The sequence below is a fragment of the uncultured Veillonella sp. genome (assembly GCF_900545205.1).
GTDB lineage: Bacteria > Bacillota > Negativicutes > Veillonellales > Veillonellaceae > Veillonella.
Genome location: NZ_UQYC01000005.1, coordinates 1 through 40,956, shown reverse-complemented (window position 1 = coordinate 40,956; position 40,956 = coordinate 1). Strand labels below are relative to the sequence as shown.

General features: G+C 36.8%; 37 protein-coding genes. 35 read left to right on the top strand and 2 right to left on the bottom strand.

What is annotated here, in order from left to right:
• The coding region (locus QZR70_RS01095) for a fumarylacetoacetate hydrolase family protein (RefSeq protein ID WP_295792485.1) at positions 1-332 on the bottom strand (332 nt) is incomplete at its 3' end.
• 158 nt (positions 333-490) lie between these two features.
• Here QZR70_RS01095 and QZR70_RS01090 point away from each other — a divergent pair.
• The gene (locus QZR70_RS01090) at positions 491-1,711 is read left to right on the top strand and encodes a hypothetical protein (RefSeq protein WP_295792484.1); all 1,221 of its coding nucleotides are present in this window, start codon (positions 491-493) and stop codon (positions 1,709-1,711) included.
• Positions 1,712-1,860: 149 nt separating this feature from the next.
• Positions 1,861-2,883, top strand: a complete 1,023-nt coding sequence (locus tag QZR70_RS01085; RefSeq protein WP_213466935.1) for a branched-chain amino acid aminotransferase — start codon at positions 1,861-1,863, stop codon at positions 2,881-2,883.
• A 158-nt stretch (positions 2,884-3,041) separates the two neighbouring features.
• Here the strand turns inward: QZR70_RS01085 and QZR70_RS01080 are convergent, their stop codons facing one another.
• Positions 3,042-3,434 (bottom strand): thioesterase family protein, encoded by a 393-nt coding sequence (locus QZR70_RS01080; RefSeq protein ID WP_295792482.1) that lies wholly within the window; start codon positions 3,432-3,434, stop codon positions 3,042-3,044.
• A 397-nt stretch (positions 3,435-3,831) separates the two neighbouring features.
• Here QZR70_RS01080 and QZR70_RS01075 point away from each other — a divergent pair, with 397 nt between their 5' ends.
• From QZR70_RS01075 to rimP, 33 genes are all read left to right on the top strand, one after another.
• Entirely contained in the window at positions 3,832-4,569 is a 738-nt protein-coding gene (locus QZR70_RS01075) for a TVP38/TMEM64 family protein (RefSeq protein ID WP_119206697.1), read from the top strand.
• A gap of 52 nt (positions 4,570-4,621) precedes the next feature.
• Positions 4,622-5,815 carry a PLP-dependent aminotransferase family protein gene (locus QZR70_RS01070; protein ID WP_295792478.1) on the top strand — a complete coding sequence of 398 codons (1,194 nt, stop codon included), beginning with the start codon at positions 4,622-4,624 and terminating at the stop codon, positions 5,813-5,815.
• A 123-nt stretch (positions 5,816-5,938) separates the two neighbouring features.
• Positions 5,939-6,772: an Mrp/NBP35 family ATP-binding protein gene (locus QZR70_RS01065; protein WP_274205088.1), complete on the top strand. Its 834-nt coding sequence runs from the start codon at positions 5,939-5,941 to the stop codon at positions 6,770-6,772.
• A 247-nt stretch (positions 6,773-7,019) separates the two neighbouring features.
• Entirely contained in the window at positions 7,020-8,420 is a 1,401-nt protein-coding gene (locus QZR70_RS01060; protein WP_105089071.1) for an anion permease, read from the top strand.
• A gap of 234 nt (positions 8,421-8,654) precedes the next feature.
• A complete protein-coding gene (locus QZR70_RS01055; protein WP_295792474.1) occupies positions 8,655-10,001 on the top strand; it encodes a M18 family aminopeptidase in 1,347 nt (448 codons plus the stop codon).
• A 285-nt stretch (positions 10,002-10,286) separates the two neighbouring features.
• Positions 10,287-13,733, top strand: a complete 3,447-nt coding sequence (locus QZR70_RS01050; protein WP_105094255.1) for a pyruvate carboxylase — start codon at positions 10,287-10,289, stop codon at positions 13,731-13,733.
• A gap of 199 nt (positions 13,734-13,932) precedes the next feature.
• Positions 13,933-14,409, top strand: a complete 477-nt coding sequence (nrdR, locus tag QZR70_RS01045) for a transcriptional regulator NrdR (RefSeq protein ID WP_105081086.1) — start codon at positions 13,933-13,935, stop codon at positions 14,407-14,409.
• A 25-nt stretch (positions 14,410-14,434) separates the two neighbouring features.
• Entirely contained in the window at positions 14,435-15,361 is a 927-nt protein-coding gene (locus QZR70_RS01040) for a dipeptidase (RefSeq protein WP_295792472.1), read from the top strand.
• The gene (gmhA, locus tag QZR70_RS01035; RefSeq protein WP_060924703.1) at positions 15,361-15,930 is read left to right on the top strand and encodes a D-sedoheptulose 7-phosphate isomerase; all 570 of its coding nucleotides are present in this window, start codon (positions 15,361-15,363) and stop codon (positions 15,928-15,930) included. Before QZR70_RS01040 ends, gmhA begins: the two co-directional genes overlap by 1 nt.
• Before the next feature lie 96 nt (positions 15,931-16,026).
• A complete protein-coding gene (gene rfaE1, locus QZR70_RS01030; protein WP_295792469.1) occupies positions 16,027-17,505 on the top strand; it encodes a D-glycero-beta-D-manno-heptose-7-phosphate kinase in 1,479 nt (492 codons plus the stop codon).
• Positions 17,502-18,467 carry an ADP-glyceromanno-heptose 6-epimerase gene (gene rfaD / locus QZR70_RS01025; RefSeq protein ID WP_005386892.1) on the top strand — a complete coding sequence of 322 codons (966 nt, stop codon included), beginning with the start codon at positions 17,502-17,504 and terminating at the stop codon, positions 18,465-18,467. Before rfaE1 ends, rfaD begins: the two co-directional genes overlap by 4 nt.
• Positions 18,467-18,961 (top strand): HAD family hydrolase, encoded by a 495-nt coding sequence (locus tag QZR70_RS01020; protein WP_295792467.1) that lies wholly within the window; start codon positions 18,467-18,469, stop codon positions 18,959-18,961. Before rfaD ends, QZR70_RS01020 begins: the two co-directional genes overlap by 1 nt.
• Positions 18,962-19,067: 106 nt before the next feature.
• Positions 19,068-20,087 carry a glycosyltransferase family 9 protein gene (locus tag QZR70_RS01015; protein ID WP_295792465.1) on the top strand — a complete coding sequence of 340 codons (1,020 nt, stop codon included), beginning with the start codon at positions 19,068-19,070 and terminating at the stop codon, positions 20,085-20,087.
• The gene (locus QZR70_RS01010; RefSeq protein WP_295792463.1) at positions 20,087-21,127 is read left to right on the top strand and encodes a glycosyltransferase family 9 protein; all 1,041 of its coding nucleotides are present in this window, start codon (positions 20,087-20,089) and stop codon (positions 21,125-21,127) included. The genes QZR70_RS01015 and QZR70_RS01010 overlap by 1 nt, the downstream gene beginning before the upstream one ends.
• A 4-nt stretch (positions 21,128-21,131) precedes the next feature.
• The gene (locus tag QZR70_RS01005) at positions 21,132-22,115 is read left to right on the top strand and encodes a 3'-5' exonuclease (RefSeq protein ID WP_295792461.1); all 984 of its coding nucleotides are present in this window, start codon (positions 21,132-21,134) and stop codon (positions 22,113-22,115) included.
• 70 nt (positions 22,116-22,185) lie between these two features.
• Positions 22,186-23,577, top strand: coding sequence for an aminopeptidase (locus tag QZR70_RS01000; RefSeq protein ID WP_295792459.1), 1,392 nt, complete (start codon positions 22,186-22,188; stop codon positions 23,575-23,577).
• Positions 23,578-23,627: 50 nt separating this feature from the next.
• Complete coding sequence (locus QZR70_RS00995) at positions 23,628-24,005, top strand: hypothetical protein (protein ID WP_295792457.1); 378 nt, start codon at positions 23,628-23,630, stop codon at positions 24,003-24,005.
• Positions 24,006-24,136: 131 nt separating this feature from the next.
• On the top strand, positions 24,137-25,114 hold the full coding sequence (locus QZR70_RS00990; RefSeq protein WP_295792455.1) for an ABC transporter substrate-binding protein: 978 nt from the start codon (positions 24,137-24,139) through the stop codon (positions 25,112-25,114).
• A gap of 24 nt (positions 25,115-25,138) precedes the next feature.
• A complete protein-coding gene (locus tag QZR70_RS00985; RefSeq protein ID WP_178885117.1) occupies positions 25,139-26,119 on the top strand; it encodes an ABC transporter substrate-binding protein in 981 nt (326 codons plus the stop codon).
• Positions 26,120-26,130: 11 nt separating this feature from the next.
• Entirely contained in the window at positions 26,131-27,003 is an 873-nt protein-coding gene (locus QZR70_RS00980) for an ABC transporter permease (protein ID WP_295792453.1), read from the top strand.
• A gap of 10 nt (positions 27,004-27,013) precedes the next feature.
• Positions 27,014-27,811: an ABC transporter ATP-binding protein gene (locus QZR70_RS00975; protein ID WP_295792451.1), complete on the top strand. Its 798-nt coding sequence runs from the start codon at positions 27,014-27,016 to the stop codon at positions 27,809-27,811.
• A gap of 171 nt (positions 27,812-27,982) precedes the next feature.
• Entirely contained in the window at positions 27,983-28,249 is a 267-nt protein-coding gene (gene rpsO / locus QZR70_RS00970; protein ID WP_005386879.1) for a 30S ribosomal protein S15, read from the top strand.
• A gap of 232 nt (positions 28,250-28,481) precedes the next feature.
• Positions 28,482-30,551 carry a polyribonucleotide nucleotidyltransferase gene (locus QZR70_RS00965; protein WP_295792449.1) on the top strand — a complete coding sequence of 690 codons (2,070 nt, stop codon included), beginning with the start codon at positions 28,482-28,484 and terminating at the stop codon, positions 30,549-30,551.
• 10 nt (positions 30,552-30,561) lie between these two features.
• Complete coding sequence (dut, locus tag QZR70_RS00960) at positions 30,562-31,011, top strand: dUTP diphosphatase (protein WP_005386875.1); 450 nt, start codon at positions 30,562-30,564, stop codon at positions 31,009-31,011.
• Between the two features lie 159 nt (positions 31,012-31,170).
• Positions 31,171-33,099 (top strand): AAA family ATPase, encoded by a 1,929-nt coding sequence (locus QZR70_RS00955; protein ID WP_295792445.1) that lies wholly within the window; start codon positions 31,171-31,173, stop codon positions 33,097-33,099.
• A gap of 178 nt (positions 33,100-33,277) precedes the next feature.
• The gene (locus tag QZR70_RS00950; RefSeq protein ID WP_295792442.1) at positions 33,278-33,811 is read left to right on the top strand and encodes an NUDIX hydrolase; all 534 of its coding nucleotides are present in this window, start codon (positions 33,278-33,280) and stop codon (positions 33,809-33,811) included.
• Positions 33,812-33,832: 21 nt separating this feature from the next.
• Positions 33,833-35,005 carry a phosphopentomutase gene (locus QZR70_RS00945; protein ID WP_295792440.1) on the top strand — a complete coding sequence of 391 codons (1,173 nt, stop codon included), beginning with the start codon at positions 33,833-33,835 and terminating at the stop codon, positions 35,003-35,005.
• Between the two features lie 138 nt (positions 35,006-35,143).
• Positions 35,144-35,404: a 30S ribosomal protein S20 gene (rpsT, locus tag QZR70_RS00940; protein WP_004692998.1), complete on the top strand. Its 261-nt coding sequence runs from the start codon at positions 35,144-35,146 to the stop codon at positions 35,402-35,404.
• A 152-nt stretch (positions 35,405-35,556) separates the two neighbouring features.
• Positions 35,557-38,178 (top strand): DNA polymerase I, encoded by a 2,622-nt coding sequence (gene polA, locus QZR70_RS00935; protein WP_295792437.1) that lies wholly within the window; start codon positions 35,557-35,559, stop codon positions 38,176-38,178.
• 34 nt (positions 38,179-38,212) lie between these two features.
• Positions 38,213-38,827 (top strand): dephospho-CoA kinase, encoded by a 615-nt coding sequence (gene coaE / locus QZR70_RS00930; RefSeq protein ID WP_295792435.1) that lies wholly within the window; start codon positions 38,213-38,215, stop codon positions 38,825-38,827.
• Positions 38,828-38,983: 156 nt separating this feature from the next.
• Positions 38,984-39,538 carry a lytic transglycosylase domain-containing protein gene (locus QZR70_RS00925; protein WP_119206904.1) on the top strand — a complete coding sequence of 185 codons (555 nt, stop codon included), beginning with the start codon at positions 38,984-38,986 and terminating at the stop codon, positions 39,536-39,538.
• Positions 39,522-40,217, top strand: coding sequence for a hypothetical protein (locus tag QZR70_RS00920; protein ID WP_295792434.1), 696 nt, complete (start codon positions 39,522-39,524; stop codon positions 40,215-40,217). Before QZR70_RS00925 ends, QZR70_RS00920 begins: the two co-directional genes overlap by 17 nt.
• A gap of 264 nt (positions 40,218-40,481) precedes the next feature.
• Positions 40,482-40,940, top strand: a complete 459-nt coding sequence (gene rimP / locus QZR70_RS00915; protein WP_295792433.1) for a ribosome maturation factor RimP — start codon at positions 40,482-40,484, stop codon at positions 40,938-40,940.
• The last annotated feature ends 16 nt before the right edge of the window (positions 40,941-40,956 follow it).

Below are 40,956 nucleotides of genomic sequence, written 5' to 3'. Positions count from 1 at the left end.
CATTGGGATCCTCTAAACTGCAAGCTACGAGCTGAAACATCATTTCCAATGGTATAGCCTAATATATGGTCTCTGGCCTGTTCACGACATATATTTTTACCAGCCTTACCAATGACGATAACCAGTTCTCCTTCGTAATCATAATGAAGGTTTTCATCTTGAATGGGAACTATATCTTGATGAGACGCCAATGCATTAGATGTTTTCATAAAGATTTCTGGAAAATCATGTGTAGCAAGACTAGTTTCCTCTATATGGTCTGCATAGTTTAAACCGATACAGATAATGTTTTTGGGATTAGTAATTAGAGTACGGTTAGTAGATTCTTTCATGAGAGATACCTCCTTAAGAGATAAGATACATATATTGTAAGTTAATTATAATATAAATCGGTATGTAAAGAATATTTTTGACAAAATAATTATATAGAGGCATTTTTGTCACATCCTGTTTGTTATATTTAAACAAAGTAATAAAAGGAGGAGTTCCTATGTATATGTATAGAAATGTGACAGATAAATTTATAGGTACCGTAGTATCTTGTGACATTATAAGTACGGGTAGCTGGTATGGTGATTTACTAGATGGCGTTCCAAAGGAAGTGAAATTAAATCGTAAAGATTACTATATTGAAGAGATACAACATATTTCTATCAAGGAAGTCATAAGTGTTACCTATGGCATTAAATGGGAGCATATCTCAAAACCTGTAGAGGGGAAAATAGAATCCTTAACTACTAAGGAGTACTCAATTGACGAATCTAAAAAACAATATCTATTAGAGCTTATGGGGCGTAGATTTTCCGATGATATTGACCTATATGATGAGGATGAGTGTGCTGTCCAAGTGCAGCTCATCAACACTAAAGATCAGGAATTTATATATGAATTTCCTTTTGATAATACCCTGAGGGCCATGTCTATACTATTCAGACAAATCCTAGGTATGCCTACATTACTTTTATTTGATGGAAATCGAGAAAAAGATAGAATTCAAGAGATTCATATTGAAGTGCAAAAAAATATGTACCAAGAATATGGTGATGTAAATACATTGAATTTTAATTGGAATGCGTCTATTTCCATTGATTGTAATAGTAAGCAATTTGGTCACTCTAGTCATAGTCATAGCGAGTATGTAGATAATCAAATGATTCATCAATTGAAGCAAGATATTGACTTTCACATTGGCGGAACGCTATATAGTCTAGATTCTTTTAGTCTTAGTGAAAGTCATGACCTTGATAGAGATCCTGCTCGTGGTGGTATAGTAACAGTACGTATTAAATGGGCGCATAAAGAGGATACATTGTTTATAGGGAATCTAACAGATCAGTATGTGCCCACTTGGTATAAAAATCTAATTAATTTTATACATGCTCACACAAGAGATAAATCTTTACAAGAGTTTTTACAATCAAATCATACATCTGATAGAAGGATTTATACGTATTGTTCTGTATATATTTTTAAGATAAACCAGGAATTTTATTATCGTACTGATAGAAATGATATATATGAAGGGGATATTGTAAAAGTTCCGTTTGGATCCGATAATGCGGTTCGTACTGGTCGTGTAGAATCTATTTCATATCATACGCGTTACGATGTACCTTATGATTTGAAACGAACTAAATTTATTATAGATAAAGACATAGAAATTATTTATGATACCAATCGTTATAGATATGATGATCTATATGATTTATAAGGCATCAAAATAAGTGGTATTCTATATTTTGTACTTAAGTATACTTAACTTATTACATGTCTAATTTTTGTTCTCTATAGAATATGTTGAAATAACTTGCTCATAGTGTTAAGATTATAAGTATATTAATAAGCATGGAGGTTATTGTTATGAGCAAGAATATCGATTGGGATAATCTCGGTTTTGGTTATGTAGAAACCGACTACCGTTATTTAACTACATATAAAGATGGTAAATGGGACGAAGGCGGATTAATTACTGATGCTAACGTTGTTCTTAATGAATGTGCTGGTGTATTCCAATACGCTCAAACTGTCTTTGAAGGTTTGAAAGCATACTACACTAAAGATGGTCACATTGTATGCTTCCGTCCAGATTTGAATGCAGTTCGTTTGAATCAATCTTGTGAACGCCTTGTAATGCCTACATTACCTGAAGGTCGTTTCCTTGAAGCTGTAAAAGAAGTTGTAAAAGCAAACAAAGACTTTGTTCCTCCTTATGGTCATGGTGCAAGCCTTTATATTCGTCCATACATGATGGGTACAAACTCTGTTATCGGTGTAAAACCTGCAGATGAATATCAATTCCGTGTATTTACTACACCAGTAGGCCCTTATTTCAAAGGTGGCGCTAAACCAATCAAAATTCGTATCACTGATTTTGATCGTGCAGCTCCTCATGGTACTGGCCATATTAAAGCTGGTTTGAATTATGCTATGAGTTTGTATGCTATCACTGATGCTCATAACAAAGGTTATGCAGAAAACATGTACCTTGATGCGGCTACTCGTACACATGTAGAAGAAACTGGTGGTGCAAACTTTATCTTCATCACTAAAGATGGTAAATTAGTTACACCTAAATCCGATAGTATCTTGCCATCCATTACACGTCGTTCTTTGATGTATGTAGCAGAACACTACCTTGGTATGACTGTAGAAAATCGCCCTGTTCATAAAGATGAACTAAAAGACTTTGCTGAAATTGGTCTTTGTGGTACAGCAGCTGTTATTTCTCCAGTAGGTCAAATCGATACTCCAGAAGGCACTATTAATGTACCGGCTGGTATGGATGATATGGGTCCTATCACTAAAAAATTATATGACACATTACTTGGCATTCAACATGGTGAAATCGAAGCTCCTGAAGGTTGGGTAGTTAAAATTTGCTAATCTTTTAATAAATTAATGTAGTAGAATTATATAATCTAACACGTAAATAGAAATGGCATCTATCGTTGGATAGATGCCATTTTTGTCTTATTTTGTTATGTTAAATTAGAGATTAGGGTATTGTAAAATTAGTTATAGACTATTAGTAAAACTAGTTATTAGTTAGATTTTGCACGACTTACTACTTTAGCCATAAATTTTTCGTTATTAATAACAAATCGTTCATGAGTTCCTCGACCAATGATACCAACGCCGTCAGATGCTTCAATATCAAAGGTTATTTTACGTCCTTCTACAGCACTAACTGTAGCTTTAGCAGTTACTGTTGCACCAAGTGGAGTAGGGGCCTCATGAGTAATGGATAGAGAGATACCTACAGTGCCTTCGCCATCTTCTAAATATGGTTGTACTGCTGCTTGTGCTGCTTCTTCCATTAATGCACACATAGCTGGTGTGGCAAAGACCTCTAAAGAACCGGATTTCATTGTTTTAGCAATATTAGATTCTGTAACTGTTACAGTCGCCGTAGCTGTTTGACCTGCTGATACCATAATATACCTTCTTTCATTAAGAATATTCTCGTTATAATAGTATTATACATCTTTCGATAATTTTTATGCTAATGCTATTATACATATTTTATAGATACTACCAGTTAAAAGTAATTATTTTTAACTGGTAGTATCTATAAAACTAGCCTATATAACTTATAATCCTAATATTTTTAACTGGTAGTAATTGAAAAATAGCATATAAAAGTATGAATGGTAATAAAAAGTATGAATGGTAATATTTTAACGGGTAGTAAAAAAATAACATATGAAAGTTCTAATGATAATATTTTTGACTGGTATTAATTAGATAAATAGAATGTTTAGGTTCTTACATATAACAGTTCTATAGAATCCGTGATATAATGGAACTAGTTTTTTATAAAACGAGGTATATATGAGTACAAGAAAATTAAAGCCTTCTGGTGAAGGTTGGGTACAGTTAATAGCAGGCATTGGTTTTGTCATTCTATTAATTGCCATAAATATAGTAGACCCTACATTTTATCCTACAATGTGGCATTTAGCGACGAGTGGATCCATGGATGAAATAGCAGAGTATATTCAAGGTTTTGGCCCTATGGCCATGGTCGTAAGTATGCTTCTTGATATTTTTGTTAATGCTGTTGGTTTCTTACCGTCCATCTTTATATCTACCGCAAACGGCCTCGTATTTGGCATGTGGCCAGGGATCATTATTTCTTGGTTAGCAGAAACGATAGGCGTAGTTATTAGCTTTTACATTATGCGTTACTTCTTGCGTGATACAGCAGATAAGCTTATTGCTAAGAGTACAGTATTGATGAAAGTAGATGATTTCTCTGGTAAAAACGGTTTTGTGGTCATGTTATTTGCACGATCCTTACCATACTTCCCATCTGGTGTTATTACAGCATTAGGTGCTATTAGTAAGATTAAACCGAGAGACTACATCTTAGCAAATTTAATTGGTAAGTTTCCATCTACAGCTCTTGAAGTAGCTATCGGTACAGATATTGTAAATTTCCAAGAGAATATGGGGCGATTAGGAATTATTGTTCTTGTTGCAGGTGTTGTATACTTCATTCTTTGGAAAGTATATAAGAACTATATTAATAAGAAGAATGCGGAACAAGAACATGATCCTAATGCGTAATTTTTCAACGTAGTAATATTTTTAACTTAGTATATATGAAAGAGGCGATAATATGAGCTTTTCTCTTCCTGAACGTGTTACTTTAAAAGGTCCAAATTTCATTCGCGAAGTGTTTGAACGTGGTGTAGGTGTAGAAGGTTTTATCAGCTTTGGTATTGGCAATCCAGCGCCAGAAGCAATTCCTGTGGAAATCATTGAAAAGGCATTTGATGAAGTGGTTCACTCTAATCCAATGAGTTTATTACAATATGGACCAATGCAAGGTGATGCACGTTTAGCGGAATTGACATTAGATCGTCTTGTAAAAGCACATAAGATGAATCCAGAAGGACAAGGCCTTATTATTTCTAATGGTGCAGGTCAATTATTAGGTCTTGTGCCAATTACTGTATTGGAACCTGGCGACGAAGTATATATGGATGAATTTACTTTCACAAGTGCCATCAATTCTGTACGCAACATGGGAGGTAAAGCAGTAGGTATTAAGACTGATGAGTACGGCATGATTCCTAGTGAATTAGAAAAAGCCGCTCAGTCTGGTAAAGGTAAATATATTTATCTAATTCCTAATTTCCAAAATCCTACAGGTATTACAATGCCATTAGAACGCCGTAAAGAAATTTACGCTATTGCTTCTAAATATGATTTATTCATCTATGAAGATGATCCATATGGTGAAATTCGTTTTGCTGGTGAATACATTCCAACATTCAAATCCTTTGATACTGAAAATCGTGTTCTTTATGCCGGTTCTTATTCGAAGACATTATCTGCAGGTTTACGTGTAGGTTTCCTATTTGGTCCAGAGAAGGTAATCGAAGCTATCCAAGCTCTAAAGAATAATACAGCTGGTCAAATGCCATTAGTTACGCAAAAGGTAGTAGCTAAAGTTCTTGATACAATTGATTATGATGCGCACTTAGAAAATGTACGTAAAGTATATAAGACTAAATGTGATGCTTTGCTTAATGCATTCAATAAGTATGCAAGTTCTAAGGTTAAGTTAACTCAGCCTACAGGTGGTATGTTCGCATGGATGACGATGCCTGAGGATGTAGATTGTGACGAATTCTTTGAAACGTGTATGAATCGCAATGTAGGGATCATTAAGTGTGGTGCTTTTGCTGCTGATGGAGCAGGGGAAGGCCATGCATTCCGTTTAAGCTATACAGTACCAACAGTAGAAGAAATCACAAAGGGCATGGAAATTCTTGGTGCCTTAACCAAAGAGTTCTGTGGCGAGTAATATATTGATAAAGTTTGATATGACATGATACAATGTAACAGTAGATACATTGTATCTACCATATAGAAAAAAAGTTTTACATATAGATATGAGGTAGTTCCTCAAAGAAAGTAGGTGTTTACTATGGGTTGCGGTAGCAGCAGTGATTGTGGCGGATGCCCATCTAAATCTTCTGGTTGCGGTGGCGGCGCTCCTCAACAACCTCAAGATCTTACAGCTCCATTACACGAGCTTAGTTCTGTTAAACATGTAATCGGCGTAGTATCCGGTAAAGGTGGCGTAGGTAAATCCTCCGTTACAAGCTTAATGGCTATTACTATGGCGCGTAAAGGTTACAAAGTTGGTATCCTCGATGCAGATATTACAGGTCCTTCTATTCCTAAAATGTTTGGTATCAAGGAAAAAGCATATGCTGACGAAATCGGTATGTATCCTGTAAAATCTAAAGGCGGTATTGACGTTATGTCTGTTAACCTTCTTTTGGAAAACGATACAGATCCTGTTTTATGGCGTGGTCCTATTTTAGGCAATGTTGTAAAACAATTCTATACAGATGTAATTTGGAAAGACATCGATTATTTATTCGTTGATATGCCACCAGGAACAGGTGACGTAGCGATTACAGTTTACCAATCCTTGAAATTGGATGGTATCATCATTGTTACATCTCCTCAAGACTTGGTATCCATGATTGTTGAAAAAGCAGTTAAAATGGCTGATTTAATGCAAGTGCCTATTATTGGTGTCGTGGAAAACTACTCTTACTTCCATTGCCCAGATAACGGTAAGGATTACCAAATCTTTGGTGAAAGCCACATTGAAGAAATCCTTCAAAAATACGGTCTATTATTGTTAAACCGTTTACCAATTGATCCAACAATTGCAAATCTTTGCGACCAAGGTGATATTGAGTCTATCGAAAAAACAAATTTAGAAAACGTATCTTTACCAGAATAGGATTTATATGTTAATGAAAGCTGTGCATACCTAGTGATGCACAGCTTTTTCTCATTTCTTTTTATGTTGTAATATAATATATTTATCATAAGAAGATATAAATATATTTCTAATTTCACATACTACTGATATATACTGAAGACACCGTAGGATAGGGGGCTTAGTGTGTGTTTTATAGTCACCTTGCGATGCCTTGGTATTTCAGCAGTTATATATTTTAGTTTTTTCCTATGTAGGAGGTATGTGTATGAAAAAACTGTTAAATTGGATTATTCCGGCGGTCTTTGGTATAGGCCTATGGTTTATTCCAACGCCTGAGGGTTTAACACCTCAATCTTGGCATTTATTCGCCATCTTTGTTGCTACTATCGTAGGCTTTATTACTCAGCCATTACCGATTGGTGGCGTATCTATCGTTGTAATTACTGTGGCGGCTTTGACTGGTACTTTGAAAATCGGCGAAGCTATCTCTGGTTTTGCTAACTCTGCTATTTGGTTAATCGTAGGTGCGTTCTTATTCTCTCGTGGCTTTATTAAAACTGGTTTGGGGAAACGTATTGCTTATAATTTGATTGCTGCTTTTGGTAGTAGCTCCTTACGTTTGGCTTATGCATTAGCATTATCTGATTTAATTTTGGCTCCAGCAACTCCATCTAATACAGCTCGTGTAGGTGGTGTTATCATGCCAATTACTACAAGCTTGGCAAAAGCGTTCGGTTCTGAACCTCAAGATGGTCCTCGTAAAATTGGTTCCTTCTTGATGCAATCTATTTATCAAGTTAATACAATTACATCTGCTATGTTCCAAACATCCATGGCTGGTAACACATTGGTTGCAGCATTGGCGCTTCAATCTTTTGGTATTGGTATCACATGGGGTGATTGGGCTATGGCTGCCATCGTGCCAGGTATTATTGCATTGATCATTATGCCGTACTTTATTTACAAAGTATATCCACCTGAAATTACAGATGCCCGCGAAGCACAACAAATGATTAAAGAAGAGTTAAAAGGCCTTGGTAAAATGTCCTTCCAAGAATGGGTTATGCTAGGCGTATTTGTTTTGGCTTTAGTTTTATGGGCTACTTCTCAATTTACTAAAATTGATGCTACAACTGTTGCATTCTTAGGTATTTCTATTTTGCTTGCTACAAGTGTTCTTGTATGGGACGATGTTAAAAGTGAAAAAGGTGCTTGGGATACATTAGTTTGGATGGGTACATTAATGGGCTTTGCCGGTTTCTTGTCCAAATTGGGCTTCATCAAATGGGCAACAGTACTTGTAGGCGGTTATATTCCAGAAGGATCTTGGATTATTGCCTTCGTTATAGCTGTACTTATTAATACATATTCCCACTATGTATTCGCATCTTTAACTGCACATATTTCTGCAATGTTCGTAGCATTCTCTGCAATTGCTATCTCTGCAGGTGCACCACCAATGTTGACATTGTTGATGATTGCATTCACATCTAACTTGTGTATGTCTTTGACTCACTATGCTGCAGGTCCATCTCCTGTAATCTTCAATACTGGTTATGTTCCTCAAAATACATGGTGGAAACTTGGTTTCTTCGCATCCGTAATCAACTTAATTATCTTTATGGGCCTTGGTTCCGTATGGATGAAAGCAATCGGTATGTGGTAAGACCAGATATCCAGAATTTTATATACTTGTAATACATTAAAAACTATATATGTCATAGTTTGATTATAGTGTGGTTACAAAATATACGAAAAGCCGTCCCCTTTGGGGCGGCTTTTTTGTGATAAAATAAGAGCAGTTAATATATTATTAATGTATATGTTGTAAAATTATACGTAAATGAACTATTCATGGTGAATATACGAATAGCATCATTATTTTACATAGGAGGAATCTATGAAATTTGATAATGAACAGTTATTGAAATATATTGGTGCTTGTACATCTCCGTATCATACAGTAGATACAAGTTTACAAATGTTATTGGATTCAGGTTTCACAGAACTTAATTTAGATGATGAGTGGCAATTAGACTCTGGTTCTTATGTAGTTAATGTGTTTGGTACTACTTTGTTTGCTTTTCATATAGGAAAGAAACCAGAACACACATTACGTATTGCCTCCGCACATACAGATTTTCCTGCAATTCGGGTTAAACCAAATCCTATTACATCAGTAAAAGGTTATACCAAGTTAAATGTGGAAATGTACGGTGGCCTCATTGAAAATACATGGCTTGATCGTCCTTTAGGGGCTGCGGGTACTGTGGTATTAAAAGGTGATAATGCTTTTGATGTAGACTCTGTATTGGTTGATACAAAACGTCCTATCGCAATCGTTCCAAACTTAGCTATACATATGAATCGTTCCGTTAATGATGGTGTTAAATTAAATCGTCAAAAGGAAATGCTTCCTATATTAATGATGGATCGTAAGGAAAAGGATAATTCTAGTAAATCTTTAAATGATCTCAACAATCCAAGCCTATTCCCAGAGTCTGATATTCAATACGATGAGTGGACTACGTTCTTGGCTGATGAAGTCAACTGTGATCCATCTGAAATCTTATCTTATGAAATGACATTATACCCAACAGAACAAGGCTGTGTATTAGGGACTGAAGGCGATTTTATTAGTGCGCCTCGTTTAGATAATTTAACATCTTGCTTTGGTGTACTATCAGGGATTATTCAGGCTCGTAAGGCTAATGCTGATGGTGTACGTTGTGCTATTCTCTTTGATAATGAAGAGGTAGGGAGTCGTACTAAACAGGGCGGAGCAGGGATGCTTTTACCAAACCTTATTAAACGAGTATATGATGCATTAGGATATTCTAATCAAGAGATGGATAGTTTCATTTCAAAAGGATTCATGATTTCCTCTGATGTAGCACATGGTTTGCATCCAAATTATCCTGAAAAAAATGATATCACTAATATTCCTACACTTAATAAAGGGGTGGCTCTTAAAATAGCATGTAGTCAATCTTATGCAGGTGATGCAAGAGCCATTGCCATTGTTAAAGGTTTGTGTGATGAAGCTGAGGCAAACTACCAAATTTATGTAAATCGTTCTGATATACCAGGGGGCTCTACAGTTGGGTCTATTTCATCTGCTATGTTACCAATGAGAACAATGGATGTGGGCTTACCGTTATTAGCGATGCATTCTGCACGGGAATTAATGGGTGCAAATGATCAAGAGCAACTCAATCGATTAATGAATCATTTCTTAGGTGATTAATAACGTAGAATATAGAATTAGTTCGATGTGCATCGATAAAAGACATATGAGTTTTTGTCATGTACAGCAACTAATGTATTTTATGATTTCGTAATTAATATAATCCTTTAAATATGTGGAAAATATTGTATAATAGTTATATGTAATTATGAATATTATACTCATCATAAATTTTGATGAGTTTTCCAAATATATTGTTTTGACTATAAGTATAGGAAATATTCATATATTAATAAAAATGAAAGCTGATAGTTCACATTTGTGGAAGCTAGTAGGAGGCAATACATGAGAAAAATTAAATCCGTATTGGTTGCCAACCGTGGTGAAATTGCGATCCGCGTGTTCCGTGCATGTAATGAAATGGGTATTAAAACTGTAGCCATTTATTCCAAAGAGGATACATTATCCTTGCACCGCAACCAAGCTGACGAAGCCTATCTCGTAGGGGAAGGTAAAAAACCAGTTGAAGCATATCTTGATATTGAAGATATTATCCGTATTGCAAAAGAACATGATATTGATGCTATCCACCCAGGTTATGGTTTCTTGTCTGAAAACGAAGAGTTCGCTCGTCGTTGCGGTGAAGAAGGTATCATCTTTATCGGACCTCATGTAGAACATTTAAATATGTTCGGCGATAAGGTTAATGCTCGTGCACAAGCTAAATTGGCAGATATCCCAATGATTCCAGGTTCTGATGGGGCATTGCGTGATTTTGAACAATTAGAAGAATTTGCAAATACTCATGGTTTCCCATTGATGATCAAAGCCGTAAATGGCGGTGGCGGCCGTGGTATGCGTGAGGTTCATCGTAAAGAAGATCTTCGTGATGCATATGATCGCGCAAAATCTGAAGCGAAAGCTGCCTTTGGCGATGATGATGTATATGTAGAAAAACTTATCGTTGAACCTAAACATATTGAAGTACAAATCCTTGGTGATGAACATGGTAATGTAGTTCATTTACATGAACGTGATTGCTCTGTACAACGTCGTCACCAAAAAGTTGTTGAAATGGCGCCAGCTTTTGCATTGCCATTAGAAACTCGTAAAGCCGTATGTGATGCAGCCGTTAAAATCATGAAAAATGTTGGCTACGTTAATGCGGGTACTGTAGAATTCTTGGTAACTGCTGATGGCTCCTTCTATTTCATCGAAGTTAACCCTCGTATCCAAGTAGAACATACTGTAACAGAAATGATTACAGATATTGATATCGTTCATTCTCAAATCCGTATTGCAGAAGGTTATGACTTACATAGCCCAGAAGTAGGCATTCCAGCACAAGATGAAGTTCCTTGTAAAGGTACTGCAATCCAATGTCGTATCACTACAGAAGACCCTAAAAATAACTTCATGCCTGATACAGGTAAAATCTTGGCATATCGTAGCTCCGGTGGCTTTGGTATCCGCTTAGACTCTGGTAATGCTTTCACTGGTGCCGTAGTAACACCTTACTATGATTCCTTGCTTGTAAAAGCGACTGCATTCGGTCCTAACAACGAAGAAACTATTCGTAAAATGCTTCGTTGTTTAAAAGAATTCCGTATTCGTGGCGTTAAAACTAATATTCACTTCTTGATTAACGTTCTTGAAAATCCTGAATTCCAAAGCGGTAACTACACTGTTAACTTCATTGAAGACCATCCAGAATTGTTTGAATTAAAACCAGACCGCGATCGTGGTACTAAATTATTACGTTACATTGCTGACGTAACAATCAATGGCTACTCTGGTGCAGGTCCTCAAGTGGTACCTGATTTTGAACCAATTCAAATGCCATCTGATTTAGATGTATCTCCAGCAGCTGGTACAAAACAAAAATTTGATGAATTAGGACCAGAAGGCTTCAGTAAATGGTTATCTGATCAAAAACAAGTATTCTTTACAGATACAACATGGCGTGATGCTCACCAATCCTTATTTGCTACACGTTTACGTACCATTGATATGGCACGCGTAGCTGGTCGTGCTGCAAAAGGTGTTCCTAACTTATTCTCCTTGGAATGTTGGGGCGGTGCTACATTCGACGTATCCTATCGTTTCTTACATGAAGATCCATGGGAACGCTTACGTATGTTCCGTCGCGAAGTGCCTAATACATTACTTCAAATGCTTATTCGTGGCGCTAATGCTGTAGGTTACACATCTTATCCAGATAATGTAGTTCGTCAATTTATCCAACGTGCTGCTGCTAATGGTATTGATGTATTCCGTGTATTCGATAGCTTAAATAGCCTTGATAATATGCATGTAGCTATTGATGAAGTTCGTGCACAAAACAAAATTGCTGAAGTAGCATTGTGCTATACAGGGGATATTCTTGATAGCAACCGTCCTAAATACAATTTAGACTACTATGTAAATATGGCTAAAGAGCTTGAAAAAGCGGGTGCTAATATTATTGCTATCAAAGATATGGCTGGTTTATTGAAACCTCAAGCTGCTTATAATCTTGTATCTGCCTTAAAAGATGCTGTTACTGTACCGATTCATTTACATACACATGAAGGTTCTGGCAATGCTATCTATTCCTATGGTCGCGCTGTAGATGCTGGTGTAGACGTTATCGACTTAGCATACTCTGCATTTGCTAATGGTACATCTCAACCTAGCATGAACTCCATGTACTATGCATTGAGTGGACATGACCGTCAACCTGAAATGAACATTGATTACATGGAAGAAATGTCGCATTACTTTGGCAGCATTCGTCCTTACTACAAAGGTGTAGATAAAGCAGAAGCATATCCTAACACTGAAGTATATCAACATGAAATGCCAGGTGGTCAATATTCCAACTTGCAACAACAAGCTAAGATGGTAGGCCTTGGTGATCGTTGGGCTGATATTAAGAAAATGTACCACCAAGTAAACATGATGTTTGGTGATATCATCAAAGTAACGCCATCCTCTAAAGTTGTAGGTGATATGACATTGTACATGGTACAAAATAACTTGACTGAAAAAGATATTTACGAAAAGGGCGATGTATTAGACTTCCCTCAATCTGTAGTTGAATTCTTTGAAGGTCGTCTTGGCACTCCATACCAAGGATTCCCTGAAGAGTTACAAAAAATTATCTTGAAAGGTGCAAAACCAATCACAGTTCGTCCAGGTGCAGTATTGCCTCCAACAGACTTTGAACATGTTCGCAATGAATTGAGTGAAATGGGTGCTCAAACAACTGATGAAGATATCAGTGCATACTGCTTGTACCCTAAGGTTTACCAAGATTACAATAAATTTAAAAAAGACTTTGGTAATGTATCTGTACTTGATACTCCAACATTCTTCTTCGGTATGAAACGGGGCGAAGAAATTCAAGTAACTATCGAAAAAGGTAAAACACTTATCATCAAAATGAACGGCTTATCTGAACCAGATGAAGATGGTAACCGTATCGTATTGTTCGAGTTCAATGGTCAACCTCGTGGTATTAAAGTTCATGATAAACATGCTAAGACTACTGGCGTTGTTCGTCGTAAAGCGGATGAATCTAACCCTGGTGAAATTGGTGCTACATTGTCTGGTTCCGTTGTTAAGATTCTCGTTAAAAATGGTCAATCTGTAGCTAAAGGTGAGCCATTGATCGTTACAGAAGCGATGAAGATGGAAACTACAATTACTGCTCCTATCGATGGTATCGTAGAAGAAATCCTAGTTCGTGAAGGTAGCCGCATCGAATCTGGCGACTGCTTGCTTCGCGTTGAAGATGCTCCTAAACGATAGTTAGAATAGTAGATAAAATTAAAAATATTATTTCTAAAGTATTTCATAACATAAAATGCTCTAGAATAATGGAAGAATCCCTAGGAAATCCTAGGGATTCTTTGTATTTTAAAGGCTTTCATGGTACTATATATAGTAGAGAAAATGGGCGTATTTTGCACTATTTTAGAGTGATTATTAGAAAAAGGAGTAGTAACAGATGAGATGTCCTTATTGCCAACACACAGACACGAAGGTAACAGACTCTAGAACGACTGATGAAGGTAATAGTATTCGCCGTCGCCGCGAATGTATCAATTGTGGCCGTCGCTTTACTACCTATGAAATTATAGAAGAAGTACCACTTATGGTATTAAAGAAAAATGGACGTCGTGAATTATTTGATCGCGGTAAATTATTAAATGGTTTATTGCGTTCTTGTGATAAACGTACAGTGCCTATGTCCGTGATGGAACAAGTAGTGAATGATGTAGAGCGCGATATTCGTAATGAAATCAACCAAGAGGTAACTACTGATCGTATAGGTGAACTTGTATTGCAACAATTAAAAGATATCGACCAAGTTGCATATGTTCGCTTTGCTAGCGTATATCGTAAGTTTGATAATATTGATAGCTTTATGGAAGAACTGAAAGCATTAAAAAAACTAGATGCTAAAAAACCAAAACGTAGTTAATTACTAATAGTATATGTGAGGCTTTATGATAGATTTACACTGCGATACGATTATGAAGTTAATAGATTATCCTAGTAATGGAGATTTGTATCGTAATACTTGGAAAATCGATATAGAAAAATTACAAAAGGCTCACAGCAAGGTGCAGGATTTTGCATTATTTATCAATCTTGGTGACACAAATGACCCTTATGGTCGTTATGAAGCGATGCGTAATTTATGTACATCACAAATTCATCACTATGGAGAGCACATTCAGCATGTGCTCTCTTATCAAGATGTAGAGTCTGTATATGAGACTGGTAAGATTGGAGCTCTCATGTCTATTGAAGAGGGCGGCATACTAGGTGGTGACTTAGATAAACTTAAACAAGCTTATCAAGATGGGGTTCGACTTATTACGCTTACCTGGAATTATCCAAATGGACTGGGTGAGCCACATTGTGGTGAGCAGCATAAAAAATTAACACCGAAAGGCGTTGAATTTGTAGAGGCTATGCAAGATTTAGGGATAATCGTCGATTGTTCTCATCTAAATGATGCTGGTACTGAGCAATTAGGAGATATTTTAGATGTACCATTTGTAGCATCACACTCCAATGCACGTGAAGTTACAGCCCATACTAGAAATCTACCAGATCATTTGATTAAGCTTATTGCTAATAAGGGTGGTGTGATAGGCCTTAACTTTGCCCAATCTTTTTTAGGCACATCACCGATAAGTCGAATTGAAGATATCGTAAAGCATGGCTTATATCTCATCAATAAAGGCGGGGAAGATGTTGTGGCATTAGGAACCGATTTTGATGGTATTAAGCCGGATACAGAAATTAAAGACACTTCTGAAATGTATCGATTATACGATGCATTTAAAGAAGCTGGTTTATCTGAGGAACAATGTGAAAAATTATTCTGGAAAAATGCAGATAGACTGTTAAAGGAGATTTTATAATGACTGATTTAAATCCAATCATTGCAGATCGTTTTACCGAGCATTTGGAAGTCTTTGGTAAGACAATGGAGCATATGGATACCATTCAAGAGATTGCCTATCGCTGTAAGGCGGCTTTAGAAAATGGCAATAAAATTTTGTTCTGTGGTAATGGTGGCTCTGCTGCGGACTCTCAACATTTAGCAGCAGAATTGATTTGTCGCTTTAAAAAGGAACGACGCTCTCTAGCGGGTATTGCATTGACTACTGATACATCTGCATTAACAGCTATTGCAAATGACTATGATTTTGAATCTGTTTTTGCACGTCAAGTAGAGGGCTTAGGCCGTACAGGTGACGTTCTCATTGGGATTTCTACATCTGGGAACTCCAAGAATGTTGTAAAAGCTGCAGAAATGGCCCGTTCTATCGGCATGCACACCATAGCTTTCACAGGTGAAGGCGGTGGAAAACTAGCTGAATTATGTGATATTACATTAGCTATTCCAAGCAATGTGACAGCTCGTATTCAAGAAATGCACATTCTGGCAGGTCATATAATGTGCGAAATCATTGAAGAAGATTATTAACCGTTACGGTCATATTTATAAATAGATACATGTTTGAAACCCGGTTTTTTAGATAACTCGTTATACATGTATATTGTGGTAAGGAATAGGTGGATTATGATAAATGCTACCATTAATCAATTTTTGACAAAACAACTACCCAATCTAAAGATTGCCGTTATAGGTGATGTGATGGTAGATCGTTATGTTTTTGGTGATGTAAGTCGTATTTCTCCGGAAGCACCGGTTCCTGTAAACCGCGTGGCAAAGATGAAAGAAGTGCTTGGTGGCGCTGGTAATGTTGCGTCAAACTTATCAAATTTAGATTGCACAGTATATCTTGGTGCTATTGCTGGTAATGATGACCATGGTCGTTTATTACAACAATTGCTAAAGGCTGATAAGATTGATACAACAGGTTTATTAACGAGTGATGATCGTTCTACCATTACTAAAATGCGTATCTTAGGGGATCGCCAACAGATGATGCGCCTTGATTTTGAAACGATTACAGATTTAACAAGTGAGGAAGAGGAACGACTGTCTGCTTGGCTAGAAAATCTATGTAAGACTGGTATCGATGGTATTGTTGTATCTGACTATGGTAAAGGTGTTTGTACACCAACATTGCTTAAAAAAATCTTTAGTTTATCTAAGGAGTATAGCGTACAAACCATTGTAGATCCTAAGGGTTCAGACTGGTCTAAATATAATGGTGCAACCTGCATTACACCGAATGTAAAAGAACTAGGTGAATGTGTAGGTCATAAGTTAGCTAACGATGATGCCACGATTGTTGAGGCTGCGAAGTCAGTATTGGCTAATGTTGATTTAGAGTACATTGTGGCTACACGGTCTGCTAAAGGAATTACTGTTATCGCAAAGGATGGGCGTACATGGCATAATCCGGCAACACAACAAGAGGTATTCGATGTAAGTGGTGCAGGCGATACGGTTGTATCTATGATGATGACATGCCTTGCTAGCGGTCTATCTATGCGTTTGGCATTACATATCGCAAATGGTGCTGCTGGCATTGTCGTATCTAAGGTGGGCACATATCCAATCCACCGATCTGAACTATTGGATTTATGGCATTCTTTTAAGCATAGTGTTCAATCTAAACCTTTATACACAAAAGAAGAGATGAAGCAGCTTATTGCACAATGGCAAAACAAAGGTGAAACTGTTGTGTTTACTAATGGTTGTTTTGATATTCTTCATCGCGGACATATTACGTATTTACAAGAAGCGGCTCAGTTAGGGGATCATTTAATTATTGGATTAAATTCCGATGCTTCTGTTAGACGCCTAAAAGGGGAAACGCGTCCTATCGTACGTGAAGAGGATAGAGCAGCATTATTAAGCGCATTGCGTTGTATCGATGGTGTGGTGTTATTCGAAGAGGATACACCAGCTGAACTATTAGCTTATTTACGTCCTAATACGCTTGTTAAGGGCGGCGATTATAAGATAGAAGACATTATTGGGCGTGAGTCCGTAGATCATGTAGAGGTGCTTTCATTTAAAGAAGGTTATTCTACATCAGATATTGTAGGGAAAATAGCTACTATGGCTAAGGAGGGTAAATTATGATTATCGTAACAGGCGGTGCTGGTTTTATTGGCAGTAATATTGTGAAAGCGTTAAATGACCGCGGTCGTACAGATATTCTTATTGTTGATGACCTTACAGATGGTCGCAAAATTCGCAATATTCAAAATCTAGAATTCTTGGATTACATCGATTGTGATGATTTTGATTGTGCTATTGCTGATGGTACATTTGATGTAGGTCCTATTGAAGTCGTATTCCACGAAGGCGCTTGTGCAGACACAATGGAATATAACGGTAAATACATGATGAAGAACAACTATGAAGGTTCTAAAAATCTATTCCACTATTGCCAAGATCGTCGCATTCCATTCATTTATGCATCCTCTGCATCTACCTATGGTAATGGTACTAATGGTTTCGTAGAAAAACCAGAAGCTGAAGAAGCACTTAACCCATATGCGTACTCCAAATTGTTGTTTGACCGCTATGTACGTAAATATGAAGGTGAATATACAGCGCAAGTTGTAGGCTTACGTTACTTTAACGTATATGGTCCTAATGAGGCTCATAAAGATAAAATGGCTTCCTTAGTTCGTCAAATGTTCTACAAAAATAAAGAAACTGGTATTATCAATCTATTTGAAGGTACAGATGGCTACGAAGATGGTGGCCAAACACGTGACTTTATTTATGTTAAAGACGTAGTTAATGTAAACTTCTATTTCTGGGAACATCCTGAAATTTCTGGTACTTTCAACTGTGGTACAGGTAATGCTCATAGCTTTAATCAATTTATGCAAGCTGTTATCGACTACAATGGCAAAGGCAAAATTGAATACATTCCATTCCCAGAGGTATTAAAAGGCAAATACCAAAGCTTTACAGAGGCTGATACTACTAAATTGTTGGCTGCAGGTTATGATAAAGGGTTCCATAAAATGGAAGATGCTGTTAAAGAATATTGTGAATTACTCGATAATAACGAAGGGTATTTACGTTAATGCGCAAAGTATTATTTTTAGATCGCGATGGTGTTATCAACAAAGATGTTAGCTATCTATACAAAATTAGCGATTTAGAATGGGTAGATGGAGCTAAAGAAGCACTGGCTTATGCGTATAGCAAGGGCTATGACCTCATTGTTGTAACTAATCAAAGTGGTGTAGCTCGAGGTTATTATAAGGAATCTGATGTTCAGATTTTACATGATCACATGGCTCATGAACTAGATCGTAATGGGGCACCAATTTTACATTTTTATTATTGCCCTCACCATAAAGAAGGCTCTGTACCTCTTTATGCTGTCGATTGTGAATGTAGAAAGCCAAAGCCTGGCATGATTAATCAAGCTATTAAGGATTATGATGTAGATCCTAAAGATAGTTTTCTTATCGGTGATAGTCAGCGGGACGTTGATGCCGCAGAAGCAGCTGGCGTAAAAGGTTATCTATTTACAGGTACAAATCTGTTAGATTTTATTAAGACTATTATTTAGTCCATTATTTATTTTACGCTTGCTATGTTATGTTTGGTTTAAATTAAAACAGATTCAACGGTGTTATGAGGCTTTTTAGTTGTTGTGTTGTATTTTGGGAGGCTATATGAAAGATTACAAGAATATACTCATCATTAAGATGAGTTCTTTAGGTGATGTGATTCATGCATTACCTACCTTGTATGCAGTGCGTAAAAACTGGCCTAATGCACATATTACTTGGGCTATTCATGAGCAATTTGCTAGCCTTCTACCGGGTAAACCATGGGTAGATGATGTAATTATTATCGACAAGAAACAACTTAAAAAGCCGGCTTATCTATGGCAGTTACGTAAAGATTTACATAACCGTCATTTTGATATGACTTTAGACCTTCAATGTATTGCAAAGAGCGCCATTGTATCCTTATTATCTGGTGCGCCTGAAAAATATGGCTACTGGGAGCTTCGTGAAGGTAGTAATTTAGTAAATAAAGCGTTAGTAGGTGAGCATAAATTTGACCATGTCATTGAACGCTACTTAGATACTGTTCGAGCACTCGGTGGTGATGTAGATAGTATAGAGTTTCCTATGCCTGCCTATGTAGATGCTGAAAAATCAATAAAACATAAATTAGAATGTCATGGCGTTGACGAAGATTATGTTGTTGTTGTCCCTGGAGCTCGTTGGATCGTTAAGGAGTGGCCTCTTCTTAATTTTGGAGAGCTATGTATCCGTTTATGTGAATCTGGCAAAAAAGTCGTTATTGCTGGTGCCCCTGATGATGCAGAAAAAGGAGCTTTTATAGAAAACTATGTAAAAAATAAGAATCTCATCAATTTGGTAGGATCTACATCTATGCCAGAGCTAATTGAGTTGATTCGACATTGCGAAATATTCATCAGCGCTGATACGGGCCCTTTGCATATTGCTAATGCCCTTAAGCGTCCTTTGATTGCATTATTTGGAACCACATCTCCAAAACGTACTGGGCCGTATGGCGGTAGCCACGTACATCTTATTATTTCACCGACTTCAAAGGCTACACCAGAACAGCCACTCGTAGATGACCCAGATTGTATGGCTCAAATTCCAGTGGATGCAGTGTGGTCTGTATATGAACAAGTACTTGGAAAGGAACTGTAATGGAACTCGATTATAAACGCATTGTGGTCACCTTTCTTATGCATTTAGGAGATGTTATATTAACGACTCCATTTTTAGAAGTGCTTCGTAAAGCAGCACCACATAGTCATATTACGTATGTAATAGATGAAAAACTACAACAAGTAATGCAATATAATCCGAATATTGATGAACTGATTGTAGTAGATAAAAAAGGGCGTCATAATAGTATTTCTGGCCTTAATGAGATTGCTCGTGAGATTAATAAAAAGGGAAAACCTGATATCGTTATTAATTTACATCCCAATGAACGCACATCTTATTTGGCATGGAAAATACATGCCCCTATTACAACGGGGATGAGCCATTTCCTATTTAGACCATTTATGACAAAGTATACCCGTTTAGATCGTAGAACTCGTCATGCTGCCGATATGTACATCAATGTGCTAGAGCAATTAGGGGTATCTGATATTTCAAACTCTGGTCTACATATTGAAACCTGTGAAGAATGGCGCCGTGAGGCTCAGGAGTTTTATGCTAGCCAAGGTTTAACAGATAGTGATAAGCTTATTGGTTTTAACATTGGTAGTGCTGTTCCTGAGAAGAGATGGCCTGCTGAACGTTTTGCTCATGTAGCAGATTATTTTGGTCATTTAGGTTACAAGACGGTATTCTTTGGTGGACCTATGGATTTAGACATGGTACGACCAGTAGTGGAACAAATGGAAACTAAACCAATTGTGGCGACCGGTAAGTTCCAATTAGGCCCTTTAGCTGCAGCCATGAGCCGTTGTGACTTATTAATTACGAACGACTCGGGTCCAATGCATGTGGCAATCAGTCAACATGTGCCAATTGTAGCGCTTTATGGACCATCTAACCCATTCTTTTATGGTCCGTACCAAGCTCATGCTATCGTTCTGGAAACGATGGACTCCTATGAGATTGGTAAAAGTATGAAGAAAATTATTAAAGAAGGAAATTATAAAGGTTTATCTGTAATTTCTGAAGAACAGGTTATTAAAGCGGCGGAAACGTTGCTTTCAGAATCGAAATAAACATATGAACTATATTGTATTTGATTTAGAGTGGAATCAGCCTTATAGCAACGACATTAGCTTTATGAAGCGCACTAAAATGCCGTTAACAGGGGAAATCATTCAAATCGGAGCGGTAAAACTGAATGAAAAGATGGACATTGTAGATCATTTTACAATGTTCATCAAACCACAATATCTGCCACGGATGCATAAACATGTTCGTGAATTAACTGGTATTACATCTCGGGAACTCGATCATGGTGTACCATTTAAGACGGCTATGCAGTACTTTCAAAACTGGTGTGGTGATGAGTATATGTTGTTATCTTGGGGTTCTGATGATATTCTCATATTACGTGAAAACCTCATGCTTCATAGGATGAAAGCGTTATCCTATGATCAATGGGTTGATGCACAGATGATTTATGCCTATCAACGATATGGTACGAGTCAGCAGTATTCTGTAGCTCATGCCATGGAGGACCTCAATATATCTACCGAGCATTTATCAGCTCATAATGCGTTACATGATGCTGTTTTTACGGCACATATATGTCAAAAATTAGATATACCACAAGGTATTTTACATTATGATCAAATTCGAAAGGAAAGCAGTAATCCTTTCTTATATCCACCGATTCTGACATTTTTTATGTATGAGAACTTCCCTGAAAAGAAGCGCATTGTTCATGATAGAAGGGTTCGATTATCATTCTGCCCCTATTGTCAGACTCGCTTGGAAATGACTAGGCCAGAACGATTGCAAGGTGATAAGCATCTCGCTATAGGCGTTTGCCCTAAACACGGTGACTTTGCGGTGCAATTAAAAGTTGGAAAATATACGATTAAGTCCGGTAGTACTAAATTCTACGTTACAAAGGTATTAACGCATTGTACGGACGAAATTCGTTCTCTATATACTCAGAAGTCTGAAATTAATCGAGAGAAAGAGCGAAAATATTTGGAATTTCGCCGGGCGGAACTTGAAAAGGACCGCCAAAAATAATTTTATTAATTCCTGTTCACATCTATAGTTTCTTAATTATTAGCTTGTGAGCATTTAGAAAGGATAGATTATGGAACGCAAATATGCATGGCATAATTACGACGATGCCACTATGGAAAAGGTATATGCCTTAAGTGATACATATCGTCAATTTTTAGATAATGGTAAAACAGAACGTGAATGTGTTGTACAGGCCGTTGAATTTGCAGAAGCAAAAGGATATGTAAATTTAAAAGATATCATTAAATCCAATACACCAATCAAAGCGGGTGACAAGATTTATTACACACATATGGATAAATCTATTGCTTTATTTAATATTGGTACTGATGATATTGAATTGGGTATGAATATTTTAGGTGCGCATATTGATTCTCCACGTATCGATGTAAAGCAAAACCCACAATATGAAGATAGTAATTTAGTATTTTGGGATACTCACTACTATGGTGGTATTAAAAAATACCATTGGGTTGCCATGCCTCTTGCTATTCATGGCGTTGTAGTTAAAACAGATGGCACTCGTATCAATATTAGTATTGGTGATAAAGAAAATGATCCTGTATTCTGCATTACAGACTTGTTACCTCATTTGGGCCAAGAACAAATGCAAAAGAATGCAGCGAAGGTAATTGAAGGGGAGGCCCTCGATTTACTCATAGGTAGCCGTCCTGTAAAAGATGAAGAAAAAGAAGGGGTTACTAAATTTATTAATAACCTTCTTGAAAAAGAATATGGTTTTGTAGAACGTGATTTATTATCTGCAGAGCTCGAAATCGTGCCAGCAGGCAAGGCTCGTGATATGGGCTTTGACCGTTCCATGGTTATGGCTTATGGTCAAGATGATCGCGTTTGTGCGTACACATCTTTAGTGGCTATGCTTGAAGTAGACAATGTAAAACGCACAACTTGTTGCTTGCTTGTAGATAAAGAGGAAATTGGTTCTGTGGGCGCTACAGGTATGCAATCTCGCTTCTTTGAAAATGCAGTAGCAGAAGTGCTTACCCTTATGGGAAAACCTAATTCTGTAAGTGTACGACGCACATTGGAAAATTCTCGTATGTTATCTTCCGACGTTAGTGCTGGCTATGACCCGCTATATGCATCTGCTTTCGAAAAGAAAAATGCATCTTACTTAGGTATGGGTGTTGTATTCAATAAATTTACTGGTTCTCGTGGTAAATCTGGTTCCAATGACGCCAATGCTGAATATATGGGCTTTATTCGTCGTGTCATGGAATCTAATAATGTAACATATCAAACTGCAGAGCTTGGTAAGGTTGATCTTGGCGGTGGTGGTACCATTGCGTATATCATGGCCTTATATGGAATGAATGTTATCGACTGTGGCGTGGCTGTGCTTAGCATGCATGCTCCGTGGGAGGTTACATCCAAAGCGGATATTTACGAGGCAAAACAATGCTATGTTGCGTTCTTAAATGCAGCAGATGAATCAATCTAAAATTATGGGACTTTCACTATTGGTGAAAGTCCATTCTATGTGAGGTATATATGAAGCAAACAGATTTAGGTGCAGCTATAGAGGCAGCTAAGGGAGAGGCCACAGAGGTTAAGACGGTAAAGGTCGATATCTTTGATATTCCTGAAACAAAGGCAGAAGAGTATATTGCTAATCGTGAGGAAGTAGCAGAAGCTGCAGCACAGGTAATGAAACCTTACTGTGTAACGGTAAAACGTGAAACATTAGATCCTGAAGAAGGGGAAGCTGTAGTTGGTTATTATGTAACGGGTGAAATTTTAATGTGTGTCATCCTCGACCCATTTGAAGTTCCTGTTATGAAGGTTGCTCTCGATAAAGGGAGCCTTAAAGACTATATTTTAGCGGCCAATGAGCTAACAGAAGACATGCTAGCATCTCTTGAAAAATAAGAGGATTTCACATTTTTATGTGTCCTATAAATGGACAAATGTAAAATACTTTAATCTGCTACATTGATGTAGTAAAGAAATTTGTTTATAATAGATGTATTATAGTCATTGCAGATAGGAAGGAAATCCCCATGAACTTAAAAAAAGGTATTGCCCTAGCGCTCACGGCGGCAGCATTAATGGCATTTACAGGCTGTGGCTCCAATGGAACAACTTCGAATGGTGAATACAAGGTTGGCGTAGTACAACTGGTAGAACATCCTGCACTTGATGCAGCAAACAAAGGTTTTGTTGATGCTCTAAAAGAAAAGGGCTTAGCTGATAAAATCACCTTTGACCAACAAAATGCACAAGCAGATCAATCTAATTTGAACAGCATTGCACAGCGTTTTGTATCTGATCGTAAAAATTTAATCTTAGCGATTGCAACACCAGCAGCGCAATCTATGGCGAATGCAACTCATGATATTCCAATCTTGGGTACTGCTATTACTGATTACGAAGCAGCTAAACTTGTTAAATCTAATGAAAAACCTGGTGGTAACGTGTCTGGTACATCCGATATGAATCCAGTAGAACAACAAGTTGATTTAATTTTACAAGTATTGCCGAATGCAAAAACTATCGGCACAATTTATAGCTCTAGTGAAGTAAACTCTCAAATTCAAGTTGAGAAAATGAAAGCTTACGCAGCTACAAAAGGTATTAAAGTTGAAGAGGTTACCGTTTCCAATGTAAACGATATTCAACAAGCAGCACAAAATCTTGTATCTCAACATGTAGACGCAATTTATGTGCCAACAGATAATGTAGTAGCTTCTGCGATGAGCAATCTTGTAGCGATTACCGATCCAGCAAAAATTCCTGTATTTGGCGGTGAAGATAACCACGTAAAAGGTGGTGCCGTAATGTCCTTGTCCGTAGATTACTACAAACTTGGATACCAAACAGGTTTAATGGCAGCTAAAATTTTAACTGGTGAAGCTAAAGTTGAAGATATGCCTATTGAAATGCAAAAAGAATTTAAATTAGTTGTAAGTAAAGATAAATTACAAAAATTGGGCATCACATTACCAGAAGAATTGATGAACAAAGCAACTATGATTTAATACACAACTGGTAAGGAGTTACATATGAACTGGAAAAAAGGTATTGCAGTAGCACTTAGTGCTATCTCTATTATGGCAATGGTAGCTGGTTGCGGTTCCAACACAGCAACTAATGATCAAAAGAAAATCGGCGTTATTCAATTGGTAGAACATCCATCCCTTGATGCTGCTAACAAAGGCTTTGTTGATGGCCTTGCATCTAAAGGTTATAAAGATGGGGAAAACATCAAATTAGACCAACAAAATGCTCAAGCTGACCAATCTAATTTGAATAGTATTGCTCAACGCTTTGTATCTGATAAAAAAGATTTAGTATTAGCCATTGCAACGCCAGCAGCACAAACTATGGCAAATGCATCTCATGATATTCCTATCATGGGTACTGCTATTACAGACTACGTTACAGCGAAACTCGTTCAATCTAACGAACATCCAGGTGGTAATGTATCTGGTACATCTGATATGACACCTGTAGAAAAAGAGGTTGACCTTATTATTGCATTAGTACCAAATGTAAAACGTATTGGTGCAATTTACACATCTTCTGAAATCAACTCCCAACTTCAAGTTGAAAAAATGAAAGCTTATGCAGCTACTAAAGGTATCACTGTTGTAGAAGCAACTGTTTCTAATGTAAATGATATCCAACAAGCGGCTACAAATCTTGTAAACCAAGATGTACAAGCAATTTATACACCAACTGATAATGTATTGGCATCTGCTATGGCTAACTTAGCTCAAATTACTGATGCTGCTAAAATTCCAGTATTTGCTGCTGATGAAGGTATGACAATGACTGGTGGTGTGGCAACATATTCTGTGGACTACTATAAATTAGGTTATCAAACTGGTTTAATGGCTGCAAAAGTGCTTTCTGGTGAAGCTAAAATTTCTGATTTAGCCATTGAAACACAAAAAGATATTAAGTTAACTGTTAACGAAGAACGTGCTAAAAAATTAGGTATCACAATTCCTGAAGCACTTCGTAAAGATATGAAACAATAGAGGAGATTTTGATGTTAGATTTAGTGGTAGGCACCATAACGACAGGCCTTTTATGGTCTTTGTTAGCGGTTGGTGTTTTTATTACCTTCCGTGTATTAGATGTGGCTGACTTAACCGTAGAAGGTACGTTCCCAATGGGGGCAGCCATTTCTGCAATTTTAATTACAAGTGGTATGAACCCAATCCTATCTATCTTGATTGCCGGCATTGGTGGTATGGCTGCAGGTGCTGTGACAGGTTGGATTCATACAAAATTAAAGATTCCTGCATTGCTCGCCGGTATCTTAACAATGATTGCTTTATATTCCATTAATCTTCATATTATGGGGAAAGCTAACGTATCCTTGCTTCGTATGGATACCATTTATTCAATTATCGGTAGTGTACTCCACACACCAAATATGTGGTCCGCAGCTATCGTAGGTGTTATTGTAGCTGTTGTTGTATGCTTATTATTATTCTGGTTCTTCGGTACAGAAATTGGTACAGCATTACGTGCAACAGGTGTTAATCCTCAAATGATTCGCGCTCAAGGCGTAAATACTGACAACATGATCGTTCTTGGTCTTTTGATTTCCAATGGTTTTGTTGGTATGTCTGGTGCATTGATTGGTCAATTCCAAGGCTTTGCCGACGTAGGTATGGGTATTGGTACTATCGTAATTGGCTTGGCTTCCGTAATTATCGGTGAGGTAGTATTTGGTACAAAATCCTTCGTGCGTAGCCTCATCGCTGTAGTACTTGGTTCTATCGTATATCGTATCGTTATTGCGGCTGTACTTTATATGGGTATGCCACCAAACGATTTGAAATTATTCACTGCTATTCTTGTTGCCATCGCGCTTTCCTTGCCTACATTGAAAGCAAAATGGTTGGCTCGTTAAGGAGGACACTATGTTAGAAGTAAAAAATATGGTAAAAACCTTCTTTAAGGGCACAATCAATGAAAAAACTGCTCTTCAAGGTATTGATCTTCGTTTAGAAGAAGGCGATTTCTGTACTGTAATTGGTGGTAATGGTGCTGGTAAAAGTACGTTGCTAAACTCCATTGCTGGTGTATTCCCAGTTGATGAAGGCTCCATTACTATTAATGATATTGATGTCACAAAAATGCCAGAATACAAACGTGCTAAATACATTGGTCGTGTATTCCAAGATCCTATGGTGGGTACTGCAGGTAATATGCAAATAGAGGAAAACTTGATTCTTGCTATGCGCCGTGGTAAAAACTTAGGTCTTAAATGGGCTTTCAAAGATAGTGAACAAGCATTCTTTAAGGAACGCCTTGCATTATTAGGTTTAGGCCTTGAAGAACGTTTGTCTGCTCGTATGGGCTTATTATCTGGTGGTCAACGCCAATCTATTACATTATTGATGGCTACTATGCTCCGTCCAGAACTTTTATTACTAGACGAACATACAGCAGCTCTTGACCCTAAGACGGCAGAAAATGTTTTGCAATTAACAGATAAACTTGTAGCAGAACATAATTTAACAACTCTTATGATTACCCACAATATGCGCGATGCATTGCGCTTTGGTAATCGCCTCATCATGATGGATGCTGGTCGCATTATCTATGATGTAAAAGGGGAAGAAAAGAAAAAATTAACAGTTGCCGATTTATTACAAAAATTCGAAGTAGCTGGAGAAAATGCATTGAGCGACCGCATGGTGCTAGGTGCGAAATAATAAAAGAGGGCTGTGGCCCTCTTTTGTTTATTTCCTGTATTTATTCTTTACAAGATAAGGTAGATACTGTATACTAAATAAGGTCGTAAGACATATCGTAAGCGAAGTATTCGAATCTCCAACGGTTACTTAAGCTTATCGGGATTATTTATTTTTTAGGAGGTAACATTAATGTTAACTACAGAAGCTAAATTAGCAGTAATTAAAGAATACGCTACTCATGAAGGTGACACTGGTTCTCCAGAAGTACAAGTTGCGATTTTGACAAGCCGCATCCAATACTTAACAGATCACTTGAAAGAACACAAAAAAGACCATCATTCCCGTCGTGGTTTGTTGAAATTGGTTGGTCAACGCCGTAACATGCTTGACTACCTTCGTCGTAAAGATATTGAACGTTACCGTTCCCTTATCGAACGTCTTGGTCTTCGTAAATAATAAAACTAGCCGTCCCATAGGACGGCTTTTTTTATTTGATTTCTCTATGTTATAATAACAATAGGCAAAGGGAAACGAATGCCGATAATCTATTGTGGAAACACGAAAAAAAGGACAGAGCGGCAACTCTGTCCTTTTTATTGTGCTAATTGCTATAATAATTAGCTTATTTTTTCTTGATGATATATAATAAGAAGGTATACATATAAGAAGATTTTTAGGAGGAATAGGAATGGAACAATTCCAAATGGACCTAGCTGGTCGTACGCTTACGATTGAGACTGGGGAACTTGCAAAACAAGCTGGCGGTGCTGTAATGGTTGGTTATGGCGATACTCGTGTACTCGTTACCGCTACAGGTTCTAAAGAGGCGAAGGATATCGATTTCTTCCCACTTACAGTAGACTATGAAGAAAAAATGTATGCTGTTGGTCGTTTACCAGGTGGCTTTATCAAACGTGAAGCACGTCCACCTGAATCTGCGATTTTGAATAGCCGTTTGATTGATCGTCCTATTCGTCCATTATTTGATAAAGGTGTACGTAATGAAGTACACGTAGTGGCAACTGTTATGTCTGTTGACCAAGATTGTGATCCTGCAATCTGTGGCATGATTGGTGCGTCCGCTGCATTATCTATTTCTGATATTCCTTGGAATGGTCCTATCGCAGGCGTTCGTATGGGCCGTATCAATGGTGAATTTGTTGTTAATCCAACAAAAGAACAATTGGAAGCAACAGACCTTAATATCGTTGTAGCTGGTACAAAAGATGCTATCCTCATGGTTGAAGGTGGTGCTCAAGAGGTTCCAGAAGAAACTATTCTTGAAGTTATCATGACGGCTCATGAAGAAATCAAAAAAATCGTAGCTTTCCAAGAAGACATGAAAGCTCAAGTAGGCAAGGAAAAACGCGTATTTGAAAGCAAAGACGTGCCTGCTGAAATCGCTGATGCAGTTCGTGCCTATGGTCATGATAAACTTGATGCAGCAGTACGTTGTGCAGATAAACAACAACGTGATGCGCAAGAAAGCGAAGTACGTGCAGATGTATTAGCTCACTTTGAAGAAATCTATCCAGATAACTTAGCTGATGTAAATAAAGCATTTGACGCAATGACAAAAGAAATCGTTCGTCATATGATTACTGTTGAAAAAATTCGTCCAGATGGCCGTAAACTTGATGAAGTGCGGCCTATCTCTTGTCGTACAGGTGTATTACCTCGTACACATGGTTCTGGCTTATTTACTCGTGGTCAAACTCAAGTATTGAACGTTGCCACTGTAGCACCATTGTCTGAAACTCAAACAATTGATGGCATTGGATTAGAAACAGAAAAACGTTATATTCACCATTATAATTTCCCATCCTTCTCCGTAGGGGAAACTCGTTCTTCCCGCGGTCCTGGTCGTCGTGAAATTGGTCATGGTGCTTTGGCTGAACGTGCATTGGTACCTGTTATTCCAAGCGAAGAAGAATTCCCATATGCATTGCGTTTAGTATCCGAAGTATTGGAATCTAATGGTTCTAGCTCCATGGCATCTGTATGTGGTTCCACATTATCCTTGATGGATGCTGGTGTACCTATTAAAGCTCCTGTAGCAGGTATCGCAATGGGTCTTGTAACTCAAGGCGAACACTACACAATCTTAACAGATATCCAAGGTATGGAAGATGCTCTTGGCGATATGGACTTCAAGGTTGCTGGTACAGCTAAGGGCGTAACTGCTATTCAAATGGATATCAAGATTTCTGGCTTGTCCCGTGAAATTCTTCATGAAGCATTAGAACAAGCTCATAAAGGTCGCATGCATATTATGGGCATCATGCTTGATACAATTGCTGAACCACGTCAACAAATGTCTCAATACGCTCCACGTATCATTACTATGAAAATTGATCCAGATAAGATTCGCGATGTAATCGGTTCTGGCGGTAAAGTAATTCGTGGTATCATCGATGAAACAGGTGCAAAAATTGACATCGAAGATGATGGTACAGTATTCATTGCTTCTGTAGACCAAGAAGGTGCTGCTAAAGCTCAACAAATCATTGAAAACCTTACTAAAGAAGTTGAAGTAGGGGAAGTATACCTTGGTAAAGTAACTCGTTTGATGGCATTTGGTGCTTTCGTAGAGGTATTACCTGGTAAAGAAGGTCTTGTACACATTTCCAAACTTGCAAAAGAACGCGTTGAAAATGTAGAAGATGTAGTAAATGTAGGCGATGAGATTATGGTAAAAGTTATCGAAATCGATAAACAAGGCCGTATCAACTTGTCTCGTAAGGATTGTTTAAAATAAGAGGTGTTACATGGATATTCGTGGCTTTGAAGTAGTTTCTGCTTTTGAAGAACAAGATATCAATTTACCAACCCGTAAAACAACAGAAAGCGCAGGGTACGATATTGAATGTGCTGAAGCTGTTACATTAGAACCAGGTCAAGTAGTACTCGTTCCAACAGGGCTTAAAGCTTTCATGGCATATGACGAATATCTTGCTATTCATATCCGTTCTAGCATGGCTATTAAACGCCATCTTGCACTTGTGAATAGCACAGGTATCATCGATAGCGATTACTACAATAATGAGGAGAACGAAGGTCATATCATGATTGCCCTCCTAAACTTTGGCAAAGAAACCGTTACCCTTGAAAAAGGCGAACGCGTTGCGCAAGGTATATTCTCTAAATACCTACTCACAAATGATGACGATGCAACAGGTGTACGTACAGGTGGTATCGGTAGCACTGGCACAATGTAAACTACATACAATTCTGAATAGAATGGTGAAAGCCGCTCAACATACGTTGGGCGGCTTTTTAGTTATTATGTTATTATTAATCTATAAAGAAGCATATAATAAGTATATTTTTATAAGAGTATTAATTTATAAGATATTATATATAACAAGGAAATAAATATGAATGAAAATATTATAGAGATTTTAACAAACGCAAAAGAACAACTTGAGTATTATATTCCCAAAATTCTAAGTATTAATAATTTAAGCGAACATGAAGATATAAATGTCATCGATGAACAATATAGACAAGCTTTAAAAGAGATAACGATGATTTTAGATGTTTATAATTCTTCAACTCCAATATCTGCTATAGATAAATTAATTAATCAAACAAAAGACAATTTCGATATTATAATCAACAATTGTGAAGAAAATATTTCTAATAATATAGAGAGTAGGGATTATGATGATTATTACTATCAGTATAAATCTATTTTTACTAATTTAGAAAGTTATCTTGAAAAACTTATAAGTATACGCTATTTATGCCGTATTGGAAATCAAAATACAGTAATTGTTGGAAAGAATGGTTCAGGTAAATCCTCATTTGCTAGTTTTTTTAAGAATTCATTTAATGATAATATTGTAGTTATTCCTGCACAAAAATACCTAGTTTTTAAAAATCTTAATGATAATCAGTCGTTAAGTATGAGTAGAGAAGAGTTATATGAAGTGCAGTATAAAAATTATATTAGTGGTTTGAAATCTAATGACTTTTATGAAATTGATAGATTTTTAAATGATGCTGAAAAAATATTTACAAGTCTAATTATTACTTTGTGTAATGAAGAGTTAGACTTAGGTTTAAAATCACTTTATGGTGAAGAAACTATAGGTTTGGATAATAGTTTGGTATTTAGAATAAATGAAATTTTAGACTATATACTGCCTCAAATTAAAATTAGAATTAATTCATTTACTAGATCGCTTGAAATTTTGAGAGATAATCAGTCATATACTGTAAATGCTATGAGTGATGGAGAAAAAGTAGCATTATATTATATTTTACATGTAATATTAGCATCTAAAGATAGCTACATTGTTGTAGACGAACCAGAAACCTTTTTGAATCCTTCTATAGCAAATCGGTTATGGAATATTCTTGAAGTAGAAAGATCAGATTGTAAATTTTTATATTTAACACATAATATTGATTTTATTATGTCGAGAAAGGCAGCTAAATTAATATGGTGTGTTAAATATCTATATCCTTATGAGTGGGAATTACTGGATATAGATATTGATAAATATCAATTACCTAAGGAGGTAATAATTACCTTATTAGGTAGTCAAAAAACGATACTTTTTTGTGAGGGGAACTATGATGAAGTATCTGATTACTCATTTTATAGTAGCTTATTTGGAGATAAAGCCTTTGTATATCCTGTAGGGGGGCATAAAGAAGTAATTCAATATGTTAGAAAATTTAATTCAAGTTTATTAAATAGTTACTATAATGCTGTGGGTATTATAGATCATGATTTTCTATTTAAAGAAACCATTGATAATTATTTTAAGGATAAAATATTTACTCTTCCATTTAATGAAATTGAAATGGCTTTATTATGTGATGAGATTTTAGAAAGTATTGTTAGTTTATATGCTAATGAAGGCCCTACTAAAGAAAAAATAGTAAACTTTAAAAAAGAAGCATTTGACTTGTTAAAAAAGGATAAAGAAAAGGTAGTATCACAAAATGTAAAATCTTATATTGAAGAACAAATAAATACTTTTAAAATTACTGATGCTAAAAATATTGAAACTATCACAGAAGAGTTTTATGATTACTTCAATAAATTAAAAGAAAAAGATTTATTTAAGTTTTATGATGATAAAATTAACTCAATTATTGATAGTAATGATTATAATGAATTCCTAAAAATTTCCTCATTAAAGTCTCAATTAAGTAAAGGGCTAGCTAATAAATTATTAGAATCTAATTATTTAGCTAAGGCGATTCACAGAGTTTCTAAAGACGCTGATTTACGTAAACTTTTAATAGAAAGGTATTTTAAAGAATTCAATGAGTTAATTAGTGAAAATTAAATTTTAGTGAGTGATTAGTTTGAAAACTATTATATATTTATAAAGTTTAAACGAGCTGTATTTATATGTACCCACTTTTTGTATATGAGTTTATAAATAGTAAGTCTTCGCTAATGATTATTATATATCTAACTCTTTCTGTGGTATCATGATATGTATGAACTATAAGGAGGCAATTATGGCAATTAGCAACGAGATACAAAAATCTAGCGAAATGAAATTTGATGGTAAACTAATTAAAGTTACTTATGATATAGCTGATGTTAACGGTAATGAAGCATGGCGTGAGGTTGTTCATCATCCTGGTGCAACAGCTATTGTGGTTGTTACTGAAGATAATAAGATTGTAATGGAACGCCAATTCCGTTATGCTTTGCAACAGCCTTTACTTGAAATCCCTGCAGGAAAACTTGATTCTAATGAAGAGCCTCTAAACTGCGCTAAACGTGAGTTAGCAGAGGAAACAGGGTATCGTGCGAACCAATGGATTCCATTGGGGACTATTGCAACAAGTCCTGGATTCTGTAATGAAGTGCTACATTTATATTTAGCAAAAGATCTTACTATGGGCGAAACTAACTGGGATCCAGATGAATATGTGGAACTTGAATACTTTACTTTACCTGAATTATTAGAGGCTATCAAGGCGGAGCAAATTAAGGATAGTAAATCTTTGGCAGCCCTTATGCTTGCAATGCCGTACCTCAAATAATAGTACGTAATAGGAGGATATATGTTTAAACGAATTATCCTATTAGTTATGGACTCTGTTGGTATTGGTCATGCCGTGGATGCTGCAAAATTTGGTGATGAAGGTTCTAATACATTAGGTCATATTGAATCGACAGCAGGTAAAATTCATTGTCCTAATTTAAAATCTATCGGTTTAGGTCGCATTGCTGATATTTCTGATACTGGTGAAAGCATTAACGGTGCTTTTGGCCGTATGGCAGAGCTCAGTACCGGTAAAGATACGACTAGTGGCCATTGGGAAATGATGGGGCATCCTGTTACCGTTCCATTCCCAACCTTTTACGAAGGTTTTCCAAAAGAATTAATGGATACTTTTACAAAGGAAACAGGCTATGGTTATTTAGGTAATGAAGTTGCATCTGGTACAGAAATTATTGAACGTCTTGGTGCGGAGCATATTAAAACGGGAAAACCTATTGTATATACGTCGGCAGACTCTGTATTTCAAATTGCAGCACATGAGGATGTGATTCCTTTAGATGAGCTATATCGTATATGCCAAATTACCCGTGATAAGGTTTGCATTGGAGATTACTATGTAGGTCGTATCATAGCACGTCCATTTATTGGTGAACTTGGTAGTTTTGTACGCACATCTAATCGTCATGATTATAGTCGTATGCCTGAGAAAAAGATGGTACAACAAGAGTTACAAGATGCTGGTGTGCCAACGGTAGCAGTTGGTAAAATTGGAGATATTTATGCTCATGTTGGTTGGGATGAAAGTTATCCTACAAAATCTAATGCTCATGGCATGAATATGGTTCCATATCTATTAGGCTCTACATTTGATTACGGTCTTATGATGGTAAACCTTGTTGAATTTGATAGTCTTTATGGTCATCGTAGGAATGTGGACGGCTATAAACGAGCTATTGAAGACTTTGATTACCAACTAGGTGGGCTAATACCAATGCTCAATGATGACGATTTATTGCTTATTACTGCGGACCATGGTAATGATCCAACCTGGAAGGGGACAGATCATACCCGTGAATTAGTACCTATTCTTGGATATAGTCCACGAATGAATGGGCCTATAAATCTTGGAGATAGAAAAAGTTTTGCAGACATTGGGGAAACAGTTTTAGAAAGCTTTGGTTTAAAACAATGGGGCATTGGAACATCGTTTTTAGAGAAACTTAGTAAATAATTTCTAATGTAATAGATAAAAAGAAGCTTTATTATTAAGGAATAAACTATATTTTCCTATAATAAGTTCTTGCGTCACAATATCTAGTATGATATAATCATTCAGGTATAAGAAACGATTTTTAAGGAGGTGACTCAATTGCCAAACATTAAATCCAGTATTAGAAGCGTAAAAACGGATGCTGAACGTCGTGCGAAAAACGCCGCTGTGAAATCTCAAATCCGTACAGCAGCTCGTAAAACCGTTGAAGCTGTTCAAGCAGGCGCAGTAGAAGAAGCAAAACAAGCACTTGTTCATGCTACTAGCGTAATTGATAAAGCAGCCTCCAAAGGTGTACTTCATAAAAACACTGCAGCTCGCAAAAAATCCAATCTTGCAGCTAAAGTAAACGCTTTATAATTTGAGCGTCAACAACCTCTTGTTGCCTAGCGATACGGGGTTGTTTTTTTATATCTACATCTTCAAAGGGACTCTCAATTGAGAGTCCCTTTTTGCATATATAATAAGTTACCTTATGTTATAATAAAGGATAGAATTAAGTGAGGTGTCTTATGAAAAAATTAATGATTATAGATGGCAGTAGTTTGTTATTCCGTGCATTCTTTGCATTACCACCGTTGAAGTCTGCTTTAGGTACTCCAACGAATGCGGTGTACGGTTTCTTAACGATGCTCATTAAATTGTACGAAGAAATCAATCCGGATTATATTGCAGTAGCCTTTGATAAAGGTCGTCAGACATTCCGTACAGAAATGTACAGCGAATATAAAGGTAATCGTCCAGATGCACCAGAGGATTTACGACCTCAATTTAGCCTTATTCAAGATGTATTAAAAGCGTTGGGCATTTGTGTTATTGAAGAAGAAGGTTTTGAAGGGGACGATATTCTAGGATCGTTGAGTAAGAAATTTGGTACACCAGAAATGGCTGTTAAAATTATTACTGGTGACCGCGATAACCTTCAACTCGTAACAGAGCATAGTCATGTATTCCTAACTAAAAAAGGCATTTCTGACATGTTAGAGGTTACTCTTGATAACATGGAGGAACTTTATGGTTATGGTCCTGATAAGGTTATCGAAATGAAAGCTCTTATGGGGGATACTTCCGATAACATTCCAGGTGTACCAGGTGTAGGTGAAAAAACGGCTCTTAAATTGATTACAGAATACGGTAATCTTGAGTCTGTATATGACCATATTGAAGATATTTCTGGTAAGAAATTAAAAGAGCGACTTGTAGAAAATAAAGACTTAGCGTTCTTGTCTCGTGATTTAGCAACTATCAAAACAGATATGGATTTATCCTATAAGGTTGAAGACTTTGTACAGAATTTTCATACCTCTGAAGTACAGCCTTTATTCGAAACTCTTGGGTTTACTAAATTAACACCTCGTATTGTACAAGTAATGGGTGGAGAAGAATCCGCTTTTGGTGATTTTGGTTCTTTATTTGCACCACAAGAGGAAATTTCTCTAGACGATTTAGCTGATGCTAAGGCTCTAACTCCTGACTTCTATACAGATAAAACAGTAGCAGTTCATGTTGTGCTCGATGGAAAAACTCCATTTAGAACAATCGAGACTACCTATCTTTCTAATGGTGATACTATCGTTAAAACAAATGATACAAAGGCTGTTCTAGCAGTATTACAAGGGGCTAAGGCCATTGTTACTACTCAAACAAAAGAACTAATAGAAGCATTAGGTAAAGAGTCACCAGCTGAAATCTCTTTGTTTAATGATGATAACACTGCACGTATCCATGATATGTCTCTTCTAGCATACTTGTTAGATCCAACACGTACTAACTATGGTTATCTATATTTAACGGAACGTTTCTCTGTGCCTAGCATTGCTAGCGGTAGCGTAGATGTAGAGTGCGTATCTATGGTGAAAGCTTTACTTGCTATGAATGATGTAGCTTGTGAATCTGCTCGACGTGAAGAGTTATGGTCTTTATATGAAACTATTGAGTTGCCATTGATTCATACATTAGTAGTAATGGAGAAAAATGGTATATACATTGATACAAATAAGCTGGCTGAAACGACAGCTCGCTTTAAAGATGAATTAGCCCAAGTACAACAAGAGATTTATGATCTTGCTGGTGAAACTTTCAACATAAACTCTCCAAAACAGTTGGGGGTCATCTTGTTCGAAAAGATGAACTTGCCAGTTATTAAGAAAACTAAGACTGGATATTCTACAGATGCTGAAGTACTTGATATGCTACGTAATGAGAGTCCAATCGTGGAAAAAATCTTGGCATACCGTTCTGTAGCAAAATTAGTATCTACCTATTGTGAAGGATTAGCAGTCCTTATTAATGATAAGACTAAGCGTATTCATACTACCTTTAATCAAATGGTTACGGCTACAGGTCGTCTTAGTTCCTCTGATCCTAACTTACAAAACATTCCTGTTCGTACAGAAAAAGGCCGTGAAATTCGTGCCTTATTCTATCCAGGTGCAGGGTATGACACATTAGTGAGTGCCGATTATTCTCAAATTGAGTTACGTATTTTAGCACATCTTTCTGGCGATGAAGCGTTGATTAAAGCTTTCGTTGATGGTAAGGATATTCATCGCTTTACTGCAGCAGAGGTACTAGGTAAATCTCAAGATGAGGTAACAAGCGAAGAGCGTTCTCATGCAAAGGCTATTAACTTTGGTATTATTTATGGTATTTCTGACTTTGGCTTATCTCGCGACCTTGGTATCACACGGGGAGAAGCTAAAAACTATATTGACTTATACTTTAGCCGTTATCCTAAGGTTAAAGAGTACATGGATCGTATGGTTCAGGAGGCCCATGAAACTGGTAAGGTTCGCACTATGTTCGGCCGTCAACGCGAACTTCCTGATATTAATAGCCGCAACTTTAACCGTCGTTCCTTTGCTGAACGTACGGCGATGAATACACCAATTCAAGGTACTGCTGCAGATATTATCAAGTTAGCAATGAACCAAGTTGAGCAAAAGCTAGAGGAAGGAAACTTTAAATCTCGACTTTTATTACAAGTACATGACGAACTTGTATTAGAAGTAGTGAATGAAGAATTAGACGCAGTTGAAGAATTATTGCGTTCTACAATGCAATCTGTAGTAGAATTACAGGTTCCTCTTATTGTAGATGTGCATCATGCTGAGAACTGGGCATTGGTAAAATAGTTTAATTGATAGTATTACGTGTTAGAAGGTATATATGTTTAAAATAGGCTTAACTGGTGGTATTGCATCAGGCAAGAGTACAGTCCTTACCTATTTTAAGGACAAAGGAATACCCTATATCGATGCTGATATTGTAGCTCGTGAAGTAGTGGAGCCGGGGACTGAGGGCTTACAAGCTATTGTAGAGACCTTTGGTTCTAATGTTTTACATGCTGACGGCACACTCAATCGTGAAGCGCTTGGTGCTATAGTCTTTCACAATGAAGAAAAACGACAATTATTAAATAGCTGTCTAAAAACACATATACGCAATCGTATTATGGAGTTGACATCTCAATATGAACAAGGAAATACGCCAATTTTAATCTATGATATTCCATTACTCATCGAAGGGGAATGGTATACCATGATGGATGAGGTGTGGCTCGTATATGTGAATGAAACGACTCAAATCGAACGTTTAATGAGTCGTAATGGATATACGAGAGAGGATGCCCTTGCTCGTATTAATAGTCAAATGCGGCTTGATGATAAACGTGCCTATGCAGATATAATCGTTGATAATAATGGTACGCCTCATGATTTAACAGTACAGTTGAATACTATTTGGAATGAGCGTATAGAGACAGTTTTACAAGAATCAAAATAATTACCTATTATGTACTAAAATTGGTATATAAAAATTAGTATTAAATGGTATAATAAGCCCATAAAATTTTATATAATAGTAACCTACCATTTGGTGTATTACTATATTGTACCGATATCAAAATCGGATAAAGATTGTGTAAGGAAAGGGGGATATATGAAACGTGCAACGGCAACGGCGCTATCGTGCGTCGTACTTGGGTGGTTTTATTTTACTCATTTAGATGATCCTATAGCGCGTCAAGTGGCGTACCCCTTTAACTATAGAGATGTAGTGATGGCTGCAGCTGATAAGGAACAAGTACCACCTTCCTTAGTGGCTAGTGTTATCTTAGCTGAAAGTAAATATAAGAATACTGCGGAATCTGAAACCGGCGCTCTTGGATTGATGCAACTTATGCCAGATACAGCGCGATGGGTAGCTCAACAAGTTGGACATGGAAACTATACAGATCGCCAGTTAAAAGAGCCGGAAACTAATATTGAGTTAGGTACATGGTACCTAGGTCATTTGTTAAAGGAATTTAATGGTGATGAGGTGCAGGCGTTAGCTGCGTACAATGCGGGACGTGGTCATGTTGAATCTTGGCTCAATGAGAATAAATGGAATGGCATGGTTGATACCATACCTTTTCCTGAAACGCGTAGCTATGTAAAAGCTGTCTTACAGTATCAAGAAAAGTACGAGGCATTATATGGAAACGATTATTGAAGCTTGTAAAGCATTAGATTATTCATGGTTGCCTCAGCAGATTGAGGGATTTACCTTAGTGGCGTCCAATGAAGCTGATTATACGGCACTACTTGAGCGTCTCGGAGTCGGTGAAGAGGTATTAAAGGTACCTATTTTCCATTATCAAAATGATTTGGGGTGGCGATGGTCTGCCTTATATGATAAAGAGGTAGAGGACTATACAGTACATATTGAAATGCCACTATTTTCCTTTGTTGATATTTCTTTTGTGCGTGCTGATTTAGAGTCGTTTTGGCAAGGATTACAAGATCGCTGTGTCAAAGGGTTAACTAATATGTTAATAGAGCCAGCGAATAACTTTACCTTTACCTATCGTCGTCGAGGCATTCCTGAATGGGATTTTTCCGAGGTTATGCCTAAAGAACTGGAAGGCTTTGTATGTGATATTGATCCAGCTCATGCAATCCGGATGATTAATGGTTCTTTTATTATCGGTGAGTATCGTAAGATGGACGAATGTACAGGATTATTGCTATATTATAACGAATTGCGAGATGAATACTTTGCAGAACTTCGTTATAAAAATTATCCTGAAATAGACCATCACCTAGATGCTAAAAATTTAGATGATTTAACTACAGTTCTACGTGAACATTTGGGTCCTATATTAAAAGGATTAAATGAACGCGTCGACTAAGGATAATCATTATATATGACTATGCTATTTTTTGAGTTATTTTATATTCATATGAAATAATCTAAGTGGGAATGTTTGGTTAAAGCCCATAAGAAAGCGTAGAATTTGTATATACACAGCAAATGTGATATACTATATATGACTTTTATATAAATCTTTTAAAAGAGTGGGCTTATGTCCACTCTTTCATTTATGATTAGCCTAATTAAGGTATTTGAAAAAAAGAGATATATACAAGATGTAGTAATGAAGGAGGCGATGGCTATGAAGAGAGAAGCAGTAGAGGAATTTGTATCCTCTGTAGTTGAAGGTATTATAGCCGGCACCGAAATGGAACTAGTCGATGTAGATTACATTCGTGAACGCGATTGGTATTTGCGTGTCTACCTTGATAAACCAGGTGGTGTAGATTTGGATGATTGTCAGATGGTTAGCGAAAAACTAAGTGCTGTCCTCGACGAAAAGGATCCAATTACGGAAAACTATTTATTGGAAGTATCTTCTCCAGGCCTAGATCGAGTTCTTAAGAAGGATAAGGACTTGATTCGCTATAATGGTCGTGATGTTGATATTCAGCTATTTAAACCGATTAATGGCAGTAAACAATTTACTGGTGCATTAGAAGGTTTTACAGACACAACTATCGATTTTACTATCAATGGTGAAAGTATGACATTCGAACGGTCTGCCATTGCACAAATTCGATTACATCTTGATTTTTAATATATGGAGGCATACG

Excerpts from the sequence above, each read along its gene's own strand:
- QZR70_RS01005 (WP_295792461.1), top strand. The coding sequence starts at position 21,132 with ATGAACTATATTGTATTTGATTTAGAGTGGAATCAGCCTTATAGCAAC.
- QZR70_RS00920 (WP_295792434.1), top strand. The coding sequence starts at position 39,522 with ATGGAAACGATTATTGAAGCTTGTAAAGCATTAGATTATTCATGGTTG.
- QZR70_RS01040 (WP_295792472.1), top strand. The coding sequence starts at position 14,435 with ATGATAGATTTACACTGCGATACGATTATGAAGTTAATAGATTATCCT.
- QZR70_RS00965 (WP_295792449.1), top strand. The coding sequence starts at position 28,482 with ATGGAACAATTCCAAATGGACCTAGCTGGTCGTACGCTTACGATTGAG.
- QZR70_RS01020 (WP_295792467.1), top strand. The coding sequence starts at position 18,467 with ATGCGCAAAGTATTATTTTTAGATCGCGATGGTGTTATCAACAAAGAT.
- dut (WP_005386875.1), top strand. The coding sequence starts at position 30,562 with ATGGATATTCGTGGCTTTGAAGTAGTTTCTGCTTTTGAAGAACAAGAT.
- rfaE1 (WP_295792469.1), top strand. The coding sequence starts at position 16,027 with ATGATAAATGCTACCATTAATCAATTTTTGACAAAACAACTACCCAAT.
- QZR70_RS00985 (WP_178885117.1), top strand. The coding sequence starts at position 25,139 with ATGAACTGGAAAAAAGGTATTGCAGTAGCACTTAGTGCTATCTCTATT.
- QZR70_RS01090 (WP_295792484.1), top strand. The coding sequence starts at position 491 with ATGTATATGTATAGAAATGTGACAGATAAATTTATAGGTACCGTAGTA.
- QZR70_RS01065 (WP_274205088.1), top strand. The coding sequence starts at position 5,939 with ATGGGTTGCGGTAGCAGCAGTGATTGTGGCGGATGCCCATCTAAATCT.
- polA (WP_295792437.1), top strand. The coding sequence starts at position 35,557 with ATGAAAAAATTAATGATTATAGATGGCAGTAGTTTGTTATTCCGTGCA.
- rpsO (WP_005386879.1), top strand. The coding sequence starts at position 27,983 with ATGTTAACTACAGAAGCTAAATTAGCAGTAATTAAAGAATACGCTACT.
- QZR70_RS01050 (WP_105094255.1), top strand. The coding sequence starts at position 10,287 with ATGAGAAAAATTAAATCCGTATTGGTTGCCAACCGTGGTGAAATTGCG.
- QZR70_RS01055 (WP_295792474.1), top strand. The coding sequence starts at position 8,655 with ATGAAATTTGATAATGAACAGTTATTGAAATATATTGGTGCTTGTACA.
- QZR70_RS00955 (WP_295792445.1), top strand. The coding sequence starts at position 31,171 with ATGAATGAAAATATTATAGAGATTTTAACAAACGCAAAAGAACAACTT.
- QZR70_RS01000 (WP_295792459.1), top strand. The coding sequence starts at position 22,186 with ATGGAACGCAAATATGCATGGCATAATTACGACGATGCCACTATGGAA.
- gmhA (WP_060924703.1), top strand. The coding sequence starts at position 15,361 with ATGACTGATTTAAATCCAATCATTGCAGATCGTTTTACCGAGCATTTG.
- QZR70_RS00945 (WP_295792440.1), top strand. The coding sequence starts at position 33,833 with ATGTTTAAACGAATTATCCTATTAGTTATGGACTCTGTTGGTATTGGT.
- QZR70_RS01060 (WP_105089071.1), top strand. The coding sequence starts at position 7,020 with ATGAAAAAACTGTTAAATTGGATTATTCCGGCGGTCTTTGGTATAGGC.
- rimP (WP_295792433.1), top strand. The coding sequence starts at position 40,482 with ATGAAGAGAGAAGCAGTAGAGGAATTTGTATCCTCTGTAGTTGAAGGT.
- coaE (WP_295792435.1), top strand. The coding sequence starts at position 38,213 with ATGTTTAAAATAGGCTTAACTGGTGGTATTGCATCAGGCAAGAGTACA.
- QZR70_RS00995 (WP_295792457.1), top strand. The coding sequence starts at position 23,628 with ATGAAGCAAACAGATTTAGGTGCAGCTATAGAGGCAGCTAAGGGAGAG.
- QZR70_RS01080 (WP_295792482.1), bottom strand. The coding sequence starts at position 3,434 with ATGGTATCAGCAGGTCAAACAGCTACGGCGACTGTAACAGTTACAGAA.
- QZR70_RS00950 (WP_295792442.1), top strand. The coding sequence starts at position 33,278 with ATGGCAATTAGCAACGAGATACAAAAATCTAGCGAAATGAAATTTGAT.
- QZR70_RS00975 (WP_295792451.1), top strand. The coding sequence starts at position 27,014 with ATGTTAGAAGTAAAAAATATGGTAAAAACCTTCTTTAAGGGCACAATC.
- QZR70_RS00925 (WP_119206904.1), top strand. The coding sequence starts at position 38,984 with ATGAAACGTGCAACGGCAACGGCGCTATCGTGCGTCGTACTTGGGTGG.
- nrdR (WP_105081086.1), top strand. The coding sequence starts at position 13,933 with ATGAGATGTCCTTATTGCCAACACACAGACACGAAGGTAACAGACTCT.
- QZR70_RS01075 (WP_119206697.1), top strand. The coding sequence starts at position 3,832 with ATGAGTACAAGAAAATTAAAGCCTTCTGGTGAAGGTTGGGTACAGTTA.
- rfaD (WP_005386892.1), top strand. The coding sequence starts at position 17,502 with ATGATTATCGTAACAGGCGGTGCTGGTTTTATTGGCAGTAATATTGTG.
- QZR70_RS01015 (WP_295792465.1), top strand. The coding sequence starts at position 19,068 with ATGAAAGATTACAAGAATATACTCATCATTAAGATGAGTTCTTTAGGT.
- QZR70_RS00990 (WP_295792455.1), top strand. The coding sequence starts at position 24,137 with ATGAACTTAAAAAAAGGTATTGCCCTAGCGCTCACGGCGGCAGCATTA.
- QZR70_RS00980 (WP_295792453.1), top strand. The coding sequence starts at position 26,131 with ATGTTAGATTTAGTGGTAGGCACCATAACGACAGGCCTTTTATGGTCT.
- QZR70_RS01085 (WP_213466935.1), top strand. The coding sequence starts at position 1,861 with ATGAGCAAGAATATCGATTGGGATAATCTCGGTTTTGGTTATGTAGAA.
- QZR70_RS01070 (WP_295792478.1), top strand. The coding sequence starts at position 4,622 with ATGAGCTTTTCTCTTCCTGAACGTGTTACTTTAAAAGGTCCAAATTTC.
- QZR70_RS01010 (WP_295792463.1), top strand. The coding sequence starts at position 20,087 with ATGGAACTCGATTATAAACGCATTGTGGTCACCTTTCTTATGCATTTA.